This is a genomic window from Actinomadura sp. NPDC047616 (assembly GCF_040642915.1).
Classification (GTDB): Bacteria; Actinomycetota; Actinomycetes; order Streptosporangiales; family Streptosporangiaceae; genus Spirillospora; species Spirillospora miaoliensis.
The window spans coordinates 201,762-244,629 of sequence record NZ_JBEYTB010000014.1 but is presented as its reverse complement, the minus strand read 5'-3'; the positions used below and the strand labels follow the sequence as shown (position 1 = coordinate 244,629).

Genomic DNA, 42,868 nt, shown 5'->3' with positions numbered 1-42,868 from the left:
CGGACTTGGCCACTGCGGCGTCCGCCTTCGCTTCAGTTGTCGTCATCAGGTGTCACTCCTTGATCAGGAGTTACACCGAAAACCGTACAGTCCCCACCCGAGGCCGGAGCGTGGTGAATGTTCCGAGCGCTGGCAGCTTGTTGCGAGTAGTGACCCGGGGAGGGCGGTCGGGGATTAGTGGACGCGGGGGAGCGGTCGAGTGTGTATGGGGGCTTGTGGGGCGGGGGTGGTGAGAATCTTCGTGAGGTGGGTTGAACCGGTTGGTAGTTGCCGAGCGTAACTAGGGATGGTTCGGCTTGGCGTTGGTGGCCGGATTGTTTGGGTTATTTGGGTCACATCGAGTTGCGGGATGGGGACGGTCTTTGAAGTCTCACCGTCCCGTCAGGTCGGCGTGACCTGCTCGATCGGATCGGGGCGGAGGCCCTGTGGGGTCGGCGGATCACGGGTCGTGAGCGCTCCCCGCGGGCGTTCGCACACGCCGGAAGGAGGTCCCGCGATGACGCACCGTGAGTATTTCCTGCCGCCACCCCCCTGACATTCGTGGCGTAAGGGGTTAGCGTTCCTGACATGGCACCCGCCCGGGTCCGTGGTTGCGTCGGACCGCGGTGCTCGTCGCGAGCACGTCCGCCGGTCCGGCTAGCCGATGCCAGGCGCAGGCGAAACGGCCCACGTAAGGCGACTTCTCGTCGACCGATCACGGTGCGCCTTAGAGGTAAGTCCTGCCCCGTCGGGGGGTCCGACATCCCCCGAGCAGGGAGAAGGGGAGTAGTGGCGAGAGCGCCGCGAGACCCTCAGCAGGCGGATGTGGGGACGAAGACCAGGTCGGCCGGGCGGGTGCGACCCCGACAACGCGAGTCCGTCATCTCCGGGAGAAGGGGGGTCCCGCGTGGACATCATCGTCAGGGGCCGTCATACCGATGTCGACGACAGGTTCCGACGGCATGTCGACGGCAAGCTGGCCAAGATCGAGCGACTGAACCAGAAGGTCATCCGGGTGGACGTGGAGGTCTCCCAGGAGCGCAACCCGCGCCTGGCCGACCAGCGTGAGCGGGTCGAACTCACGATCCGGTCCCGGGGGCCTGTGATCCGCGCCGAGGCCGCGGCCGAGGACCGTTACGGAGCCCTCGACGTGGCCATGGACAAGCTGGAGAACCGGCTGCGCCGGCAGAGCGACCGGCGCAAGGTGCACCACGGCAGCCGCGCCCCCGCGAAGCTCGCCAAGATGGAGCCGCTGCCCGAGCCGGCGGGCCCGCCGCTCGCCGAACCAGGGTCCGTCGCCACCACGGCGGCCGCCGAGCCCGAGACGCGCCGGGAGGAGCCGGCCGAATCACACGAGAACCTCGTCCCGATTCCCATGGAGGGCGACGGCCCGCTCATCGTGCGCGAGAAGTTCCACCGGGCCGAACCGATGGGCATCGAGCAGGCCCTGTTCGAGATGGAGTTGGTGGGGCACGACTTCTACCTCTTCCGCGACAAGTCCACCGGCCACCCCTCCGTGGTCTATCGGCGGCGCGGCTGGGACTACGGAGTCATCCGCCTTGTCGAAGAGTGATGCGGCACTTGCGGCACGTCACCGGCCAGGGCATGTCATGATCTAGAAAGGCGTAACTCAGCAAGCCGCGGACGCGGTGGTCCGGGGCGAAGGGCACGCGCGCCACGCGTGCCCGCTGCGCGTGGCTCGCGCCCCGCGCCGCATCGCCCGGGGCCACCGCCCCGCGGAACCCTCCGGAAGACCAGATCGCTGACAGTGAAGGGGGGAAGCGGCGTTCTCCTGCACGCCGCGACTCAGGTGAGCGAGAATCCCGAGGCTCGCGGCGCCGCCGCGGTGCCCCGTCAGGCCGCGGGCGGCGGCGGCAGGGGCGACGCGCAGGGCCCCGCCGACCCCATCCGCGTGCTCATCGTGGACGATCACGCGTTGTTCCGGCGCGGCCTGGAGATGGTGCTGCAGGACGAGCCCGACATTGAGGTCATCGGCGAGGGCGGGGACGGTCACGAGGCGGTCGAGATGGCCGGCGACCTGCTGCCCGACGTCGTCCTGATGGACATCCGCATGCCCCGCCGCAGCGGCATCGAGGCGTGCACGGCGATCAAGGACGCGGCGCCCAGCGCGAAGATCGTGATGCTGACCATCAGCGACGAGGAGGAGGACCTCTTCGAGGCGATCAAGGCCGGGGCCACCGGTTACCTGCTCAAGGAGATCTCCATCGACGAGGTCCCCCAGGCGGTGCGCGCGGTGCACGGCGGCCAGTCGCTGATCAGCCCGTCCATGGCCTCCAAGCTGATCACCGAGTTCGCGGCGCTGGCCAAGCGCAGCGAGGAGCGGCAACAGCAGGTCCCCGCACCCCGGCTCACCGACCGCGAGATGGAGGTGCTGCGGCTGGTCGCCCGCGGCCTCGGCAACCGGGAGATCGCCCGCGAGCTGTACATCTCGGAGAACACCGTCAAGAACCACGTCCGCAACATCCTGGAGAAACTGCAACTGCACTCCCGCATGGAAGCGGTCGTCTACGCCGTACGGGAAAAACTCCTGGAAATCACCTGAGGCAGGCCCGCGCCCACGGACGGCCCCAGGTCAGCCAGCGGCAGCATGCCGTCAGCCCGCAGGGCCAGGTCAGCCGGCGGCGGCCAGGTCAGTCCGCTAGGGCAGGTCAGTCGGCCGGGCAGGTCAGTCCGCTGGGGCAGTCTGTCGGCAGGGCGCACTTCCCGGCCGAGGCCGACACATCCCGTTGAAGACCCGAAGTCAGTCAGTCGCTGGGACAGACCCCGCCGAGAGACGGCTCACCTACATCATCACCGTCAGTAGGTGTTTGCCGAGTCAGTCGGCGGGGGGCGTGCAGTCAGTTTCGCAGGGCCAGGTCAACCGGCTGTGGCTATGTCAGCCGGTGACGGCGTAAAGGTCTCTGCGCAGGGCCGGGTCGGCTGGCGGCGTGCAGGTCAGTCGGCGGCCTGCAGGTCTCTCCGCAGGGCCAGGAGGCCCAGGGTTGCGTAGCCGCCTGTGATCGCCGCCAGGCCCGCCGCCGATCGGCGCGGTACGTCCCCGCGAACCAGGTGGGCGACCCCGGCCGCGGTGTCGCAGACGTCCACCACCAGGCAGAGCCTGCGCCAGCGTCGCCGTGCCGGCGGATCGCTCAGCAGGTAGCCCAGGCCGAGCGCGAGGGCCCTGCTGCCGAAGACCCGGATCATGTACCTGAGCTCAGGCGTCTCCCGGTCGCCCATTCCCGCCAGCTTCACGTTGAGACCGGGTGCGGCCAACGCCAGCGCTCCCCAGACGACGCGGCCGCTCGCAGCCGCTTCCAGTAGGCGTTCCATGCCGCGACCCTGCCAGCCACGCGGCCGTGGATCGATTACGCGAGACGTAAGGCACCGCGCGACCGAAAGATCCGTGCGCACGGCACCATCCCGTCGATCGCGGCGCTGCCCGCCCCCACCGGGAGCCAGCAGGCCGGGGTCCGCGCACCCCCGCCGCCCGGCCACAGAGGACGGCCGCCGATGAGACGACGCGCAGGTCCGGCCGCGCCTCTGTCGGACGGTGCGGCGGATGACGCGCGGGTCCGGCCGGCGCCCCCCGTCCGGCCGGGCCCCGTTGGGCGGCGGTGTGGCGGGATGGCGGCCGGGTCCGGGCAGTCCCCCCCGTGCGGCCGAGCTTCCGTTGGGCGGCGGTGTGGCGGGATGGCGGCCGGGTCCGGCCAGTGCCCCCGTCCGACCGAGCCTCCATCGGACGGTGCGGCGGGACGACGGCCGGGTCCGGCCAGTCCCCCGTGCGGCCGAGCCTCTGCTTGCGGGTTGTTGGGCGTGAGGCTAGCGGGGTGGGGCGGGGGTCGGGGTGGGGAGAGGTCACCGGCTATCTGGGTTTGTCGGTGTTTGGGGTTAGCATCGGGCGGGTGACGGACATCGACATCAGTGCGGACGAGGTGCGGCGGCTGCAGCTTCGGGCGCAAGGGCTGCTCGGGACGGACGGCAGGCGCGGCGGTGTGCCGGGGGTTCTGCGGCGGCTGGGGGCCGTCCAGCTGGACACGATCTCCGTGCTCGCGCGCTCCCACGAGCTGGTGCCCTACGCGCGCCTCGGGCCGGTCGGGAGGACGGCGGTCGAGGAGGCGTACTGGGGCGACGGCACCGGATTCGAGTACTGGGCGCATGCGGCGTCCGTGCTGCCGATGTCGGAGTGGCCGTTCTTCGCCTTCAGGCGGCGCGCGTTCCGCCGCCGGGGGTGGCGGTGGCACAAGGTGCCCGAGGGCGTGTGCGACGACGTGCTCAAGCGGTTGCGCGTCGACGGGCCGCTCACCACGAAGGAGCTGGGCGGCGCCAAGTCGGGCGGGGACTGGTGGCAGTGGAGCGACCACAAGATCGCCATTGAGTGGCTGCTGGACATCGGCGAGGTCGTGTGCGTCCGGCGGGTCGGCTGGCGGCGGGTGTACGACCTGGCCGAACGCGCCGTCCCCGCCGACCTGCTGGCCGAGGAGCCGGACGACGAGACGTGCCTGACCCGGCTGGTCGCGCACGCCGGGCGGGCCCTGGGCGTGGCGACCCGCGCGGACCTGGCCGACTACTTCCGGATCAAGGCCGAGCAGGTCGACGCGGTGGTCGAGGCGGCCGGCCTGGTGCCCGTGCGCGTGGCGGGATGGCGGAACGGCGCCTGGGCCGACCCCGAGGCGCTCTCCGCCCCGGCGCGCGGACGGCACGTCACGACGCTGCTGTCCCCGTTCGACTCACTGGTCTGGGACCGGGCCCGCACGTCCCGCGTGTTCGGCTTCGACCACCGGCTGGAGGCCTATGTGCCGAAGGCCAAGCGGGTCCACGGCTACTTCACCATGCCCGTGCTGGCCGGGGGACGGCTCATCGGGCGCGTCGACCCGGCCCGCGAAGGCACGACCCTGGTGGTCCGTCAGGCGTCGCTGGAGCCATGGGCGACCCGGACGGCCGCCCGTACGGAGTCGTCCGTCGCCGCCCTGTGCACGGCGCTGTGGAACGCGGCGGACTGGGTCGGCTGCGACGCCGTACGCGTCGAACGCATGAACCCAACGGAACTTCTCGGTAACGTCAACGCCGGCCTGGCGCGGTAGGCGCGCCGGGTAAAAAATCGCGCCGGTCAGCCGTGGGGGGTGCGCTGGCTGTCGGTGCGGACGGGCTTGTCCAGGGTTTCGCCGGCCAGCCCGCCGCGGCGCTTGTCGGTGCGGGTGCCGAAGACGGAGTAGTCGACGATCTCCGGGATGACCCGGGGCGCGTCCACCACCACGTCGGAGAAGATGTGCACCATCCCGCCGACGACGAAGCCGACCACCACGATCCCCACGCCGACCCAGAACCCGACCCAGGCCGGGCCCATGCACAGGGCGAATCCGCCGACCAGGAACCCGGTGATCATGATGCCGACCGCGACCCACGAACTGGGCCGTCCGGCATGCGAGCCGTGCCCCTCCTGCGGTTGTCCTTCCGTCATCGAACGCCTCCCCTCGGGTATGCCGAGACACCTTCCTCGGGACGGAAAGGTCAAACGGAGTGCGCGCTGGATTGCGTCGTGGAGTGACCTAGACCATCCTGAGACTCGCCTACGATGGCATCGTACGTGTGGTGTGCGTGCCGCCGAGCGGCGGTGACCCACGATCTGCAAGGAGCCTTGAGAGTGCCACCGGTCATCGACAAGATTCTTCGTGCGGGCGAAGGTAAAACCCTGCGCAAGCTCAAGAAGCTCGCGGATCAGGTCAACTCCATCGAGGAGGACTTCCTCGAGATGAGTGACGCCGAGCTGCGCGAGCTGACCGACAAGTATCGGGAGCGCATCGCAGACGGCGAGTCCCTGGACAACCTGCTGCCGGAGGCGTTCGCCACCGCCCGCGAGGCGGCCCGCCGCGTGCTCGGCCAGCGGCACTTCGACGTGCAGGTCATGGGCGGCGCCGCGTTGCACCTGGGCAACATCGCCGAGATGCGGACCGGTGAGGGCAAGACGCTCACCGCGGTGCTGCCGGCGTACCTGAACGCGCTGTCCGGCGACGGGGTGCACGTCGTCACCGTCAACGACTACCTGGCCAAGCGCGACGCCGAGTGGATGGGGCGCGTGCACCAGTTCCTCGGCCTGGAGGTCGGCGTCATCCTCCCGCAGATGACGCCCGAGGAGCGGCGCGCCGCCTACAACGCCGACATCACCTACGGCACCAACAACGAGTTCGGCTTCGACTACCTGCGCGACAACATGGCCTGGAGCCTGGAGGAGTGCGTCCAGCGCGGCCACAACTTCGCGATCGTGGACGAGGTCGACTCGATCCTGATCGACGAGGCCCGGACCCCGCTGATCATTTCGGGGCCGGCCGAGCAGAACTCCAAGTGGTACACGGAGTTCGCCAAGATCGTGCCGCGGCTCAAGCGCGCCGAGCCGATTCCCGGCGAGGTGGACAAGTACGGCCCGGGCGACTACGAGGTCAACGAGAAGAAGCGCACGGTCGGCATCACCGAGTCCGGCGTGGAGAAGGTCGAGGACTGGCTCGGCATCGACAACCTCTACGACTCGGTCAACACCCCGCTGGTCAGCTTCCTCAACAACGCGCTGAAGGCCAAGGAGCTGTTCAAGCGCGACAAGGACTACGTCGTGATGAACGGCGAGGTCCTGATCGTGGACGAGTTCACCGGCCGCATCCTGCACGGCCGCCGGTACAACGAGGGCATGCACCAGGCCATCGAGGCCAAGGAGGGCGTGCCGATCAAGGACGAGAACCAGACCCTCGCCACGATCACGCTGCAGAACTACTTCCGCCTGTACAACAAGCTGTCCGGGATGACCGGTACCGCCATGACCGAGGCGGCCGAGTTCAACAAGACCTACAAGATCGGGGTCGTGCCGATCCCGACCAACAAGCCGATGGTCCGCAAGGACGTCCCGGACGTGGTCTACAAGACCGAGCAGGCCAAGTTCGAGGCGGTCGTCGACGACATCGCCGAGCGGCACGAGAAGGGCCAGCCGGTGCTGGTCGGCACCACCTCGGTGGAGAAGTCCGAGCGGCTGAGCAAGATGCTCAAGCGGCGCGGCATCCCGCACCAGGTGCTGAACGCCAAGCACCACGAGCAGGAGTCGGCGATCGTCGCCGAGGCGGGCCGCAAGGGCGCGGTCACCGTGGCCACCAACATGGCCGGTCGCGGTACCGACATCATGCTCGGCGGCAACCCCGACTTCCGCGCCGACCTGGAGCTGCACCAGCGCGGCCTGTCGCCGCTGGAGACGCCCGAGGAGTACGAGGCGGCCTGGCCGGAGGCGCTGGAGAAGGCCAAGGAGGCCGTCAAGGGCGAGCACGAGGAGGTCGTCGAGAGCGGCGGCCTGTACGTGCTGGGCACCGAGCGGCACGAGTCGCGGCGCATCGACAACCAGCTGCGCGGCCGGTCCGGACGTCAGGGCGACCCGGGCGAGTCCCGGTTCTACCTGTCGCTGGAGGACGACCTGATGCGGCTGTTCAACTCGGCCCGGGTCGAGGCGATCATGACGCGCCTGAACATCCCGGACGACGTGCCGATCGAGTCCAAGATCGTGTCCAACGCGATCAAGTCGGCGCAGGGCCAGGTCGAGCAGCAGAACTTCGAGATGCGCAAGAACGTCTTGAAGTACGACGAGGTGCTCAACCGGCAGCGGCAGGTCATCTACGCCGAGCGCCGCAAGGTGCTGGAGGGCGCCGACCTGCACGAGCAGGTCCGCAACATGATCGACGAGGTCGTCGAGGGCTATGTCGCGGGCGCCACCGGCGAGGGCTTCGCCGAGGAGTGGGACCTCGACAAGCTGTGGAAGGCGTTCAAGCAGCTGTACCCGATCTCGTTCAGCGTCGAGGACCTGACCGAGGAGATCGGCGGCGACATCTCCAACCTGGACGCCGAGACGCTGGCCGAGCGGGTCCGCAAGGACGCCCAGGCCGCCTACGACGCCCGCGAGGAGGAGCTCGGCGCGGAGGTCATGCGCGAGCTGGAGCGCCGCGTCGTGCTGTCGGTGCTCGACCGCAAGTGGCGCGAGCACCTGTACGAGATGGACTACCTGCAGGAGGGCATCGGACTGCGGGCCATGGCGCAGCGCGACCCGCTGGTGGAGTACCAGCGGGAGGGCTACGACATGTTCAACGCGATGCTCGACGGCATCAAGGAGGAGTCGGTCGGCTACCTGTTCAACCTCGAGGTCGAGGTCGAGGAGCAGCCGCAGACGCCCAAGGTCGGCGCCGCCCCGGTCGAGGTGTCCAAGACCGCCCCGGCCGAGGGAGCCCAGGAGGAGGCCCCGGCGGCCGAGGAGGGCGAGGAGGCCGAGCACGAGGCGCCCGCCATCCGCGCCAAGGGCCTGGAGAAGCCGCAGCGCCCCAAGAAGCTGGACTACTCCGCGCCCACCGTCGACGGCGAGGGCGGCGTGGAGCACCACAGCGAGGAGGCCGCGGACCCGTACGAGGGCGTCGGCCGCAACGACCCCTGCCCGTGCGGCTCGGGCAAGAAGTTCAAGCGCTGCCACGGCGACCCGCGCAACAAGTAGCCCGCACGACCTGACAGCGGCCTCCCAGGCACCCGCCCGGGAGGCCGCTGCGCGTTCTCGGCACTCCCGAGCGCGGCCTAGGCCACCTTGGGCCTCACGACTCCCTTCCCACGCCGGACGCGGCGGGCACGCAGGTGACCGAGGCGAACGCGCTCGGCCGCCGCGACGAGCCGGAGATGTCGTGACATCGTGCGTCCCGCGGGCGGCCCGGATGGAACGGGTGGGACGGGCCATCCGGGCGATGGCCGGTTGCGGTCAGGTGCCGCGGCGACGGGGCGGATTCGCGGCGCGCGGCTGCGGTCTCTTCGGGGTGCGCGGACGTGGCGTCGGCGGTGAAACCGGCGCAGGAGGCCGCGGGCGCGAGGTGGTGGACCTTCCCGCGCGTTGGGGCGGAGTGGTCGTCTCCAGGGCGGTGCATCGCCAGCGACCCCGGTGGCGTTCGAGGCGGAGGGCGAGGGCCTGGACGTGACCGGCGAGGACGACCACGGCGCCGGTCTCGGCGACGTCCGGGGCGGGTTCCTGGAGCCAGGTCGTCAGGACGCGCGGTGGCGCGGTGCGGGCGCCGGAGGCGAGCGGGAGCGGGTGGGCGGCCAGCACGTGGCAGACCTCCGGGGCGGCGCGGCGGGACAGGTGGTGCAGGGTGCGCGTCCCCGCCAGGACCTCGGTGACCAGGTGGACGATGGCGGCGGCCGCGCCGCGCAACTCTTCCTGGGGCGGGCGTTCGGCCAGGTGGAGGGGTGCCCGGTCGCGGCCGCGGGCCGGGGGCGCGGCGGCGCGTACGGGACGTGGGCCGGGCTCGTGAGTCCAGCGGAGGGCCAGGGCGCCGTCGGTGGGGCGGAACTGCTCGCGCATGGTGGTCTCCTCGTGTCGGGGCGCCCGGAGGGGAAGGGCGCCGACTACAAGGAGCCGCGGACGGTCCGTCTGATACGTGCTGGCCGGATGCGGTCAAGGGGCCAGCCCCGGGCGGTGCCCTCGGCCTCGCCGCGCTTCGCGACACCCCGCCCGCGAGCCCTGGCGCGAGCGGGTGCCCCCAGGAGGGGCGGGCGGCCTGGGAGACGGCGCGGGAACGAGAAAGGCCGCGTGGGAGACGGGGTGTGAACGAGAAAGGCCGCGGCGGCGGGCCGTCGAGCCCGCCGCCGCGGCCGGAGTCCTCCTGAGGGCGGGAGGTGGGAGGACTCGTCAGAAGGTGACTACGACGTGCTGGTCTCCGCGGCGTCGCCCTTCTTCGAGCGGCCCGCCTTCTTGCCCGAGCCGGCCAGTTCCGGGGAGGCGGCGGGGTCGGCCGCGGCCGACTCCTCGCCCTCCGGTTCGCGGCCGGGGGTGGGGATGTTCATCTTGCGGATCAGGAAGCTGAACAGCAGGTAGTAGATCGCCGCGTAGACCAGCCCCATGATGATCAACGCGAGCAGGTTGTGGGTGTTGTCCTTCGAGCCGTTGATCAGCATGTCGATGCCGCCGGCGGAGAAGCTGAAGCCCAGTTTCATGTCGAGCGCGTCCGCGACGGCCATGGAGACGCCGGTGAGCAGGGCGTGCACGCCGAACAGGACCGGCGCCACGAAGATGAACGCGAACTCGATGGGCTCGGTGATGCCGGTGACGAACGCGGTCAGCGCGGCGGAGAACATGATGCCGCCGACGGCCGAGCGGCGGTGCGGCGGCGCGGCGCGCCACATGGCCAGCGCGGCGGCGGGCAGCGCGAACATCAGGACCGGGAAGTAGCCGGTCATCGACCAGCCCGCGCCGTCGGCGCCGTTGAGGTAGCAGTTCAGGTCGCCGGCGTAGGTCTTGCCGTTGACGGTGCACTCGGGGATCTGCGTCCAGACGACGTTGTTAGGGATGTGGTGCAGGCCGAGCGGCAGCAGCAGCCGGTTGATCACGCCGTAGACGCCCGCGCCGATCGTGCTGTTGTCGGCCATCCACTCGCCGAAGTTGGTGAGCCACTTGCCGAGCACCGGCCAGACGAAGCCGAACACCACGCCGAGGATCATCGCGGTGAACGCGGTGATGATCGGGACGAACCGGCGGCCGCCGAAGAACGCCAGCCAGGTCGGCAGCTTGATCCGGTAGAAGCGCTGGTAGAGCAGGGCGGTGACGAGCCCGATGACGATGCCGCCGAGCACCCGGGTGGGGTTCTGGGCGGCCAGGTCCAGCACCAGGTTGGGCTTGCCCGGGTTGTCCGGATCGAACAGCTGCTTACCGATCTTGGCCTTGAGGTCGTCGTCGAACCGGACGAAGAAGACGTTCATGCTGACGTAGTGGAAGACCATGTAGCCGACGACGGCGGCCAGCCCGGTCGAGCCGTCGGACTTCTTGGCGAATCCCACGGCGACGCCCACCGCGAACAGCAGCGGCATCCAGTCGAACAGCGCGCCCCCGGCGCCGGAGAAGACCTGCGCGACCCGGTCGGCGCCGGAGAAGCTGATCCACGGGTCGGCCGCCTTGTCGGTGCCGATCACGTCCGGCTGGCCGAGGCGCAGGAGCAGGCCGGCCGCGGGCAGGACGGCGATCGGCAGCATCAGGCTGCGGCCGATGCGCTGGAGGACGGCCAGGGCGGCCGACCCGCGGCCTGGTGCCGCGGTCCCGCCCACTGCGGTTGTGGAACTCATCGGGTTTTCCTCCTTGTAGCCGGGGGAGTGCTACGTGCGCGATGGCGGGTTTCCGAGGGACGTGCGGATCTGGTAGCGGTCGGCCCGGTAGGTCGACACGCCCAGTTCCGCGCACACGCCACCGGTGTAGGAGCGTCGCCGCAGGAGCAGGACGGCGCTGCCGCGGGGTATCTGCAGGTGACGGGCCTCCGTGGCGTCGGCCACGGCGGCGTCGATGGTCTGGTCTCCGGCGTCGAACACCACGCCGTAGACCGCCTCCAGGACGCCGTACAGGGAACGGTCGGCCAGCCGCCGGTCGAGCAGGTCGGGAGCGAGCGAGGCCAGGATGTGCGCCCGCTCCAGCGCCATCGGCTGGCCGTCGGCGGTGCGCAGCCGTTCGATGACGTGGACGCGGGTCCCGGTCTCGACGTTGAACAGCCGCGCCAGGTGGGCATCGGCGGCGATCGTGCGCCGGTCCAGGTCGACCGCGCCCGGCCGCAGCCCGCGGGCCAGCATGTCCTCGGTGAACGAGACCAGCCGCAGCGGCATCTCGATCTTGGGTCGGGCGACGAAGGTGCCCTTGCCCGGCACCCGGTACAGCCGCCCCTCGGAGACGAGCTGGTCGACGCCCTGCCGGACGGTCATCCGGGACAGCCCGTACCGGACGCACAGCTCGCGCTCGGACGGGATCGGCGCGTCCACCGGCAGCTCCGCCGACTCGATCAGGTCGAGCAGGATCGCCCGGAGCTGGAAGTACTTCGGGACGGGACTGTGCGGGTCGATGGCTGTCACGTGGTCGTCGTCCTCGGGGTCCGGAGCCGGATACCTAGGTACGTACTGGTCTAGGCCGGACTAGACCACAGCATTAAACGTCATGTCAATGCACAGATGGATAACGGCCGGATTAAGCCAGAACATTGCGAAACTGCAGGTCAGCCCCCATGGCGGCCGTCGCCGGGCGATCTTGGCGGGCCCGTCCGGTGCGGCGGCTCGTCCGGGAGAGCGGCCGGGGCCGTTCCCGGAGACTTGCCCCCGGCATCTTCGCTCTGTCCGTTTGGTGGAGTATGGTGACGACTGGTCTAGTCCGGACTAGACCAGTCCAGAGCGCCGTCACCTCCGCACGGAGAGCACCCCCATGGCAGCACTGCTCCTCGCCGCGAAGAACCTGATCGCCGCCCCCGACGGCGACGGTCCCACCCGCCTGCTGTCCCCGGGATACGTCCGCGTGGCGGACGGCGTGATCACCGAGGTCGGCGAGGGCGCCCCGCCCGCACCGCCGGACGTGGACCTGGCCGCCGGCACGCTCGCCCCCGGCCTGGTCGACCTGCAGGTCAACGGCTACTTCGGCCACGACCTGGCGGACGCGGACGAGGCCGGCTGGCACGAGATCGTCCGGCGGCTCCCCGAGACGGGCGTCACCGCGTTCCTGCCCACGTTCATCACCGCGCCGGTCGCGACGCAGGCCGAGGCGCTGCGCCGCGCCCGCGACCTGCTGCCCGCCCTGCCGGACGGAGCCCGCGTGCTGGGCGTCCACCTCGAAGGGCCGTTCCTGTCGGCCGAGCGCAAGGGCGCGCACAACGCCGACTGGCTCGCCGACCCCACGCCCGAGGCGGTCGCGACCCTCCTGGAGACCGGCCTGGTCAAGCTGGTCACCCTCGCGCCCGAACGGGACGGCGCGATCGAGGCGATCGGGACGCTCGTCGAGCACGGCGTGCTGGTCAGCGTCGGGCACAGCGACGCGACCGCCGAGCAGGTCGCGCGGGCCGCCGACGCGGGCGCCCGCAAGGTCACCCACATCTTCAACGCCCAGAGCGGCGTCCACCACCGCGAGCCCGGCGTCGCCGCGCAGGCGCTGGCCGACCCGCGGCTGCACCCCGGCCTCATCCTCGACCTGCATCACGTGTCGGACGTCGCGGCCCGCGTGGTGTTCGCGGCCGCCGCCGGACGGGTCGTGCTGGTCACCGACGCGGCGGCCGCCGCGGGCATGCCGCCGGGCACCTACGACCTGGGCGGCGAGCCGATCGAGCTGCCCGCCGAGGGGCCGCCGCTGCGCGCCGACGGCACGATCGCCGGTTCGGCGCTGCGACTGGACGCCGCGATCGGCAACGCGATCGCCCTCGGCGTCGACCCGGTCACCGCGGTCGACGCCGCCACCCGCGTCCCGGCCGACCTGCTCGGCCGCCCCGACCTCGGCCGCGTCGCACCCGGCGCGGCCGCCGACCTGGTGTGGCTCGGGCCCGACCACCGGGCGCGTGCCACCTGGGTCAAGGGGCACATCGTTTTCCAAGGGCGCAACGTGTTCCAGGGGGGTTCATGACCACCAGCCGCATGCGGGCCGAGATCGGCGACCAGCCGGACGCCCTGGCCCGCACCATCGAGGCGTTGCTGCCGCGCATGTCCGATGTCGGCCTGCTGGCCCGGGGCACCCGCCAGGTGCTGTTCATCGCGCGCGGGTCGTCCGACAACGCCGCGGTGTACGGGCGGTACCTGGTGGAGTCGCACACCGGACGGCTCGCCACGCTCGCCGCGCCGTCCATCGCCACCGCCTACCGCAGCCGCGTCGACCTGTCCGGCGTGCTGGCCGTGGCGATCAGCCAGTCCGGCAAGACCGAGGAGATCGTCGAGACCCTGGAGTGGGCGGCGTCCTGCGGCGCCCGCACCGTCGCGGTCACCAACGGCGCCGCGTCCCCGCTGGCCGAGGCCGCCGAGGTCGCGCTGGTCACCGAGGCCGGGGACGAGCTCGCCGTCCCGGCCACCAAGACCTACACCACCCAGCTGGCCGCGCTGGCGGTGCTGGCCCTCGGCCTCGGCGCCGAGGTCGACCAGGCCGACCTGCGCCGGGTGCCGGACGAGGTGGCGCGGCTCATCGCGGTGACCGAGGCGGCCGAGGCGCTGCCCGCGATCGTCGCGGAGCTGGCCGCGGTGCAGGGCGCGGTGGTGTCCGGACGCGGCATCGCGTTCGGCACCGCGCTGGAACTGGCCCTGAAGATCAAGGAGGCGTGCTACCTGCACGCCATGGGCCTGTCGTACGCCGACCTGCTGCACGGCCCGATCGCGGTGGTGGACGACAGGACGCCCGCCCTGCTGGTCGCCGCCGGTTCCGGGCCGACCCTGGCCGGCACGGTGGCGCTGGCCCGCCGGGTGCGCGGGGCGGGCGCCCAGGCGTACGGCATCGGCGGCGGCGAGGGGCTGGCCGACGCGTGCTCGCGCGCGCTGCCGGGCCCCGACCTGCCCGAATGGGTCGCGCCGCTGGGGCTGATCGTGCCGGGGCAGCTGCTGGTGGAGGCGCTGGCCCGGGCGCTCGGCGTCGACCCCGACGTGCCTCGCGGGCTCAACAAGGTCACCCAGACCGACTAGCGGACTCCCCCGGGTCCGCCAGGTTTCCCCGGGATCATCCAGGAAAGGGACGAGCGGATGGACAAGGCCGAGGCCATCATCGCCGCGCTGGGCGGCGCCGACAACATCGACGAGATCGAACCGTGCGCCACCCGGCTGCGCACCGTGGTCTCGGACGCGGACCTGGTGAACGAGGCCGGGCTGAAGGCCGCGGGCGCGTTCGGCGTGATGCGCAGCGGAAACGTCGTGCAGGTGGTGGTGGGGCCGGAGGCCGACACCATCGCCAGCGACATCGAAGACCTGCTGGACTGACCCCCGGGAGCCCCGCGATGACGCGAGTTCTGTCACCGGTCGGCGGGCGCGTCGTCGGCCTGGCCGGAGTGCCCGACCCGGTGTTCGCGCAGGCCATGGTCGGCCCCGGCACCGCCGTCGATCCCGAGCGCGCGCCCGGTCAGGCCATCGCCCCGGTGACCGGCACGATCGTCAAGCTGCACCCGCACGCCTACGTCGTCGTCGACGACGAGGGCCACGGCGTGCTGGTGCACCTGGGCGTGGACACCGTCCAGCTCAAGGGCGAGGGGTTCGAGCTGCTGGTCGCCGAGGGCGACGCGGTCGTGGCGGGGCAGCCCGTGGTGGGCTGGAACCCCGCCGTGATCGAGGCGGGCGGCCGGTCGCCGGTGTGCGCGGTGGTGGCGCTGGACGCCGCCGCCGACGCGTTGTCCGACGTGAGGGAGTCCGGAGCCGTCGAGAAGGGGGCCGAGCTGTTCACATGGCGCTGAGCGACGTCCCGCCCGGTGCCGAGGGGCGCCGCGGCCCGGCGGAGGTCCCGCTGCAAGCCGCGGTGTTCGACCTGGACGGCACCCTGGTCGACACCGAGCCGCGCAACCGCGTCATGTGGGCGCGGCTGTTCCAGGCGCACGGCGCCCCCCACGACGAGGCGCTGATCGCCTCGTTCGCGGGGCGGCGCGGCCTGGAGGTGCTGTCCGAGCTGGCGCACCTGTTCCCCGGCCGCACCGTCGACGAGCTGTTCGCGCAGGTGGTGTCGTACGGCGCCGCGCCGGACATGCCGCCGGTGGCGCCGGTGCCGGGCGCGGTCGAGCTCGTCCGGGCCCTGCACGAGGCGGGCGTGCCGATGGCGGTGGTGACCTCCGCGCAGCGCCCGTACGCCGAGGCCCTGCTGGACGACCTCGGCATCCTGGAGCTCCCGGCGGCGACCGTGACCGCCGGGGACGTGGCCACCGGAAAGCCGGACCCGGAGGGCTTTCTGGCCGCGGCCGAGATGCTCGGCGTGCCGCCCGCCGACGCGGTGGCCTTCGAGGACGCCCCGGCGGGGGTGGCCGCGGTGAAGGCCGCGGGCATGACGTGCGTCGGCGTGACGACCACCCAGCCGGCGCGGGCCCTGGACGGGGCCGACCATCTGGTGGCGAACCTGAAGGAAGTGGAGCTCTCGCCGGGACCCGTCCTGCGGGTGTTCGGGGGCCGACCGCGCCGGGAACCACCCGGGCGCGGTGACGATGAGGAGTAGCTGTGAGCCAGCGCAACGTCAAGATCGAGTCCAAGGTGGGGCTGCACGCGCGCCCGGCCGCGCTGTTCGTGCAGACCGCGGCCAAGGCCGATGTCGACGTGACCGTGGCCAAGCCGGGCGGCGAGCCGGTGAACGCCAAGAGCATCCTGGCGGTGCTGGGCCTGGACGCCCGGCACGGCGAGGAGGTCGTCATCCGCGCCGAGGGCGACGGCGCCGAGGAACTGCTCGACACGCTGGAGGCCCTGCTCAAGCAGCCGGAGCCGGAAAGTGCCTGACCCGACGGCGTCCGCGGGCGGCACGCTGCGCGGCGCGGGCGTCAGCCCCGGTGTCGGCGCCGGTCCGGTACGGGTGGTGGCGGGCGCCGTGCCCGAGCCGCCCGCCGGGTCGCGGCACGGCGGCGACGCCGAGGCCGAGCGCGCGACCGCCCTGGCCGCCCTCGAAGCGGTCGCCGCCGACCTGGAGGCGCGGGCCGTCCGCGCGGCCGACGTCGGCAACACCGACGGCCGCGACGTGCTGAACGCGCAGGCGCTGATGGCCCGCGACCCGGGCCTGGCCGACGGTGTCGCCGCCAGGATCGGCGAAGGCACGGCGGCGGCGCGGGCGGTGTTCGAGGCGTTCGGCACCTACCGCGAGATGCTCGCCGGGGCCGGGGAGTACCTGGCCGCGCGGGTGGCCGACCTGGACGACATCCGCGACCGCACCGTCGCCCGGCTGCTGGGCGTCCCCATGCCGGGCGTGCCGGAGTCCGACGAGCCGTTCGTGCTGGTGGCGCGCGATCTGGCGCCCGCCGACACGGCCGTGCTCGATCCGGCCCTGGTCGTGGCGTTCGTGACCCTGGAGGGCGGCCCGACCAGCCACACCGCGATCCTGGCCCGCACCATGGGCGTGCCGGCCGTGGTGGCGTGCCCGGGCTGCACCGGGATGACCGAGGGCACGCGGGTGCTGGTGGACGGCGCCGCCGGGACGGTGCGCATCGACCCGACCGACGAGGAGGTGCGGGCGGCGCGGGACGCGGCGGCCGCGCGCGCCGCGATCCTGAAGTCGGTGACCGGGCCGGGCGGCACCAAGGACGGGCACCTCGTGCCGCTGCTGGCCAACATCGGCGGCCCGCAGGACCTGGAGGCCGCCGTCGCCAACGGCGCCGAGGGCGTCGGGCTCTACCGCACCGAGTTCCTGTTCCTCGACCGGGCCGCGCCGCCGTCGGCCGCCGAGCAGGAGGAGGCCTACCGCAAGGTCCTGGAGGCGTTTCCCAAGGGCAAGGTGGTGGTGCGCACCCTGGACGCCGGGGCCGACAAGCCGCTGGCGTTCCTGCCGCCGCCCGGCGAGGAGCCCAACCCGGCGCTCGGCGAGCGGGGCCTGCGCATGATGCGCAGCCACCCGGACGTGCTGGCGGAGCAGCTCGGCGCCCTGGCCCGCGCCGCGGCCGGGACCACCGCCAGGCTCGAGGTGATGGCGCCGATGGTGACCGACGCCGAGGAGGCGGCGTTCTTCGCCCAGGCGTGCCGGGACGCCGGGATCGACCACCCCGGCGTCATGATCGAGGTGCCGGCGGCGGCGCTGCGCGCCCGCGACCTGGCCGCCGAGGTGGAGTTCTTCAGCATCGGCACCAACGACCTCACCCAGTACGCCTGCGCCGCCGACCGCCAGATCGGCGGGCTGGCGCACCTGCAGGACCCGTGGCAGCCCGCCGTGCTCGACCTGGTCGCGGTGGCCGCCGGGGCCGCCGCCGACAGCGGCCGGCCGTGCGGTGTCTGCGGCGAGGCCGGGGGCGATCCGGCGCTGGCGTGCGTGCTGGTCGGGCTGGGGGTGACGTCGCTGTCGATGGGCGCGCCGTCGCTGCCGCTCGTCCGGGCCGCGCTGGCCCGGCACACCCTCGACCAGTGCCGTGAGGCCGCGGAGGCGGCCCGCCGGGCGCGCACGGCGCAGCTCGCCCGCGAGTCCGCGCGCGCCCTGCTGCCCGGTCTGGCCGAGCTCGGCCTCTAGCAGGCTCAGACAGGACGCCGGCGCGTCACCCGCCGCAAACGGGTGACGCGCCGGCGTTTCGCGTCGTCGCGGGTGAGGGCGCGGCCCCCGGTCAGGCGGGGCGGTAGGACAGGCCGTGGCCGACGGGCCGCCCGCCCGCCTTCACCGGAAGCTTGCCGGTCGGGTTGATCGCGCCCGTCAGCACCTTGGCGAGCGCCTGGACCGACACCGTCGCCGACGAGTAGGTCGCCAGCGTGGCGGCCGCTCCCTGGGCGGAGTCCAGGTCGTAGGGGCGTCCCAGCGCGGCCACGACGACCGGCTTGGGACCCAATGCCCGCACCCGGGCGGCGGTGGCGCTTCCGGCGTCGACGGTGGTCAGCACCGCGACGTCGGCGGCCTGGGGCGACGCGGCGACCCGCACGCCCTGGCGGCGCAGCGCCGTGGCCAGCGCGACGCTCCTGGGGCCGGTGACGTGGACGGTCTTGTTCTTCAGCGGCAGCAGCCCCCGGTCGTTGCGGACGAGCGTGACCGAGTGCTCGGCGACCCGCTGGGCCGTGGCCCGGTTCGCCGCCGTGCGGACCGACGCGTCCGCGCGCGCCGCGTCGGTGTCGGCGCCCTGGAACAGCCCGCGCTGCTCCTTCATCCGCAGGATGCGGGTGACGGCCTCGTCCAGCCGCTTGCGGGAGATCTGCCCGTTGCGCACGGCGGCCAGCACCGCCTCGTAGGCCACCGGCAGGCTGGGCGGCATGAGCAGCTGGTCGGCGCCGGCGTTGACCGCGCGGACGGCGGTGACGCCCGGCCCGTACCGCACCTTGGCGCCCTGCATCTGCAGCGAGTCGGTGACGATGACGCCCCGGTAGCCGAGGGAGTCGCGCAGCAGCCCGGTCAGCACCGTGCGCGACAGCGTGGCCGGGTCGCCCGACCGGTCCAGGCCCGGCACCACGATGTGCGCCGACATGATGGCGTCCGCCCCGGCCGACACCGCGGCGCGGAACGGCGGCGCGTCCAGCCGCTCCCACTGCTTGCGGGTGTGCCTGATGACGGGCAGGCCGGTGTGGCTGTCGGTGGCGGTGTCGCCGTGCCCGGGGAAGTGCTTGGCCGTGGCGGCGACGCCCGCCGACTGGTAGCCGGCGACCGCCGCGCCCAGCATCCGCGACACCAGCGCGGGATCGGCGCCGAACGACCGTACGCCGATCACCGGGTTGGCCGGGTTGACGTTGACGTCGGCGACCGGCGCGAAGTTCTGGTTGATCCCCACCGCGCGCAGCTCGGATCCGGTGACCCGGGCCGCGGCCTGGGCGTCGGCCGGGCGGCCGGTCGCGCCCAGCGCCATGTTGCCGGGGAAGCGGGTGAGGAACGACGCGCGCGACACCTTGCCCTGCTCCTCGTCCACGCCGAGCAGCAGCGGGATCTTGGACGTCTCCTGCAGCGAGTTGGACAGCGCGGCGGTCGCGCGCGGCGAGCGCAGGTTGGCGGGGAAGTAGATCAGGCCGCCGACGTGGTACCGCTTGATCATCGCCTTGGCGGAGGCGGCGTTCGGGAAGGCGGGGACGAACAGCTGCCCCACCTTCTCGCGCACGCCCATCGCGGCGACGTACCCGGGGATCCAGGCGCCCGTGGCCTGGCGGGAGTTCGGGGACGCGGCGGCCCCGGGGGAGCGGCCCGCCCCGGAGGTTCTGGTGGCGCCCGGATCGTCCTTGTCTCCGGAGTCGCCGCCGCCGCAGCCGGCCAGCGACGCGCCGAGCGCCGTCGCGACCGCCGTGACGAGTGCGAGTGAACGTGAAGCACGCACTGGACCAGGCCCCCCGACGTGGTCTTTCGAATCCGCTTCGTGATCGATCCTGGCGACCGTAACCCGTGCCCGGGGCCGTGTCGACCCGCCGCCGGTCAACGATCTTTTCGGATGCCGTTGATCTCTTGCCCGTGGCGGACGGCCCGCGCCGTCCGGGCGAGGCCGCGTGCGCCCGGGGCGCGCGGCTCGTCCCCACAGGCGATACGAGGGTATGCGCGGCGGCGGTCAGGTCGGGTCCGGGCGGCCTTCGGCGCGGATCCAGCCCGCTTTCAGGGCAGCGTCGGGCCAGGGCATGGCCGTGGTCGCTCTGCGCGTGGCGTCGGGGGAGAGCGCTCGGCGCGGCGATCGGCCGGAAAGAACCGGCGCGGCGCGCTCGCTCGGGATTCACAGGTGGCGCGTCGCGGCCGGAGCGGATCGCTCAGCCGGCGGGCGCTTCGCCGGTCTCAGCGCGAAGTGGCGCAGATGACGCGGGATTTTGCGGCACTCGGGCCCTCGGGTGCTCGCGGGGCTCGTGGGCTCTCGCGGCGGTCCGAAGGGTCGCGGAAGGGTTCGGGACGGGGAACGGCTGTCGGACGGACGGGCGGCCGGCGGATCAGCCGGGTTGCGGCGGCGGCAGCGGGAAGCCGAGGCGGCGCAGGGCCAGCCCGGCCGCCCCGACGGCACCGTCGCCCGCGCTGCGCGGGTCGGCCGCGAACCGGTCGCGCAGCCCGGCCCGCACGGCGTCGGCGACGGGACCGGCCCGCAGCACCGATCCGTGCATGACGACCGGCGCGCACGGGTCCGGCAGGGCCGGGCGCACCGCGTCCACGTCGCGCAGCAGCCATTCAGCGGCCTCACGGGTGATGCGCCGGGCCACCGGATCACCCGCGGCCGCCGCCGCGGCCACGACCGGGCCGAGCCGGCCGAGGGCCGCGACCGGACGGCCGTAGACCTCCTTGATGATGGCCTGGGCGAGCTGCGGGTTCGGCGCGCACTCGGCCGGCGCGCCGGTGGACTCCGCCCGGTCCGTGGGCGGCGGCTCCGCCCTACCGGGCGGCCGGCCGAACGCGGTGTCGTCCAGCACCGCGGTGCCCGACCGGCGGCCGTGTCCCGGCGCACCGGGGGACGGCGCGCCGGCCAGGGCCAGCGTCCGCCGCCGCGGCGCCCGCTGCGGGGCGTCCGCGTTGAGCTCGGCGACCACCGCCGCCCCGAGCAGCGCCCGGGGCACCGACTCGGTCAGCAGGGTGGGGGAGCCGCGGCCGTCGAAGGCGGCCAGCGCCGCCCGTACCGCCTCCTTGCCCAGCCACACCGCCGAGCCCTCGTCGCCGACCAGCCAGCCGTAGCCGTCGGCGCGCTGTACGATCGCGCCGTCGCTGATCACGGCGGCCCCGGCGCCGGTGCCGGAGAACACCACGATGCCCTTGGGCGCGTCGGTCCCGGCGGCGAACGCCACCGCGATGTCCGTGACGACGGCGGGCGCGCCGCGCAGCCCGGCCGCCTGCCAGGCCCGCCGCGCCGCCGTGACGGCGGCGGGACGGCCCGCCGATCCGGCGCCGGCGATCCCGAAAACGCCGGCGAGGATCAGGGAACGGTCCACGGTGCCCAGCGCCTCGTGCAGGGCCGTGGTGAGCGCCCCCGCGGTGTCGCCTCCGGAGTTGGGGTTGGCCCCAGGGCCCATCCCCACTCCGGCGATTGCTCCCCCGAGCGTGAGAACGACACAGCGGGTCTTCGTGCCACCCGCGTCAATACCGATCACGTATGGACCGGCCATATGGGTCAACACATGCCGACGGTAGCCCTTTCTACCGTTGACGTGACATCTCACCAGTAAGAAAATTTCTTCCATGAGGAAACCCACCAGCCCAGAGGCGGGGGGTGCCGGAACCGCCGGCGCAACCCGTACCGACGCGGCACCACAGGAGACGCAGAAGGAGGCGACACCGCTCAGCACCGTCGTGCGGGTGCGCTCCCTGCTGCCCTCCCTGCCCCCCGCGGAGCGGCGCGTCGCGCAACGCGTGATCGACGACCCGGAGGGCGTGGCCAACTCCACCATCACCGAACTCGCCCAGACCTGTGGCACCTCTGAGACCACCGTCATCAGGTTCTGCCGGGCGATCGGGTTTCATGGTTATCCAGAGCTCCGACTGACCCTGGCGACGGAGGCGGGCCGGGCGCAGAGCGCCACCGGAGGACGGGTCATCGGCAGCGACATCAGTCCCGACGACTCCCTTGAGCAGATCGTGGAGAAGGTGACCTTCGCCGACGCCAGGGCCGTGGAGGAGACCGCGGCGCAGCTCGACATCAAGATGCTCGAGCAGGTCGTGGACGCGATCGTCGCCGCCAACCGGGTGGACGTCTACGGGGTCGGTGCCAGCGCCTTCGTCGCCAAGGACTTCCAGCAGAAGCTGCACCGCATCGGCCGTGTCTGCTACGCCTGGGCCGACGCCCACATCATGCTCACCAGCGCCGCGGTGCTGGGACCGGGCGACGTGGCGATCGGTATCTCCCACACCGGCGCGACGGTGGAGACCATCGACGCGCTGGAGGTCGCCAGGAACAGGGGGGCGACCACCGTGGCCCTGACCAACTTCCCCAAGTCCCCCATCGCCGAGGTGGCGGATCTGGTGCTCACGACGGCGGCGCGTGAGACCACGTTCCGCTCGGGGGCGACCGCCAGCCGGCTGGCGCAGCTGACCGTGGTCGACTGCGTGTTCGTCGGCGTGGCGCAGCGAACCTACGGCACCACCCGTAAGGCCCTCGAGGCCACGTACGAGGCGGTCCGCGGCCGGACCGTACGACCCGACCGGAGGCGTCGGTGATCGACTGCGATCTGCCCACCGAGGGCCGCAACCCGCGGACCCTCGACGTCGACACCCTGCCCACCCTTGAGGTGCTCAGGCTGATCAACACCGAGGACGCCACGGTCCCCGTGGTCGTGGCGGCCGTCCTGCCCGAGATCGCCCGGCTGGTGGACGTGGCGGTCGAGTCGCTGCGCGCCGGCGGCCGGGTGCACTACTTCGGCGCCGGGACGTCGGGGCGGCTGGCCGCGCTCGACGCCGCGGAGCTGCCGCCCACGTTCGGCATCTGGGGCCGGGTGGTGGCGCACCACGCCGGCGGCCCCGGGGCGCTGGCGCAGGCGGTGTCCCATGTCGAGGACGACGACGAGCAGGGCGCCCGGGACGCCGCCGAGGTGGCCGCGGGCGACGTGGCGATCGGCATCGCGGCCAGCGGCCGCACCCCCTACGTCGTGGGCGCGCTGCGCGCGGCCGCGGCCGCCGGGGCGCGCACCGCGCTGATCAGCTGCAACCCGCAGACCCCCTACGGCGACGAGGTGGAGATCCACATCGCCCTGGCGACCGGACCGGAGGTGATCAGCGGGTCCACCCGGATGAAGGCGGGCACCGCGACCAAGCTGGTGCTCAACTCCTTCTCCACCACGCTGATGGTGAGGCTGGGCCGCACCTACTCCAACCTGATGGTCAGCGTCAACGCGCTCAACGCCAAGCTGCGCGCCCGGCTGGTGCGCATCCTCATCGAGGCCACCGGCATGGACGCCCGCACCTGCGAGAAGGCGCTCGCCGAGGCGGGCGGGGACACCCGGGTGGCGCTGGTCTCGCTGCTCGGCGAGGTGCCCGCCGCGCGCGCGACGGTGCTGCTGGAGGAGTCCGACGGGGGAGTGCGCGAGGCGCTGCAACGACTGCGGTCCGCGTGACGGCGCGACCGCGGGAACAGACGACGGAGTGACACCCGTGGTCGTGCGCTCCGGTGCCGCCGCCGTGCGGCCGCATGACCGCGTCCGACGGGGACGGCCCGGGGAGCCGGAGCGGATCCGGGCCGGCGGCGGGCCCGCAACGACGCGGGCCGCGCACGCCGCACCGCACGGGGCTCACCGTGGGGCGGCCGTACGGTCAGGGCCGGGCGGCGGGGCTCATTCGGTCGCGACGCGGACGCCCAGGCCGATCAGCGTGACGCCCAGCACCCGCTCCTGGATCCGGCGGAAACGCGGCGCCATCGCGACCCGGCGCACGCGTCCCAGGCCGAGCGCCCACAGGCTGAGCCCGGCCATGCTGAAGACGACGGCGATGGCGGCCAGGCCCAGCGCGACCGGCAGCGCCCGCGCCGGGTCGGCCGGCAGGAACTGGGGCAGCGCGGCCAGGAAGAACAGGGTCGCCTTGGGATTGGTGAGGTTGGTCAGCAGCCCGGCCGCGAACGCCCAGCGTTCCCCGCGGCCGGGCCGGCCGGCCGCCTCCTCGGCGGGCTCGTGGTCCGCGGCGGACCCGCGGTGGCGGCGGGCGTCCCACAGCGCGCGCAGGCCGAGGAAGGCCAGCAGGGCCGCCCCGGCCAGCTTCACCGCCTCGAACGCGACGGCGCTGCGGGCCAGCAGCGTGGCCAGGCCGAGGGCGACGGCGGTGGCGTGCACCAGCAGGCCGAGCGCGCACCCGGCCGCGGTCAGCACGCCGGCGCGGGTGCCGCGCAGCAGGACGCTGCGGGTGACCACGGCCGTGTCCAGACCCGGGGTCAGGGTGATCAGCAGGCAGAGGCCGAGATAGGCGGTGAGCATTCCGCCATGTTCCCCCACAGGCCGGGCCTTCGCCCAGACCCGGGCATCGCCTACCATCGGCGGCGTGACGACCGTCAGAGCAGTGATCACCGACTGGGGCGGCGTGCTGACCTCCCCCCTCAACGAGGCGGTCCAGGCGTGGCTGGCCGCCGACCGCATCGACGCGGACCGCTACCTGTCGGTGATGCGCGAGTGGGTCCGGCAGGCCTATGACGGCGACGGCCGCAACCCCATTCACGGGCTTGAGGACGGCACGCTGGACCCGGCCGAGTTCGAGCGGCTGCTGGCCGCCGAGCTGCTGACCGTGGACGGCGGCCCGGTGCCCCACGAGGGTCTGATCTCGCGCATGTTCGCCGCGTTCGCCCCGGTGGAGGCGATGTACGAGGCGTTGCGCGGCGTCCGCGCGGCGGGCGCGCGCACGGCCCTGCTGTCCAACTCCTGGGGCAACGACTACCCGCGCGACCTGTTCGCCGAGCTGTTCGACGCGGTGGTCATCTCCTGCGAGGTGGGCATGCGCAAGCCGGACGAGCGGATCTTCCGGCACGCCGTCGACCTGCTCGGCCTCGCCCCGGCCGAGTGCGTGTTCATCGACGACATCGACCACAACGTGCGCGCGGCCGAGGCCGTCGGCATGCTCGCCATCCACCACCGCGAGGCCGCCGAGACCATCGGCGCCCTGCGCGATCTCGGCGTGCTGCGCTGAGCCCGTCCCGCTTCGGCGGCCCGGCGGCCTGACTGATCAGGGCGGATCTGGCAGACTGGCTGATCGTCATGCGCGTCTATGTGCCCGCCACCCTGTCCGGCCTCGCCCGCGTCCACGCGGCGCGGGAGATCGGCCCCGCCCCGCTGGCCGCCTACGCGGTCACCCCCGCGCTGCGGGAGTGGTACGCGGGGGGTGACGAGGAGGAGCTGGAGTACGCGGCGATGACCGCCGCCGCCCGCGCGTCCCTGCGGCTGCTGGCCGACGACCCCGGCGCGCCCCGGCGCCGGGTGGTGCTGGCGGCCGAGGTGCCCGAGCAGTCGGTCGAGCGCCCGCGCGGGGACGCCGCCGTCGGGGACGAGGGCGCCCGTGCCCGCGTGCTGGTCACCGCCCCGATCGCCTGGCGCAAGATCGCCTCGGGTCATGTGGACGCCGAGGACGCGGCCGCCGACGTGGGCGCCGCCGTGGCCGCCCTGGACGCCGCCGAAGCCGGCGACGAGGACGCCCGCTTCACCGTGGACGGCGCCGAGGGCCACGAGCTGCTCTGGTACGCCACCCAGGAACTCGGCGACCTGCTGCCCTGAACCCCGCCCCGCCCTCCCACCGACCCCGCTTCCTTCGCCCCGTCGGCCGCGTCACGGACGGCCGGAACGGGTAGGTCTCGTGGCGTTGAGGGGCAGGCAGGGGCATATGACGTAAGTCTCCCCCTTTGTGCGACGATGCCTGCGTACGACGATGATGTCGGACTTTTCGGGAGCACCAGATGGACGCCGTCACCAACGTGCCGGAGCCGGTGAACGAGCCGGTCAAGCCGTACGCGCCGGGCAGCGCCGAGCGGGCCGCGCTGGAAGCCAAGATCAAGGAGCTCGGCGACGCGGAGACCGAGCTGACCATGACGATCGGGGGCGAGCGGAGGCTGGGCGGCGGCGAGCCCGTCGACGTGGTCGAGCCGCACGACCGGGAGCACGTGCTCGGCCGGATGGGCAACGCCACCGACGACGACGTGCGCGCGGCGATCGACGCCGCCCGCGAGGCCGCGCCCGCCTGGCGCGCGATGTCGTTCGACGACCGCGCCGCCATCCTGCTCAGGGCGGCCGAGCTGGCGTCCGGGCCGTGGCGCGCCACGCTGAACGCCGCCACCATCCTCGGCCAGTCCAAGTCGGTGCAGCAGGCCGAGATCGACTCGGCCTGCGAGCTGATCGACTTCTGGCGGTTCAACGTCTCCTACGCCCGTCAGCTCTACACCCAGCAGCCCAACTCCTCGCCCGGCGTGTGGAACCGGATGGAGTACCGGCCGCTGGAGGGCTTCGTGGTGGCCATCACCCCGTTCAACTTCACCGCCATCGCCGGGAACCTGCCGACCGCGCCCGCCCTGATGGGCAACGTGGTGATCTGGAAGCCGTCGCCCACCCAGCAGCTGGCCGCGCACCACACCATGCGGCTGCTGGAGGAGGCCGGGCTGCCGCCGGGCGTGATCAACCTGGTGACGGGCGACGGGCAGGCGGTGTCCAACGTCGCGCTGACCCACCCCGAGCTGGCCGGGATCCACTTCACCGGCTCCACCCGCACGTTCCAGCATCTGTGGCGGACGGTCGGCGAGAACATCGCGGGCTACAAGGGCTACCCGCGCCTGGTCGGCGAGACCGGCGGCAAGGACTTCGTGGTGGCGCACCCGTCCGCCGACATCGACGTGCTCAAGACCGCGCTGATCCGCGGCGCCTTCGAGTACCAGGGGCAGAAGTGCTCGGCGGCCTCCCGCGCGTACATCCCCCGGTCCCTGTGGGAGCGCATGCGCGACGACTTCTGCGACGAGGTCGCCGCGCTGACCATGGGCAACGTGGCCGAGGACCTGTCGGCGTTCATGGGCGCGGTGATCGACGACCGGGCGTTCGCCAAGCACAAGGCCGCGATCGAACGCGCCCGCGGCATCGACACCGCGAAGATCCTCGTCGGCGGCGAGCTGGACGACTCGCGGGGCTGGTTCGTCCGCCCCACCGTGCTGGAGTCGTCCGACCCCGAGGACGAGATCTTCACCAAGGAGTACTTCGGTCCCATCCTGGGCGTGCACGTCTACGACGACGGCGACTACGACGCGATGCTGCGCCAGATGGAGGGCATCGCCGAGTACGGCCTGACCGGCGCGATCGTCGCCCGGGACCGGGCCGCCATCGCCGCGGCCACCGAGGCGCTGCGCTTCGCGGCGGGCAACTTCTACGTCAACGACAAGCCGACCGGCGCGGTGGTGGGGCAGCAGCCGTTCGGCGGCGCCCGCGCCAGCGGCACCAACGACAAGGCCGGATCGATCTTCAACCTGATCCGCTGGGTCAACACCCGGTCGATCAAGGAGACGTTCGTCCCGCCGACCGACTACCGCTACCCGCACATGGGCTGACCCCGGCGCCCCGGCGACGGCGCCCCCGGCACGGGGGGCGCCGCCCGCGCACGCCGCCCGTCCGGTTGCGCAAGCGCGCGGCAGGCCGGACGATACCCGGCATGAACCGTCTGGTCCTGTGGAACATCGACCACACGCTCGTGGACGTCGGCCGGGTCGCCCGGGAGTGCTACGCCGAGGCGTTCCAGCGGACCACCGGGCGGCCCCTGGTGCGGCTGGCGCCCACGCCGGGGCGCACCGAGTCGGAGATCATCTTCGAGACGCTGGCGTTCAACGACATCGTCACCACCGACGACCACCTGCCCGCGTTCATGGACGCCCTGGCCGCCGCGTTCGCCGCCCGCCGCGCCGGCCTGCGCGGCCACGGCCGGGTGCTGGCCGGGGCCGCCGAGGCGCTCGCCGCGCTGTCCGGCCTGCCCGGCACGGTCCAGTCGGTGCTGACCGGATCGATCGAGCCGGTGGCCCGGCTCAAGGTCACCGAGCTGGGCCTGGCCCGGCACCTGGACCTGGACGCGGGCGGCTACGAGACCGGCGTCTACAGCAAGGCCGCCACGCTGGAGCTGGTGCGGCGCCGCGCCGGGGAGGCGCGCGGCGTGACGTTCGGCGAGGCGAGCACCGTGTACGTGGCCGACTCGCCGCGCGACGTGCAGGCCGCCCACATCGCCGGCTCGCCGATCATCGCGGTCGCCACCGGCAGCGCCACCGAGGCCGAGCTGCGTTCGGCGGGCGCCGAGGTCGTCCTGCCGACGCTGTCCGACACCGACGCCGTCGTCTCCGCCGTCACCCGGCTCACCCAGGCCTGACCATGTGCGCGGGCCACATCAGTAAGCGCCTCGGGACGTGGGTCCGCCCCATGGGGGCGCGTCCGACCAGGGCGTAAGATCGACGGGCTTGCGAAGGCGGGCCGGCGGGTTCGATTCTGGGAGCGTCAGCGCGTGCGACGTGCCGCGCGCGGAAACACCAGGTGGGGGCCACCCCGACACCCCCGGCGCGGAGAATGCCGCAGAGAAGAGGAGGCCGGTGCGATGGCAGGCGACGGAGCGTCCGACGGCTTGACCCCCGAGGGGGCGCCGCTGTGGGAGCCGTCCGCGGAGGTCGTCGCCGGTGCCCGGGTGACGCGCTTCCAGCGCTGGCTGCGCGACCGCGGCGTGACCACCGGGACCTACGACGAGCTGTGGCGCTGGTCGGTCACCGAGGTCGACGCCTTCTGGTCGTCGATCTGGGAGTACTTCGACGTGGTCGGCGAGCGCGGCGACGGGCCGGTGCGGTCCGGCGGGCCCATGCCGGTGGACGGCCTGCGCTGGTTCCCCGGCGCGACCGTCAACTACGCCGCCAACGCGCTGCGCCGCGCCGAGCAGGCCCCCGACGACACCGCCGTGGTGTTCCGCTCCGAGGCGGGCGGGCACCGGCTGCTCACCTACCGCGAGCTGGCCCTGCACGTTGCCGAGGTGCGCGCCGGGCTGGCCGAGCTGGGCGTCGGCCGCGGCGACCGGGTGGCCGCCTACCTGCCCAACATCCCCGAGGCGCTGATCTGCTTCCTGGCCGCCGCCTCGCTCGGGGCGATCTGGTCGTCGTGCTCCCCGGACTTCGGGTCCTCCTCCGTGGTCGACCGGTTCGCGCAGATCGAGCCGAAGGTGCTCATCGCCGTGGACGGCTACGCCTACAACGGCAGGCGGTTCGACCGGCGCGACGTCGTCCGCGAGATCGAGGCCGCGCTGCCGTCGCTGCGCGCCACCGTGCTCGTCCCGTACCTGGACCCCGCCGCCACCACCGAGGGCCTGCGCGCGGGCGTCCACTACACCGACCTGCCCCGCACCGGCCACGACCTGGCGTTCGAGGACGTGCCGTTCGACCACCCGCTGTGGGTGGTGTACTCCTCGGGCACCACGGGGCTGCCCAAGCCGATCGTGCACGGGCACGGCGGCGTCGTCCTGGAGCACCTCAAGGCGCTGTCGTTCCACCAGGACCTCGGCCCGGGCGACGTGTTCTTCTGGTACACCACCACGGGCTGGATGATGTGGAACTACCTCATCGGCGGCCTGCTGGTCGGCGCCACGGTCGTGATGTACGACGGCGCGCCCACCGATCTGTGGGGGATGGCGGCCGACAGCGGCGTCACCTACTTCGGCGTCGGCGCCCCGTACATCATGGCGTCGATGAAGGAGGGCCGTCGTCCCGGCGAGGAGCTGGACCTGTCGCGCATCCGCGGCATCGGCTCCACCGGCTCGCCGCTGCCGCCCGAGGGCTTCGCCTGGGTGTACGAGGCGGTCGGCAAGGACCTGCTGCTCGGCTCGTTCTCCGGCGGCACCGACCTGTGCACCGGCTTCGTCGGGCCGTCGCCGCTGCTGCCGCTGCGCGCCGGGGTGATCCAGTGCCGCGGCCTGGGCGCCAAGGTCGAGGCGTACGCCGACGACGGCGAGCCGGTGGTGGACGAGGTCGGCGAGCTGGTCATCACCGAGCCGATGCCGTCCATGCCGGTGTTCTTCTGGAACGACGAGGGCGGCGAGCGCTACCGCGAGTCGTACTTCGACATGTATCCGGGAGTGTGGCGGCACGGCGACTGGATCAAGATCCTCCCGGACGGCGGCTGCGTGATCTACGGCCGGTCCGACTCGACGCTCAACCGGGGCGGCGTGCGCATGGGTACCGCCGACTTCTACCGCGTGGTCGAGTCGTTCGAGGAGATCGCCGACAGCCTGGTCATCGACACCGGCCGGCTCGGGCAGGAGGGCCGGCTGATCCTGTACGTGCAGCCCGCGCCCGGCGCCGCCGTCGACGACGACCTGGTGTCCCGGCTGCGCGCCGCGCTGCGTTCGGCGCTGTCGCCGCGGCACGTCCCGGACGAGATCCACGAGGTCCCCGGCATCCCGCGCACGCTGTCGGGCAAGAAGCTGGAGGTCCCCGTCCGCAAGATCCTCCTGGGGACGCCGGTGGAGAAGGCCGCCAACCCCGACTCCCTGGCCAACCCCGACGTCCTGCGGCACTTCACCTCGGAGTCGGCGTCCTGACCCGTTCTCGCGCGGCCCGTCGCCGCGCGGGTGTGGTCGGTGTCCGCGAGTCAGTGGCCCGGACCGCGTCCGTGGCGGGGACGCGATCCGGGTGAGGTGATCGCGACGGGGACCGCCCCGCGTCCCCGTCCGGCAGAAGCCCGTCCGCACCCGGAAACGGTGACGGGCTCGGGCGGCGTGCGTGAAGCCGGGCACGGACGGCTCAGTAGAGCCGTGTGGGCACCGGCGGCAGCCGCCGCCACGCCGGGCGCACGGCGCCGACGTAGCGGGAACGGTAGTGGCCGCGCAGCCGCTCCACCGTCACGTGGCGGCCCGGTCGCGGCGAGTGAACGAACCGGCCGTCGCCCACGTACATGCCGACGTGGCTCAGCTGGTTGAAGAACACCAGGTCGCCGGGAAGCAGATCGCGGCGCTGGATCTTCGGGTCGATGCCGTGGTACTGGGACGCGGCCACCCGCGGGATCCGCACCCCCGCGCGCCGCCACGCCCGCTGCACCAGCCCGGAGCAGTCGAAGCCCCGCCGGCCCGTGCCGCCCCACACGTAGGGGCGCCCCTGCTGGCGCAGCGCGTAGCTCACCGCGCGGTCGGCGCGGCTCTGCCACCTGGCCATCATCTGCGCCCGGCGCAGCCGCACCGAGCGTTGCAGGGTGGCCAGCATCCCGGCCCGTTCCCCTCGGCTGTGCATGTTGCGCACCCTGCCGAAGGTCCTGGTCCGGCGGTTCTGCGCGGTGGGCCAGCGCCAGATCGCCTGGCCCCCCTCGCTCTGGATCTTCTTGGGACGGTCCTGCTGCTTCATCGGCTGCGCGACGGCGGCGCCCGGGGCGAGAGCCAGGGCGATCGTCGTGGCGCAGCACGCGGTCCTTAACGGAAGTGACATGCCGATGTACCTCCTTACGAAGATCGTCAAGCCGCTGTCTACCCGGCACGCCGTCTTCACACTCCTGAATTCGACGAGAAAGCGGGCTGCGACCTGGAGAAATGCCAGCGTTTTCGGTTGTGTGCCATATGTGGCGGCGCCGAGCGGACTAGGGTAGGAGGCCGCCCCCGGACGCGGTGAGACCGTGGCCGGATCGCGGTGAAGTGCCGGATCCGGGTGAACTCCCCGGTGGTTTGGGGCGTCCCATTGGTCGAAGGCCGACTCATTCATTCCCTACGATTCACCCCGAGGCCCGTCCGGCGGCCGGCGCGATCACCGGCGCCCGCCGGCATCCCCGCGACGCACGCGACGGGCGGACAGCGCGACACAGAGAGAGGGCGGTTCCGCGCATGGAGGTTGGTGCCCTGCGGTCCGGCGACCCGAAGCGGCTGGGGTCCTACGACCTGCTCGGCCGGGTGGGCGAGGGCGGCCAGGGCAGTGTTTTCCTGGGCGAGTCGCCGGACGGCCGGCAGGTGGCGATCAAGCTGCTGCACGCCGAGCTGACCTCCGACGACAAGGCCCGGGCCCGCTTCCTGCGCGAGGTGGAGGTCGCCAAGCGGGTGGCCCCGTTCTGCACCGCCCAGGTGATCGACGCCGACGCCGACGGCGACCGGCCGTACATCGTCAGCGAGTACGTGCGCGGGCCGTCGCTCAACCAGCACGTCACCCAGAAGGGCCCGCTGTCGGGCGCGGCGCTGGACCGGCTGGCGGTCAGCACCGCCACCGCCCTGGCCGCCATCCACCAGGCCGAGGTGGTGCACCGCGACTTCAAGCCGCACAACGTGCTGATCGGCCCGGACGGCCCGCGCGTGATCGACTTCGGGGTGGCCCGCGCGATCAGCGGCTCCACCACGCTGACCAGCAAGGTCATCGGAACTCCCTCGTACATGGCGCCCGAGATGCTCAAGGGCGAGGACGTCGGCACGCCCGCCGACGTGTTCTGCTGGGGCGCCACGCTGACGTTCGCGGCCACCGGCGAGCCGCCGTTCGGCCAGGACACCATCCCGGCGGTGATCAACCGCATCCTGCACGAGGAGCCGGACCTCGGGCGGCTCACCGGGCCCCTGCGCGACCTGGTCGCCGAGTGCCTGGACAAGGACCCGGCCAACCGGCCCAACGCCCGCCAGGTGCTGATGCGGCTGCTGGGGCACGAGGACCGCGGCGCGGGCACGGCCGTGCTGCCCCGCCCGTCCGAGGCGACCGAGGTGGACGACCCCTCCGTGCCCGACCGCCACGACGAGGAGACCGCCATCCTCGCGGCGGGCAGCGTCCTGGCCGCCGAACTCGGCGACGACGACACGGGCGACCCGGACACCGCCCCCGGCGACGGCCCCACGGACGGCGCCGGCGACCGCGACGCGGCGTCCGAGCGGACCCAGGCGATCGGCGCGGTCGCCGCCGCGAAGGCCGGCGACGACGACGAGCGGCTGCCGACCCCGGCCGAGTGGGCCGCGCAGAACACGCTGCCGCCGGACGGCGTGCCCACCCCGCCCGGCCGGCTGGCCGTGCTGCGGGACCGCCGCAGGCTGGCCGCGCTGACCGGGGCCGCCGCCGCGATCATCGCCATCGTGATCACCTCGGCGGTGCTGGCGTTCGGCGGCAACGACAAGACCGGCAAGACCGTCGGCGACCGCAACCAGGGCCCCACGCCCGCCAGCGTCATGCCCTCCGCCCCGGACGACGGCCGCCCGACGAACACGCCCACGCCCGAGGACACCTCGTCCGACGAGGAGCCGTCGTCCACGCCCACCGGCTCGGGGACGCCGACGGGCGACATGTCCACGGAGCCGTCCGGCACGCCCTCCACGACCCCGACGACCGACGCCCCGACCTCCGAGCCCCCCGACCAGTCGACCGACAAGCCCAACCCCCCGGACACCGAGGAACCCGGAACCGGCGACCCGGGCACCGGCGAGCCCGGAACGGGCGACCCGGAGACGCCCCCCGGTCCCGGCACGGGCGAGACGGGCGGCAACAGCGGCACCGGCGGCGACAGCTGATCATGCGGCCGCCCGCGGGCGGCCGCATGATCACGCGAAGGTGTGGTGAAGGCGCGGATACAGGGCATCGAAAACGGCGGGAAGACGTGGGGAAGGCCACGGCCGTGTCCTGGACGCCCGGGTCGGCTTTGCGGCTTTTCCTGGTTACGCTGACGCAGTGAGCGGCGCCACAACGAGGTGGCGACGTTGCTCGTGGGGGGACGCCCTCCCACGCCCCCCGCCCTTCGGGGGGAGGAGTCTCGATGGGGAGAGTCGATGGGCGGCAAGCTCGATCAAGCTAAGGACGACCTGCTCCGGCGCGCGGCGGAGACCTGCGTGCAGGGCCCGGGGAGCAAGGGGATCGACCTCGACGACGCGGTCGAATACCTGCGCCTCTACTACCGCCACGTGGCGCCCGAGGACCTGCTGGACCGCGACCTGGTCGACATCTTCGGCCCCGCCATGGCGCACCGGCTGCTCGGCGAGGAGCGGCCACAGGGCCGGGCCAAGGTGCGGGTGTTCACCCCCACCGTGGACGAGTACGGCTGGGACCCCGGCCACACGGTCGTGCAGGTGGTCACCGACGACATGCCGTTCCTCGTCGACTCGGTCACGATGGAGCTCAACCGGCACCAGCTGCCCACCCACCTGATCGTCCACCCGCTGCTGGGCGTCGAGCGCGACGTGACCGGGCGCCTCAAGGCGTTCCGCCGCAAGCTCGACCACGCCACCGACCTGGACGAGTCCTGGATCCACATCGAGGTGGACCGCACCAGCGACCGCGCCGTCCTGGAACGGCTGGAGAAGGACCTGCTGCGCGTGCTGAACGACGTGCGGGTCGCCTTCGAGGACGAGCCGAAGATGCGCGCCCGGGCCGGTGAGATCGCCACCAGCATCCGCTACGACCCGCCGCCGCTGCCCGACAAGGAGCTGGACGAGGGCGTCGAACTGCTCGACTGGCTGGCCGACGGCCACTTCACCTTCCTCGGCTACCGCGACTACACCCTCACCGACGACGGCACGGCGCTGCGCCCGGAGCCCGGCACCGGCCTCGGCATCCTGCGCGCCGACACGCGGGAGTCCGACAGCTTCGCCGCGCTGCCGCCCGAGGTGCGCGAACGCGCCACCGAGAAGCGGCTGCTGGTGCTGACCAAGGCCAACTCCCGCTCCACCGTCCACCGGCCCCTGTACCTGGACTACATCGGCGTCAAGAAGTTCGGGCCGAACGGCGAGGTGGTCGGCGAACGCCGCTTCCTCGGCCTGTTCACGCACGTGGCCTACAGCGCGTCGATCGCGCACGTGCCCGTCCTGAAGCGCAAGCTCGCCGAGGTGCTCGACCGCGCCGAGTTCACCCCCGACAGCTACGACGGCCAGGACCTGATCGAGATCCTGGAGACCTATCCGCGCGACGAGCTGTTCCAGATCTCCGTCGACGACCTGCTGTCGATCGCGCTCGGCGTGCTGCGGCTGCGCGAACGCCGCCACCTGAAGCTGTTCCTGCGCAAGGACCCCTACGGCCGCTACATGTCCTGCATGGTGTACCTGCCGCGCGACCGGTACACCACCCGGGTGCGGCTGCGCATCCAGGAGATCCTCAAGAACGCCTTCAACGGCGTCTCCGTCGACTACAGCGCCAACGTCACCGAGTCGGTCCTGGCCCGGCTGCACGTGGTGGTGCGGGTCGAGCGCGGCCGCCCGCTGCCCGACGTGGACGTCGACGAGCTGGAGGCCCGGCTGGCCGCCGCCACCCGCTCGTGGGCCGACGACCTGGCCGACGCCGTCGTCGAGCAGTGCGGCGAGGAACGTTCCGGCGTGCTGGCCCGCCGCTACGGCGACGCCTTCCCCGAGGGCTACAAGGCCGACTTCCCGGCCCGCACCGCCGTGGCCGACCTGCGCCGCCTGGAGGACCTCACCGAGGACGGCCAGACCTCCATCAACCTCTACGAGCCGTACGGCGCCGAGCCCGGCGAGCGGCGCCTGAAGCTCTACCGGCAGGGCCCGCCGATCTCGCTGTCGCGGGTGCTGCCGCTGCTGCACAACATGGGCGTCGAGGTGATCGACGAACGGCCGTACGAGATCCGCCCGGCCGACCGTCCCCGCGCCTGGATCTACGACCTCGGGCTGCGCTACGACCCGCCGGAGGGCGTGCCCGAGGACGACATCAAGGACCTGTTCCAGGACGCCTTCGCCGCCCTGTGGCGCGGCGACATCGAGAACGACGGATTCAACGCGCTGGTCCTGCACGTGGGCCTGCACTGGCGGCAGGCGATGGTGATGCGCGCCTACGCCCTGTACCTGCGGCAGATCGGCACCACGTTCTCCAAGCGCTACATCGAGCAGGTGCTGCTGCGCAACGCCCAGATCACCCGGCTGCTGGTGCGGTACTGGGAGAGCCGCCTGGACCCGGCGCTGGCCGGCGGGGAGGACGAGCGCAGCGAGGCCATCCACGAGGAGCTGCGGGGCCTGCTGGACGAGGTCGCCAGCCTCGACGAGGACCGCATCCTGCGCGCCTACCTGGCGATGTTCGAGGCCACCCTGCGCACCAACCACTTCCAGCACAAGCCGTACCTGTCGATCAAGTTCGACCCCTCGCGCATCCCGGACCTGCCGCAGCCCCGCCCCACCTACGAGATCTTCGTGTACTCGCCCACGGTGGAGGGCGTGCACCTGCGGTTCGGGTCGGTGGCGCGCGGCGGGCTGCGCTGGTCGGACCGCCGCGAGGACTTCCGCACCGAGATCCTCGGGCTGGTCAAGGCGCAGGCGGTGAAGAACACCGTGATCGTCCCGGCCGGGGCCAAGGGCGGCTTCGTCGGCAAGCAGCTGCCGCCCGCCTCCGACCGCGAGGCGTTCATGAAGGCGGGCATCGCCTGCTACAAGGACTTCATCTCCGGGCTGCTGGACATCACCGACAACCTCGTCGACGGCAAGATCGTCCCGCCGCCCGACGTGGTCCGCCACGACGGCGACGACCCGTACCTGGTCGTGGCCGCCGACAAGGGCACCGCCACGTTCTCCGACATCGCCAACGAGGTCGCCGCCTCCTACGGCTTCTGGCTCGGCGACGCGTTCGCCTCCGGCGGCTCGGTCGGCTACGACCACAAGGCGATGGGCATCACCGCCCGCGGCGCCTGGGAGTCGGTGAAGTACCACTTCCGCTCCCTCGGCAAGGACGTGCAGAGCGAGCCCTTCACCGTGGTGGGCATCGGCGACATGTCCGGCGACGTGTTCGGCAACGGCATGCTGCTCAGCCGGCACATCAAGCTGGTCGCCGCGTTCGACCACCGGCACGTCTTCCTCGACCCCGACCCCGACCCCGAGCGCTCGTACGCCGAACGCGAGCGGCTGTTCAAGCTGCCGCGCAGCTCGTGGGCCGACTACGACACCTCGCTGATCTCCCGCGGCGGCGGCGTGTACCCGCGCACCGCCAAGTCCATCAAGATCACCCCGGAGGTGCGCGAGGCGCTCGGCCTGGACCCGGGCGTGACCGCGCTGACCCCGTACGAGCTGATCCACGCCGTGCTGTGCGCGCCGGTGGACCTGCTGTGGAACGGCGGCATCGGCACCTACGTCAAGGCGTCGGTCGAGAACAACGCCGACGTCGGCGACAAGGCCAACGACGCGGTGCGGGCCGACGCCGCCGAGCTGCGCTGCAAGGTGATCGGCGAGGGCGGCAACCTGGGCGTCACCCAGCTCGGCCGGATCGAGTTCGCCCGCCAGGGCGGCCTGGTCAACACCGACTTCATCGACAACTCCGCCGGGGTGGACACCTCCGACCACGAGGTCAACATCAAGATCCTGCTCGACCAGGCGGTGCGCGACGGCGAGCTGACCGGCAAGCAGCGCGACCAGCTGCTGTACGAGATGACCGACGAGGTCGCCGACCTGGTGCTGCGCGACAACTACGCGCAGAACGTGGTGCTGGCCGCGTCCCGGGCGCAGGCCCGGTCCATGCTGCACGTCCACACCCGGTACATGCGCAAGCTGGAGCGGGACGGCCGCCTCAAGCGGCGCCTGGAGTTCCTGCCCGACGACAAGGCGCTGGCCGAACGCCGCCAGGCCGGGCACGGCCTCACCGGCCCGGAGTTCGCCGTGCTGCTGGCCTACGCCAAGCTGTCGCTGGACGCCGAGCTGAACTCCTCCGACCTGCCCGACGACCCGTACCTGGAGTCCTGGCTGGTCGACTACTTCCCGACCCCGCTGCGCGAACGGTTCCGCCCGTACATGGACCGGCACCCGCTGCGCCGCGAGATCATCACCACCGCGGTGGTGAACGACCTGGTCAACAACTCCGGCACCACGTTCATGTTCCGGGTGAACGAGGAGACCGGGGCCTCCCCGTCCGACGTCGCCCGCGCCTACCTGGTGTCGCGCGAGGTGTTCGACATGCCGCGGTTCTGGCGGACCGTGGAGGGGCTGACCCACCAGGTCGACGAGTCCACGCAGATCAGGATGCGGCTGGAGGCGCGCAAGCTCACCGAGCGCGGCGCCCGCTGGCTGCTGCACAACCGGCGGCCCCCGTTCGACATCCGCGAGACGATCGACTTCTTCGCCGACGGCGCCCGCACCCTGGGCGCGCTGTTGCCGAAGGTGCTGGTCGGCCTGGACCTGGCGGCGTTCGAGCAGCGCCGCGACGGCTTCGCCGAACGCGGCGTGCCCGACGAGGTGGCCGAGGCGACCGCCATGATGGTGCCCGCCTTCTCCACCTTCGACCTGGTCGAGATCGCGTACGACACCGGCCGTTCCGTGGAGGAGGTCGCCGAGGTCTACTTCGACGTCGCCGACCGGCTGCAGCTGTCGCGGCTGCGCGAACGCATCATCGCGCTGCCGCGCGACGACCGGTGGCGGTCGATGGCCCGCTCCGCCCTGCGCGACGACCTGTACGCCGCGCACGCCGCGCTGACCCGCGACGTGCTGGTCACCAGCGAGCCGGGCACCCCGCCCGAGCAGCGCCTGGCGCACTGGTCCGGCAAGAACAGCATCGCGGTGCGCCGCGCCCAGCAGACCCTCTCGGAGATCTGGGAGAGCGACAACTTCGACCTGGCGACCCTGTCGGTCGCGCTGGGCGCCATCCGCACGCTGGTCACGGCCAGCGCGCTGCCCTCGACGGAGGCGTGAGCGCGGGGCGTCCCGGACGTACGCGTCCGGGACGCCCCGGGCGAGGACGAGTGAGGTGACCGTCGGGCGCCGGTGCGTCTCCACGGCAGCGGTCGGTGACGAGGGGGACCGCACCGGCACCCGACGGTGATCAGGAGGCGTTCGCCGCGACGGCCTTGCGGTACATGCCGCCGACGGCGGCGTGCCCCGTGGCCGGCACGGTGGCCAGGTACTGCACCAGGACGGTGGCGTCCAGCCGGGTGCGGGCCGCCTTGGCGGGGGCCAGGCCGGTCAGGTCACCGGTGACGGCGAGCCTGCCGAGCCGGGCCGACCGGTAGCTCTCGTGCTGGCGCAGCACGTACCACACCAGCGCGCCCCCGTCCTTGGTGCGCAGCGCGTACACGGGCGAGGAGTCGGGGACGAACCGGGTCTGGAGCCGCACGCCGTTCTTCCGCAGCCCCAGCCGGGCCTGCCGCAGCGCGTCGTAGGACTGCGTGGTCTGCGGGCCCGGCGCCAGCACCGACGCGCCCGGCGCCTGCGGCCCGCCGCTCAGCAGCGCCGCGTGCGCCGCGCCGATCCGGGACGGGCTGACCGCCAGCCCGGACGCGCCCGGCGCCACCGCCTGGGCGTAGCCGTCGCCGTCCAGCCGCACCCGGGAGATCTCGTCGCCGCCCGGATACGGGGACGCGGCCAGCAGCCACGGCGCCCCCGCCCCGGCCTGCGTGAACACCAGCGCGTGCCGGGTGGTGCGGGGCTCCTTGGCGCCGGGCCGCGTCGCGGAGGTCACCGTGTCGGCCGCGAACCAGCGCGGGTACCCGTCCATCCGCGGGATGTAGAACGCGGACTTGACGAAGCGCACCGGCGTGAACGGCTGCCGGGCGGCGCGGCCCAGCCGGAACGCGGCGCGGTCCATGGAGAGCTGCGGGTCGGTCTCGACGGCGGCGAGTGCGGTGCCGTCCAGCCGCTGCCCGGCCTTGTTGGCGGCGTCGGCGTAGCGCGCCAGCACGCGTTGCGCCTCGTCCTTGCTCAGCGCCGGAGCGGGCTCGGACCCGCCGCCTCCGCACGCGGCGGCGAGCAGCAGAACCGGGACGGGCAGGGCGACGGCAGGGCGGACGCGCATGGCAGGCCCCCATGAGGACGAGTGCAGAACCGTCCGTCATCATCGCAGGGTGACCGCGAGGTCACGCAGCGAATCCGAAGAACGGTCCGAACTCGGGGCCTCGCGGCTACTGGGCGGCCTCGGCCTCGCGCTGCCGCATCCAGCGGATCTCGGCCTCGATGAACTCGTCGATCTCGCCGTCCAGCACCGCGGCGGGGTTGCCCGCCTCCACGCCGGTGCGCAGGTCCTTGACGATCTGGTACGGGTGCAGCACGTAGTTGCGGATCTGCGTGCCCCAGCTGGTGGTGCTCTCGCCGCGCAGCGAGGAGATCTTCTCCGCCTCCTCCTGCCGCTTGCGCTCCAGCAGCTTGGCCTGCAGCACGCCCATGGCGGTGGCCTTGTTCTGCAGCTGGCTGCGCTCGTTCTGGCAGGACACCACGATCCCGGTCGGGATGTGGGTGATCCGCACCGCCGAGTCGGTGGTGTTCACGCCCTGGCCGCCGGGCCCGGACGAGCGGTACACGTCGATGCGCAGGTCGTTCTCGTCGATGTCGATGTGGTCGCTCTGCTCCACCACCGGCACCACGTCCAGCCCCGCGAACGAGGTCTGCCGCCGTCCCTGGTTGTCGAACGGGGAGATGCGCACCAGCCGGTGGGTGCCGTGCTCGCCGCGCAGCGTGCCGTAGGCGTAGGGGGCCTTGACCGTGAACGTCGTCGACTTGATCCCGGCCTCTTCGGCGTAGGAGGTCTCGTAGATCTCCGTCGGGTAGCCGTGCCGCTCGGCCCAGCGCAGGTACATGCGCTGCAGCTGCTGCGCCCAGTCGGCCGCGTCCACCCCGCCCGCCTGGGCGTTGATGGTGACCAGCGCCTCGCGCTCGTCGTACTCGCCCGACATCAGGGTGCGCACCTCGAGCTGCTGGATCTCCTTGCCGAGCGCGGCCACCTCGTCGTCGGCCTCGCGGCGGGTGTCGGCGTCGTCCATCTCGGCGGCCAGCTCGTACAGCGTGGCCACGTCGTCCAGCCGCTGCCGCAGCCCCTCGACCCGGCCGAGCTCGCTCTCCAGGTACGACAGCCGCCGCGTCACCTGCTGCGCGCGCTCCTGGTCGTTCCACAGCTCGGGGTCGGCGGACTGCTCGCGCAGCTCGGCGATGTCGCGCCGCATACCGTCCAGGTCGAGGACCTGCTCGATGCCGGTCAGCGTCGAGTCGAGCTCCTTGAGCCGGTCTTCGGGGTCGATGGCTGCCACACTGAGAGCTTATCGCCGTCCCGGCAGTGCCCCGGGCGGCCGCGCCCGTCCGTTCGATCAGGGGATTCGATCAACGAGTTCGATCAATAGGCTGTGGATGGCAGAATCACGGATCAGCATGGCGGATCGGATCAGCGGAACGGACCGCTCGGAACAGCCGGGGGCAGGCGTGGCGGCGAATGCGGTGTGGCAGTCGTTTCGCTCCACCTCGATCGTCCTGGCCGCCGTCACGCTGGTGACGGCCGGCTGCGCGGGCAGCGAGCCCGAGGCCCGTCCCACCGTCCTGGTCACCGCCACCACGCCCGAGCCCGAGCTGCTGACCCACCAGGTCGCCGAACGCGAGTTCCGCGCCTTCGTCACCAACGACGACGTCGCCCGCGCCGCCGGTGACGAACGGCTGGCCCTGACCTGGACGTCCGACGGGCAGTCCCAGCTGACCGCCGCGGAGTTCCGCAAGGCCGCCTACGACGGCGACCCGGTGAACCGCTACCAGTACGGCGAGCCCCAGCTGCTGGTGCCGAAGCTGAAGGCCGACATCTACCCGCACTGGTTCGTGGCGGCCGTGCCGCGCACCGTCCAGGGCGAGCCCAAGAGCACCCGCACCGCGCTCATGGCGTTCATCCGCCGCGCCCCCGGCGACCGCTGGCGCCTCAGCCTGACCACCGAACTGCTGCCCAAGGCCAAGCTGCCCAAGGTCACGGTGGACGACGAGGGCTACGCCACCGCGCTGAACACCACCGACAGCACGATGCTGATCCGCCCACGCGAGGTGCCGGGCATCCAGGCGACCCTCGCCTCCGAGGGCCCCGACAGCGTGGCCCGCAAGGTCATGCGGACGGGCAAGTACACCACCGGCTACTACAGCGAGGTCCGCCGGGCCACACGCAAGGCCGCGGACAAGGACCTGACCCTCCAGATCGTGACGGTGGCCACGCCGTTCCCGATCTTCCCCCTGCGCACCGAGGACGACGGCGGGCTCGTCCTCTACTCCCTGGGCCGCAACAGCCTGCTGACCGTCAAGGACGGCAAGAGCGGCGCCAAGCCGCCGGTCCCGCCCGAGGCCGCCCACCTGCTCGACGGCACGGACGAGGGCAGCGACATCACCACGTCCGAGGTCTACCAGTTCGCCGCCACCGACCCGCCCCGCACCAAGAAGGGCAAGGTCAAGGCCGACATCATCGCCCAGGCGGGCACCATCGCCAAGGCCGGCACCCGGCCGTCGCGCACCTCCTGAGGCATGCGCAACGGTCGTGCAAGTTTCGTGGGAGACGGCACGGCCCGGCGGAGGACGGAACCCGTCGAGGGGTTCAGTAAATCCGTTGCAGTGCCAGCGCCAGGAAGAACAGAACGACCAGAACCGCCAGGATCACGGTGGGGGAGAAGGGGCCGCCGTGACGGTGCATCTCGGCGCGGGCGTTTCGGCAGGTCGGGCAGCGCCCCTCCACCACCGGGCCCGAGCAGCGGGCGCAGATCAGATGTTCGCAGCTCATTCGGCTGCCTCTCTCGCTGGGATGCGTACCTGTCGCTTGAGAACCAAAGCACTCGTTCGCCAGCATTCAGCCTATCCCGACTGTAAAGTCCCTAAGCGTGCCGGGGCGTGGACCGGTCGAGGCGACCGATCTCCGCCCCTACACTGCACGGGGGCCGATCGGTCCGGAGTTCGGACCGGGAAGCCCCGTCCATTCAAGGAGCCGAGCCGCCGGGAGCCTCACACCCCCGGACACCGGCCGGCTCCCGCCCCTAGGGGCTCCGAGGGGCCTGCGGTCCCCCAGACAGGAACTGCCGGAACGAGGTGGGGAGTATGCCAATGGCCTACGACTACACCTCGATGGACCCCGGAGCTTCCAAGCCGACGTCGCGTCACTCCCCTGAAAAAACGACGCAGCATGGCGCCGCCATGCCAAGAGACCTCCCCCTGAATTCCCCACGCCTCTCCGTCGGCAAGGCGGCGTGCGCCCACGACCACACCAACCGAGGTGCGGCAGAGGGTCACCCATCTTGGAGAGAGGCAGAGCGGGACAGGAAGCACCCCAACACCACGCCCCCACGCCTCCCCCCGAGCAGGTGGGTGTACGAGCCGCAGGTTCACAACCACACCAGCCGCGGTGTGACGGGCGTCCGCGGGGGGCGCTCCCCTGGGGGAGAGGTGGAGCGAGCCGGGGAGCGTGCCCCCAGCATGCGACCATGGCTCTGGCCGAGCGCAGTGGCG

At 72.6% G+C, this 42,868-nt stretch carries 33 protein-coding genes; 21 read left to right on the top strand and 12 right to left on the bottom strand.

Annotated elements, in window-relative coordinates; genetic code table 11:
- The first annotated feature begins 886 nt into the window (after window positions 1-886).
- Both raiA and ABZ801_RS30290 read left to right on the top strand, forming a co-directional pair.
- Complete coding sequence (gene raiA / locus ABZ801_RS30295; protein WP_360704208.1) at window positions 887-1,552, top strand: ribosome-associated translation inhibitor RaiA; 666 nt, start codon at window positions 887-889, stop codon at window positions 1,550-1,552.
- 273 nt (window positions 1,553-1,825) lie between these two features.
- Window positions 1,826-2,542, top strand: a complete 717-nt coding sequence (locus ABZ801_RS30290) for a response regulator transcription factor (RefSeq protein WP_344954975.1) — start codon at window positions 1,826-1,828, stop codon at window positions 2,540-2,542.
- Window positions 2,543-2,934: 392 nt separating this feature from the next.
- On the opposite strand, the gene ABZ801_RS30285 is transcribed toward ABZ801_RS30290, so the two are convergent.
- On the bottom strand, window positions 2,935-3,309 hold the full coding sequence (locus ABZ801_RS30285) for a hypothetical protein (protein ID WP_360704205.1): 375 nt from the start codon (window positions 3,307-3,309) through the stop codon (window positions 2,935-2,937).
- Window positions 3,310-3,881: 572 nt separating this feature from the next.
- Between ABZ801_RS30285 and ABZ801_RS30280 the strand changes: the two genes are divergently transcribed.
- A complete protein-coding gene (locus ABZ801_RS30280) occupies window positions 3,882-5,060 on the top strand; it encodes a crosslink repair DNA glycosylase YcaQ family protein (RefSeq protein WP_344954408.1) in 1,179 nt (392 codons plus the stop codon).
- 26 nt (window positions 5,061-5,086) lie between these two features.
- Here ABZ801_RS30280 and ABZ801_RS30275 read toward each other — a convergent pair whose 3' ends face one another.
- Window positions 5,087-5,437, bottom strand: a complete 351-nt coding sequence (locus ABZ801_RS30275) for an HGxxPAAW family protein (RefSeq protein ID WP_360704202.1) — start codon at window positions 5,435-5,437, stop codon at window positions 5,087-5,089.
- 183 nt (window positions 5,438-5,620) lie between these two features.
- Here ABZ801_RS30275 and secA point away from each other — a divergent pair, with 183 nt between their 5' ends.
- The gene (gene secA / locus ABZ801_RS30270) at window positions 5,621-8,485 is read left to right on the top strand and encodes a preprotein translocase subunit SecA (RefSeq protein ID WP_360704216.1); all 2,865 of its coding nucleotides are present in this window, start codon (window positions 5,621-5,623) and stop codon (window positions 8,483-8,485) included.
- Window positions 8,486-8,740: 255 nt separating this feature from the next.
- Here secA and ABZ801_RS30265 read toward each other — a convergent pair whose 3' ends face one another.
- The 3 genes from ABZ801_RS30265 to ABZ801_RS30255 all read right to left on the bottom strand — a co-directional run bounded on the left by ABZ801_RS30265 (window position 8,741) and on the right by ABZ801_RS30255 (window position 11,862).
- Window positions 8,741-9,337: an Rv3235 family protein gene (locus tag ABZ801_RS30265; protein ID WP_360704199.1), complete on the bottom strand. Its 597-nt coding sequence runs from the start codon at window positions 9,335-9,337 to the stop codon at window positions 8,741-8,743.
- Between the two features lie 338 nt (window positions 9,338-9,675).
- A complete protein-coding gene (locus ABZ801_RS30260) occupies window positions 9,676-11,091 on the bottom strand; it encodes a PTS transporter subunit EIIC (protein ID WP_360704196.1) in 1,416 nt (471 codons plus the stop codon).
- A gap of 30 nt (window positions 11,092-11,121) precedes the next feature.
- Window positions 11,122-11,862 (bottom strand): GntR family transcriptional regulator, encoded by a 741-nt coding sequence (locus ABZ801_RS30255; protein WP_360704193.1) that lies wholly within the window; start codon window positions 11,860-11,862, stop codon window positions 11,122-11,124.
- Window positions 11,863-12,205: 343 nt separating this feature from the next.
- Between ABZ801_RS30255 and nagA the strand changes: the two genes are divergently transcribed.
- From nagA to ptsP, 7 genes are read left to right on the top strand one after another with little or no spacing between them, the layout of a single operon-like run.
- Window positions 12,206-13,387 (top strand): N-acetylglucosamine-6-phosphate deacetylase, encoded by a 1,182-nt coding sequence (gene nagA, locus ABZ801_RS30250; protein ID WP_360704190.1) that lies wholly within the window; start codon window positions 12,206-12,208, stop codon window positions 13,385-13,387.
- On the top strand, window positions 13,384-14,427 hold the full coding sequence (locus ABZ801_RS30245; RefSeq protein ID WP_344954421.1) for an SIS domain-containing protein: 1,044 nt from the start codon (window positions 13,384-13,386) through the stop codon (window positions 14,425-14,427). The genes nagA and ABZ801_RS30245 overlap by 4 nt, the downstream gene beginning before the upstream one ends.
- 57 nt (window positions 14,428-14,484) lie before the next feature.
- Entirely contained in the window at window positions 14,485-14,718 is a 234-nt protein-coding gene (locus ABZ801_RS30240) for a PTS glucose/sucrose transporter subunit IIB (RefSeq protein ID WP_344954423.1), read from the top strand.
- A 17-nt stretch (window positions 14,719-14,735) separates the two neighbouring features.
- Window positions 14,736-15,185 (top strand): PTS glucose transporter subunit IIA, encoded by a 450-nt coding sequence (locus ABZ801_RS30235; RefSeq protein WP_344954425.1) that lies wholly within the window; start codon window positions 14,736-14,738, stop codon window positions 15,183-15,185.
- A complete protein-coding gene (locus tag ABZ801_RS30230) occupies window positions 15,176-15,931 on the top strand; it encodes an HAD family phosphatase (protein ID WP_360704186.1) in 756 nt (251 codons plus the stop codon). Before ABZ801_RS30235 ends, ABZ801_RS30230 begins: the two co-directional genes overlap by 10 nt.
- 2 nt (window positions 15,932-15,933) lie before the next feature.
- Window positions 15,934-16,206, top strand: coding sequence for an HPr family phosphocarrier protein (locus ABZ801_RS30225; protein ID WP_344954429.1), 273 nt, complete (start codon window positions 15,934-15,936; stop codon window positions 16,204-16,206).
- Window positions 16,199-17,914 carry a phosphoenolpyruvate--protein phosphotransferase gene (gene ptsP / locus ABZ801_RS30220; RefSeq protein WP_360704183.1) on the top strand — a complete coding sequence of 572 codons (1,716 nt, stop codon included), beginning with the start codon at window positions 16,199-16,201 and terminating at the stop codon, window positions 17,912-17,914. Before ABZ801_RS30225 ends, ptsP begins: the two co-directional genes overlap by 8 nt.
- 91 nt (window positions 17,915-18,005) lie before the next feature.
- On the opposite strand, the gene ABZ801_RS30215 is transcribed toward ptsP, so the two are convergent.
- On the bottom strand, window positions 18,006-19,685 hold the full coding sequence (locus ABZ801_RS30215) for a glycoside hydrolase family 3 N-terminal domain-containing protein (RefSeq protein ID WP_360704180.1): 1,680 nt from the start codon (window positions 19,683-19,685) through the stop codon (window positions 18,006-18,008).
- Between the two features lie 592 nt (window positions 19,686-20,277).
- Window positions 20,278-21,435, bottom strand: coding sequence for a BadF/BadG/BcrA/BcrD ATPase family protein (locus ABZ801_RS30210; RefSeq protein WP_360704177.1), 1,158 nt, complete (start codon window positions 21,433-21,435; stop codon window positions 20,278-20,280).
- A 73-nt stretch (window positions 21,436-21,508) separates the two neighbouring features.
- Between ABZ801_RS30210 and ABZ801_RS30205 the strand changes: the two genes are divergently transcribed.
- Window positions 21,509-22,483, top strand: coding sequence for a MurR/RpiR family transcriptional regulator (locus tag ABZ801_RS30205; protein ID WP_344954437.1), 975 nt, complete (start codon window positions 21,509-21,511; stop codon window positions 22,481-22,483).
- Window positions 22,480-23,376, top strand: coding sequence for an N-acetylmuramic acid 6-phosphate etherase (murQ, locus tag ABZ801_RS30200; RefSeq protein WP_360704174.1), 897 nt, complete (start codon window positions 22,480-22,482; stop codon window positions 23,374-23,376). The genes ABZ801_RS30205 and murQ overlap by 4 nt, the downstream gene beginning before the upstream one ends.
- Before the next feature lie 216 nt (window positions 23,377-23,592).
- On the opposite strand, the gene ABZ801_RS30195 is transcribed toward murQ, so the two are convergent.
- Window positions 23,593-24,225: a LysE family translocator gene (locus ABZ801_RS30195; protein ID WP_344954441.1), complete on the bottom strand. Its 633-nt coding sequence runs from the start codon at window positions 24,223-24,225 to the stop codon at window positions 23,593-23,595.
- Between the two features lie 64 nt (window positions 24,226-24,289).
- Here ABZ801_RS30195 and ABZ801_RS30190 point away from each other — a divergent pair, with 64 nt between their 5' ends.
- The 5 genes from ABZ801_RS30190 (at window position 24,290) to ABZ801_RS30170 (ending at window position 30,325) form a co-directional block, all read left to right on the top strand.
- Window positions 24,290-24,928 (top strand): HAD family phosphatase, encoded by a 639-nt coding sequence (locus ABZ801_RS30190; RefSeq protein ID WP_360704171.1) that lies wholly within the window; start codon window positions 24,290-24,292, stop codon window positions 24,926-24,928.
- Between the two features lie 68 nt (window positions 24,929-24,996).
- A complete protein-coding gene (locus ABZ801_RS30185) occupies window positions 24,997-25,509 on the top strand; it encodes a hypothetical protein (protein ID WP_360704169.1) in 513 nt (170 codons plus the stop codon).
- A 179-nt stretch (window positions 25,510-25,688) separates the two neighbouring features.
- A complete protein-coding gene (gene pruA, locus ABZ801_RS30180) occupies window positions 25,689-27,317 on the top strand; it encodes an L-glutamate gamma-semialdehyde dehydrogenase (RefSeq protein ID WP_344954447.1) in 1,629 nt (542 codons plus the stop codon).
- 101 nt (window positions 27,318-27,418) lie between these two features.
- Window positions 27,419-28,120: a haloacid dehalogenase-like hydrolase gene (locus tag ABZ801_RS30175; RefSeq protein ID WP_360704166.1), complete on the top strand. Its 702-nt coding sequence runs from the start codon at window positions 27,419-27,421 to the stop codon at window positions 28,118-28,120.
- A gap of 222 nt (window positions 28,121-28,342) precedes the next feature.
- Window positions 28,343-30,325 carry an acetoacetate--CoA ligase gene (locus ABZ801_RS30170; protein WP_360704163.1) on the top strand — a complete coding sequence of 661 codons (1,983 nt, stop codon included), beginning with the start codon at window positions 28,343-28,345 and terminating at the stop codon, window positions 30,323-30,325.
- A 202-nt stretch (window positions 30,326-30,527) separates the two neighbouring features.
- Here the strand turns inward: ABZ801_RS30170 and ABZ801_RS30165 are convergent, their stop codons facing one another.
- The gene (locus ABZ801_RS30165; protein ID WP_360704160.1) at window positions 30,528-31,202 is read right to left on the bottom strand and encodes a C40 family peptidase; all 675 of its coding nucleotides are present in this window, start codon (window positions 31,200-31,202) and stop codon (window positions 30,528-30,530) included.
- 389 nt (window positions 31,203-31,591) lie between these two features.
- Here ABZ801_RS30165 and ABZ801_RS30160 point away from each other — a divergent pair, with 389 nt between their 5' ends.
- Both ABZ801_RS30160 and ABZ801_RS30155 read left to right on the top strand, forming a co-directional pair.
- Window positions 31,592-33,241 (top strand): serine/threonine-protein kinase, encoded by a 1,650-nt coding sequence (locus ABZ801_RS30160; protein ID WP_360704157.1) that lies wholly within the window; start codon window positions 31,592-31,594, stop codon window positions 33,239-33,241.
- Between the two features lie 255 nt (window positions 33,242-33,496).
- A complete protein-coding gene (locus ABZ801_RS30155) occupies window positions 33,497-38,335 on the top strand; it encodes an NAD-glutamate dehydrogenase (RefSeq protein ID WP_360704154.1) in 4,839 nt (1,612 codons plus the stop codon).
- 130 nt (window positions 38,336-38,465) lie between these two features.
- Here the strand turns inward: ABZ801_RS30155 and ABZ801_RS30150 are convergent, their stop codons facing one another.
- Both ABZ801_RS30150 and prfB read right to left on the bottom strand, forming a co-directional pair.
- Window positions 38,466-39,434 (bottom strand): hypothetical protein, encoded by a 969-nt coding sequence (locus ABZ801_RS30150; protein WP_344954459.1) that lies wholly within the window; start codon window positions 39,432-39,434, stop codon window positions 38,466-38,468.
- A gap of 106 nt (window positions 39,435-39,540) precedes the next feature.
- Entirely contained in the window at window positions 39,541-40,659 is a 1,119-nt protein-coding gene (prfB, locus tag ABZ801_RS30145) for a peptide chain release factor 2 (protein ID WP_360704151.1), read from the bottom strand.
- Window positions 40,660-40,828: 169 nt separating this feature from the next.
- On the opposite strand from prfB, the gene ABZ801_RS30140 reads away from it, so the two are divergent.
- Entirely contained in the window at window positions 40,829-41,893 is a 1,065-nt protein-coding gene (locus ABZ801_RS30140; protein WP_360704149.1) for a hypothetical protein, read from the top strand.
- A gap of 73 nt (window positions 41,894-41,966) precedes the next feature.
- Here ABZ801_RS30140 and ABZ801_RS30135 read toward each other — a convergent pair whose 3' ends face one another.
- Window positions 41,967-42,149, bottom strand: a complete 183-nt coding sequence (locus tag ABZ801_RS30135; protein WP_344954465.1) for a hypothetical protein — start codon at window positions 42,147-42,149, stop codon at window positions 41,967-41,969.
- Between the last annotated feature and the right edge of the window lie 719 nt (window positions 42,150-42,868).

Bases quoted from the DNA above. Each gene is read 5' to 3' on its own strand.
- ABZ801_RS30185 (WP_360704169.1), top strand. From the start codon at position 24,997: ATGCGCGTCTATGTGCCCGCCACCCTGTCCGGCCTCGCCCGCGTCCAC.
- ABZ801_RS30275 (WP_360704202.1), bottom strand. From the start codon at position 5,437: ATGACGGAAGGACAACCGCAGGAGGGGCACGGCTCGCATGCCGGACGG.
- ABZ801_RS30160 (WP_360704157.1), top strand. From the start codon at position 31,592: ATGGAGGTTGGTGCCCTGCGGTCCGGCGACCCGAAGCGGCTGGGGTCC.
- ABZ801_RS30265 (WP_360704199.1), bottom strand. From the start codon at position 9,337: ATGCGCGAGCAGTTCCGCCCCACCGACGGCGCCCTGGCCCTCCGCTGG.
- ABZ801_RS30260 (WP_360704196.1), bottom strand. From the start codon at position 11,091: ATGAGTTCCACAACCGCAGTGGGCGGGACCGCGGCACCAGGCCGCGGG.
- ABZ801_RS30155 (WP_360704154.1), top strand. From the start codon at position 33,497: ATGGGCGGCAAGCTCGATCAAGCTAAGGACGACCTGCTCCGGCGCGCG.
- ABZ801_RS30245 (WP_344954421.1), top strand. From the start codon at position 13,384: ATGACCACCAGCCGCATGCGGGCCGAGATCGGCGACCAGCCGGACGCC.
- pruA (WP_344954447.1), top strand. From the start codon at position 25,689: ATGGACGCCGTCACCAACGTGCCGGAGCCGGTGAACGAGCCGGTCAAG.
- ABZ801_RS30240 (WP_344954423.1), top strand. From the start codon at position 14,485: ATGGACAAGGCCGAGGCCATCATCGCCGCGCTGGGCGGCGCCGACAAC.
- ABZ801_RS30150 (WP_344954459.1), bottom strand. From the start codon at position 39,434: ATGCGCGTCCGCCCTGCCGTCGCCCTGCCCGTCCCGGTTCTGCTGCTC.
- ABZ801_RS30285 (WP_360704205.1), bottom strand. From the start codon at position 3,309: ATGGAACGCCTACTGGAAGCGGCTGCGAGCGGCCGCGTCGTCTGGGGA.
- ABZ801_RS30195 (WP_344954441.1), bottom strand. From the start codon at position 24,225: ATGCTCACCGCCTATCTCGGCCTCTGCCTGCTGATCACCCTGACCCCG.
- ABZ801_RS30235 (WP_344954425.1), top strand. From the start codon at position 14,736: ATGACGCGAGTTCTGTCACCGGTCGGCGGGCGCGTCGTCGGCCTGGCC.
- ABZ801_RS30210 (WP_360704177.1), bottom strand. From the start codon at position 21,435: ATGGCCGGTCCATACGTGATCGGTATTGACGCGGGTGGCACGAAGACC.
- nagA (WP_360704190.1), top strand. From the start codon at position 12,206: ATGGCAGCACTGCTCCTCGCCGCGAAGAACCTGATCGCCGCCCCCGAC.
- ABZ801_RS30175 (WP_360704166.1), top strand. From the start codon at position 27,419: ATGAACCGTCTGGTCCTGTGGAACATCGACCACACGCTCGTGGACGTC.
- ABZ801_RS30135 (WP_344954465.1), bottom strand. From the start codon at position 42,149: ATGAGCTGCGAACATCTGATCTGCGCCCGCTGCTCGGGCCCGGTGGTG.
- ABZ801_RS30230 (WP_360704186.1), top strand. From the start codon at position 15,176: ATGGCGCTGAGCGACGTCCCGCCCGGTGCCGAGGGGCGCCGCGGCCCG.
- ABZ801_RS30205 (WP_344954437.1), top strand. From the start codon at position 21,509: ATGAGGAAACCCACCAGCCCAGAGGCGGGGGGTGCCGGAACCGCCGGC.
- ABZ801_RS30165 (WP_360704160.1), bottom strand. From the start codon at position 31,202: ATGTCACTTCCGTTAAGGACCGCGTGCTGCGCCACGACGATCGCCCTG.
- ABZ801_RS30170 (WP_360704163.1), top strand. From the start codon at position 28,343: ATGGCAGGCGACGGAGCGTCCGACGGCTTGACCCCCGAGGGGGCGCCG.